Annotated in this window: 50 protein-coding genes, 1 tRNA gene and 7 pseudogenes; 29 read left to right on the forward strand and 29 right to left on the reverse strand. The window is 69.7% G+C overall.

Features of this window, described 5'->3' with window-relative positions:
• The 4 genes and pseudogenes from AB8A24_RS18560 to AB8A24_RS18575 form a co-directional block, all read left to right on the forward strand.
• A pseudogene (locus tag AB8A24_RS18560) lies at positions 1-342 on the forward strand (hypothetical protein); the annotation flags it as partial.
• 601 nt (positions 343-943) lie between these two features.
• Positions 944-2,113, forward strand: a complete 1,170-nt coding sequence (locus tag AB8A24_RS18565) for an ISL3 family transposase (RefSeq protein WP_369476715.1) — start codon at positions 944-946, stop codon at positions 2,111-2,113.
• Positions 2,110-2,472, forward strand: a complete 363-nt coding sequence (locus tag AB8A24_RS18570) for a transposase (RefSeq protein WP_369476717.1) — start codon at positions 2,110-2,112, stop codon at positions 2,470-2,472. The genes AB8A24_RS18565 and AB8A24_RS18570 overlap by 4 nt, the downstream gene beginning before the upstream one ends.
• A gap of 193 nt (positions 2,473-2,665) precedes the next feature.
• On the forward strand, positions 2,666-3,856 hold the full coding sequence (locus tag AB8A24_RS18575) for a hypothetical protein (RefSeq protein WP_369476718.1): 1,191 nt from the start codon (positions 2,666-2,668) through the stop codon (positions 3,854-3,856).
• Positions 3,857-4,939: 1,083 nt separating this feature from the next.
• Here AB8A24_RS18575 and AB8A24_RS18580 read toward each other — a convergent pair.
• Positions 4,940-5,866 carry a LysR substrate-binding domain-containing protein gene (locus AB8A24_RS18580; protein ID WP_369476720.1) on the reverse strand — a complete coding sequence of 309 codons (927 nt, stop codon included), beginning with the start codon at positions 5,864-5,866 and terminating at the stop codon, positions 4,940-4,942.
• Between the two features lie 79 nt (positions 5,867-5,945).
• On the opposite strand from AB8A24_RS18580, the gene AB8A24_RS18585 reads away from it, so the two are divergent.
• Positions 5,946-6,674, forward strand: coding sequence for a hypothetical protein (locus AB8A24_RS18585; protein ID WP_369476722.1), 729 nt, complete (start codon positions 5,946-5,948; stop codon positions 6,672-6,674).
• Between the two features lie 297 nt (positions 6,675-6,971).
• Here the strand turns inward: AB8A24_RS18585 and AB8A24_RS18590 are convergent.
• From AB8A24_RS18590 to AB8A24_RS18605, 4 genes and pseudogenes are all read right to left on the reverse strand, one after another.
• Positions 6,972-7,073: pseudogene (locus AB8A24_RS18590) on the reverse strand (MerR family transcriptional regulator); the annotation flags it as partial.
• 186 nt (positions 7,074-7,259) lie between these two features.
• Entirely contained in the window at positions 7,260-7,697 is a 438-nt protein-coding gene (locus AB8A24_RS18595) for a hypothetical protein (protein WP_369476724.1), read from the reverse strand.
• Between the two features lie 753 nt (positions 7,698-8,450).
• Positions 8,451-9,344: a hypothetical protein gene (locus AB8A24_RS18600; protein WP_328965352.1), complete on the reverse strand. Its 894-nt coding sequence runs from the start codon at positions 9,342-9,344 to the stop codon at positions 8,451-8,453.
• Entirely contained in the window at positions 9,337-9,651 is a 315-nt protein-coding gene (locus tag AB8A24_RS18605) for a hypothetical protein (RefSeq protein WP_328965353.1), read from the reverse strand. The genes AB8A24_RS18600 and AB8A24_RS18605 overlap by 8 nt, the downstream gene beginning before the upstream one ends.
• A 1,512-nt stretch (positions 9,652-11,163) precedes the next feature.
• Here AB8A24_RS18605 and AB8A24_RS18610 point away from each other — a divergent pair.
• Positions 11,164-11,313: a hypothetical protein gene (locus AB8A24_RS18610; RefSeq protein ID WP_328965354.1), complete on the forward strand. Its 150-nt coding sequence runs from the start codon at positions 11,164-11,166 to the stop codon at positions 11,311-11,313.
• A gap of 175 nt (positions 11,314-11,488) precedes the next feature.
• On the opposite strand, the gene AB8A24_RS18615 is transcribed toward AB8A24_RS18610, so the two are convergent.
• The 4 genes from AB8A24_RS18615 to AB8A24_RS18630 all read right to left on the reverse strand — a co-directional run bounded on the left by AB8A24_RS18615 (position 11,489) and on the right by AB8A24_RS18630 (position 15,592).
• Complete coding sequence (locus AB8A24_RS18615) at positions 11,489-11,728, reverse strand: hypothetical protein (protein ID WP_328965355.1); 240 nt, start codon at positions 11,726-11,728, stop codon at positions 11,489-11,491.
• Positions 11,729-12,249: 521 nt separating this feature from the next.
• Entirely contained in the window at positions 12,250-14,268 is a 2,019-nt protein-coding gene (locus AB8A24_RS18620; RefSeq protein WP_369476727.1) for a hypothetical protein, read from the reverse strand.
• Positions 14,269-14,593: 325 nt separating this feature from the next.
• Positions 14,594-15,142, reverse strand: coding sequence for an STAS domain-containing protein (locus AB8A24_RS18625; protein ID WP_369476729.1), 549 nt, complete (start codon positions 15,140-15,142; stop codon positions 14,594-14,596).
• A gap of 195 nt (positions 15,143-15,337) precedes the next feature.
• Positions 15,338-15,592 (reverse strand): hypothetical protein, encoded by a 255-nt coding sequence (locus AB8A24_RS18630; protein WP_369476730.1) that lies wholly within the window; start codon positions 15,590-15,592, stop codon positions 15,338-15,340.
• A 201-nt stretch (positions 15,593-15,793) separates the two neighbouring features.
• On the opposite strand from AB8A24_RS18630, the gene AB8A24_RS18635 reads away from it, so the two are divergent.
• Both AB8A24_RS18635 and AB8A24_RS18640 read left to right on the forward strand, forming a co-directional pair.
• Positions 15,794-16,069 carry an isoamylase early set domain-containing protein gene (locus tag AB8A24_RS18635; protein WP_328965360.1) on the forward strand — a complete coding sequence of 92 codons (276 nt, stop codon included), beginning with the start codon at positions 15,794-15,796 and terminating at the stop codon, positions 16,067-16,069.
• Positions 16,070-16,400: 331 nt separating this feature from the next.
• On the forward strand, positions 16,401-16,604 hold the full coding sequence (locus AB8A24_RS18640; RefSeq protein ID WP_030299464.1) for a cold-shock protein: 204 nt from the start codon (positions 16,401-16,403) through the stop codon (positions 16,602-16,604).
• A gap of 392 nt (positions 16,605-16,996) precedes the next feature.
• Here AB8A24_RS18640 and AB8A24_RS18645 read toward each other — a convergent pair.
• From AB8A24_RS18645 to AB8A24_RS18665, 5 genes and pseudogenes are all read right to left on the reverse strand, one after another.
• Positions 16,997-17,199, reverse strand: a pseudogene (locus AB8A24_RS18645) (XRE family transcriptional regulator); the annotation flags it as partial.
• Between the two features lie 28 nt (positions 17,200-17,227).
• Positions 17,228-17,726, reverse strand: a pseudogene (locus AB8A24_RS18650) (transcriptional regulator); the annotation flags it as partial.
• Between the two features lie 26 nt (positions 17,727-17,752).
• Entirely contained in the window at positions 17,753-19,117 is a 1,365-nt protein-coding gene (locus tag AB8A24_RS18655) for a glutamate decarboxylase (protein ID WP_328965362.1), read from the reverse strand.
• Positions 19,118-19,767: 650 nt separating this feature from the next.
• Positions 19,768-19,974, reverse strand: coding sequence for a hypothetical protein (locus AB8A24_RS18660; RefSeq protein ID WP_328965363.1), 207 nt, complete (start codon positions 19,972-19,974; stop codon positions 19,768-19,770).
• 725 nt (positions 19,975-20,699) lie between these two features.
• Positions 20,700-20,927: a hypothetical protein gene (locus AB8A24_RS18665; RefSeq protein WP_328965364.1), complete on the reverse strand. Its 228-nt coding sequence runs from the start codon at positions 20,925-20,927 to the stop codon at positions 20,700-20,702.
• 400 nt (positions 20,928-21,327) lie between these two features.
• Here AB8A24_RS18665 and AB8A24_RS18670 point away from each other — a divergent pair, with 400 nt between their 5' ends.
• A complete protein-coding gene (locus AB8A24_RS18670; protein ID WP_369476733.1) occupies positions 21,328-21,693 on the forward strand; it encodes a hypothetical protein in 366 nt (121 codons plus the stop codon).
• A 228-nt stretch (positions 21,694-21,921) separates the two neighbouring features.
• On the opposite strand, the gene AB8A24_RS18675 is transcribed toward AB8A24_RS18670, so the two are convergent.
• The gene (locus tag AB8A24_RS18675; RefSeq protein WP_328965365.1) at positions 21,922-23,196 is read right to left on the reverse strand and encodes a DUF1266 domain-containing protein; all 1,275 of its coding nucleotides are present in this window, start codon (positions 23,194-23,196) and stop codon (positions 21,922-21,924) included.
• Between the two features lie 321 nt (positions 23,197-23,517).
• Positions 23,518-24,345, reverse strand: coding sequence for a hypothetical protein (locus AB8A24_RS18680; RefSeq protein ID WP_369476734.1), 828 nt, complete (start codon positions 24,343-24,345; stop codon positions 23,518-23,520).
• Positions 24,346-25,174: 829 nt separating this feature from the next.
• Between AB8A24_RS18680 and AB8A24_RS18685 the strand changes: the two genes are divergently transcribed.
• The 3 genes from AB8A24_RS18685 (at position 25,175) to AB8A24_RS18695 (ending at position 28,578) form a co-directional block, all read left to right on the forward strand.
• Positions 25,175-25,702, forward strand: coding sequence for a hypothetical protein (locus AB8A24_RS18685; RefSeq protein ID WP_328965367.1), 528 nt, complete (start codon positions 25,175-25,177; stop codon positions 25,700-25,702).
• 1,050 nt (positions 25,703-26,752) lie between these two features.
• Positions 26,753-28,249 carry an IMP dehydrogenase gene (locus tag AB8A24_RS18690; protein ID WP_328965368.1) on the forward strand — a complete coding sequence of 499 codons (1,497 nt, stop codon included), beginning with the start codon at positions 26,753-26,755 and terminating at the stop codon, positions 28,247-28,249.
• Between the two features lie 71 nt (positions 28,250-28,320).
• Positions 28,321-28,578 carry a hypothetical protein gene (locus tag AB8A24_RS18695; protein WP_328965369.1) on the forward strand — a complete coding sequence of 86 codons (258 nt, stop codon included), beginning with the start codon at positions 28,321-28,323 and terminating at the stop codon, positions 28,576-28,578.
• Positions 28,579-28,743: 165 nt separating this feature from the next.
• On the opposite strand, the gene AB8A24_RS18700 is transcribed toward AB8A24_RS18695, so the two are convergent.
• The 4 genes from AB8A24_RS18700 to AB8A24_RS18715 form a co-directional block, all read right to left on the reverse strand.
• Entirely contained in the window at positions 28,744-28,899 is a 156-nt protein-coding gene (locus AB8A24_RS18700) for a hypothetical protein (RefSeq protein ID WP_328965370.1), read from the reverse strand.
• Positions 28,900-29,164: 265 nt separating this feature from the next.
• A complete protein-coding gene (locus AB8A24_RS18705; protein WP_328966134.1) occupies positions 29,165-29,617 on the reverse strand; it encodes an ATP-binding protein in 453 nt (150 codons plus the stop codon).
• A 603-nt stretch (positions 29,618-30,220) separates the two neighbouring features.
• On the reverse strand, positions 30,221-31,726 hold the full coding sequence (locus AB8A24_RS18710) for a M4 family metallopeptidase (protein ID WP_328966135.1): 1,506 nt from the start codon (positions 31,724-31,726) through the stop codon (positions 30,221-30,223).
• A 281-nt stretch (positions 31,727-32,007) separates the two neighbouring features.
• Positions 32,008-33,081 carry a M4 family metallopeptidase gene (locus AB8A24_RS18715; protein ID WP_328965371.1) on the reverse strand — a complete coding sequence of 358 codons (1,074 nt, stop codon included), beginning with the start codon at positions 33,079-33,081 and terminating at the stop codon, positions 32,008-32,010.
• A 616-nt stretch (positions 33,082-33,697) separates the two neighbouring features.
• On the opposite strand from AB8A24_RS18715, the pseudogene AB8A24_RS18720 reads away from it, so the two are divergent.
• From AB8A24_RS18720 to AB8A24_RS18730, 3 genes and pseudogenes are all read left to right on the forward strand, one after another.
• Positions 33,698-33,790: pseudogene (locus AB8A24_RS18720) on the forward strand (hypothetical protein); the annotation flags it as partial.
• Between the two features lie 539 nt (positions 33,791-34,329).
• Positions 34,330-34,866, forward strand: coding sequence for a hypothetical protein (locus AB8A24_RS18725; protein ID WP_328965372.1), 537 nt, complete (start codon positions 34,330-34,332; stop codon positions 34,864-34,866).
• Between the two features lie 91 nt (positions 34,867-34,957).
• Positions 34,958-37,282 carry a bifunctional polysaccharide deacetylase/glycosyltransferase family 2 protein gene (locus AB8A24_RS18730; RefSeq protein WP_328965373.1) on the forward strand — a complete coding sequence of 775 codons (2,325 nt, stop codon included), beginning with the start codon at positions 34,958-34,960 and terminating at the stop codon, positions 37,280-37,282.
• 52 nt (positions 37,283-37,334) lie between these two features.
• Here AB8A24_RS18730 and AB8A24_RS18735 read toward each other — a convergent pair whose 3' ends face one another.
• Positions 37,335-37,508, reverse strand: coding sequence for a hypothetical protein (locus AB8A24_RS18735; RefSeq protein ID WP_328965374.1), 174 nt, complete (start codon positions 37,506-37,508; stop codon positions 37,335-37,337).
• Between the two features lie 103 nt (positions 37,509-37,611).
• Between AB8A24_RS18735 and AB8A24_RS18740 the strand changes: the two genes are divergently transcribed.
• The 3 genes from AB8A24_RS18740 to AB8A24_RS18750 all read left to right on the forward strand — a co-directional run bounded on the left by AB8A24_RS18740 (position 37,612) and on the right by AB8A24_RS18750 (position 39,945).
• The gene (locus AB8A24_RS18740; protein ID WP_328965375.1) at positions 37,612-38,052 is read left to right on the forward strand and encodes a hypothetical protein; all 441 of its coding nucleotides are present in this window, start codon (positions 37,612-37,614) and stop codon (positions 38,050-38,052) included.
• Positions 38,053-38,408: 356 nt separating this feature from the next.
• Positions 38,409-39,176 carry a 2OG-Fe dioxygenase family protein gene (locus AB8A24_RS18745; protein ID WP_328965376.1) on the forward strand — a complete coding sequence of 256 codons (768 nt, stop codon included), beginning with the start codon at positions 38,409-38,411 and terminating at the stop codon, positions 39,174-39,176.
• Positions 39,177-39,261: 85 nt separating this feature from the next.
• Positions 39,262-39,945, forward strand: coding sequence for a CPCC family cysteine-rich protein (locus tag AB8A24_RS18750; RefSeq protein WP_328965377.1), 684 nt, complete (start codon positions 39,262-39,264; stop codon positions 39,943-39,945).
• Between the two features lie 520 nt (positions 39,946-40,465).
• Here the strand turns inward: AB8A24_RS18750 and AB8A24_RS18755 are convergent.
• Positions 40,466-40,837, reverse strand: a complete 372-nt coding sequence (locus tag AB8A24_RS18755) for a helix-turn-helix domain-containing protein (protein WP_328965378.1) — start codon at positions 40,835-40,837, stop codon at positions 40,466-40,468.
• An 84-nt stretch (positions 40,838-40,921) separates the two neighbouring features.
• Here AB8A24_RS18755 and AB8A24_RS18760 point away from each other — a divergent pair, with 84 nt between their 5' ends.
• From AB8A24_RS18760 to AB8A24_RS18775, 4 genes are all read left to right on the forward strand, one after another.
• Entirely contained in the window at positions 40,922-41,830 is a 909-nt protein-coding gene (locus AB8A24_RS18760) for an NAD(P)-binding domain-containing protein (RefSeq protein ID WP_328965379.1), read from the forward strand.
• Between the two features lie 711 nt (positions 41,831-42,541).
• Positions 42,542-42,958, forward strand: a complete 417-nt coding sequence (locus tag AB8A24_RS18765) for a hypothetical protein (protein ID WP_328965380.1) — start codon at positions 42,542-42,544, stop codon at positions 42,956-42,958.
• A gap of 558 nt (positions 42,959-43,516) precedes the next feature.
• Positions 43,517-44,347, forward strand: coding sequence for a helix-turn-helix transcriptional regulator (locus tag AB8A24_RS18770; RefSeq protein ID WP_328965381.1), 831 nt, complete (start codon positions 43,517-43,519; stop codon positions 44,345-44,347).
• A 57-nt stretch (positions 44,348-44,404) separates the two neighbouring features.
• The gene (locus AB8A24_RS18775; RefSeq protein ID WP_328965382.1) at positions 44,405-45,451 is read left to right on the forward strand and encodes a methyltransferase; all 1,047 of its coding nucleotides are present in this window, start codon (positions 44,405-44,407) and stop codon (positions 45,449-45,451) included.
• A gap of 353 nt (positions 45,452-45,804) precedes the next feature.
• On the opposite strand, the gene AB8A24_RS18780 is transcribed toward AB8A24_RS18775, so the two are convergent.
• Positions 45,805-46,011: a cold-shock protein gene (locus AB8A24_RS18780; protein ID WP_081524690.1), complete on the reverse strand. Its 207-nt coding sequence runs from the start codon at positions 46,009-46,011 to the stop codon at positions 45,805-45,807.
• Between the two features lie 363 nt (positions 46,012-46,374).
• Here AB8A24_RS18780 and AB8A24_RS18785 point away from each other — a divergent pair.
• Positions 46,375-46,493 (forward strand) — tRNA-Arg (locus AB8A24_RS18785).
• A gap of 261 nt (positions 46,494-46,754) precedes the next feature.
• Entirely contained in the window at positions 46,755-47,294 is a 540-nt protein-coding gene (locus tag AB8A24_RS18790) for a 2'-5' RNA ligase family protein (protein WP_328965383.1), read from the forward strand.
• 63 nt (positions 47,295-47,357) lie between these two features.
• Here the strand turns inward: AB8A24_RS18790 and AB8A24_RS18795 are convergent.
• A pseudogene (locus AB8A24_RS18795) lies at positions 47,358-47,713 on the reverse strand (ATP-binding protein); the annotation flags it as partial.
• A 142-nt stretch (positions 47,714-47,855) separates the two neighbouring features.
• Between AB8A24_RS18795 and AB8A24_RS18800 the strand changes: the two are divergent.
• Both AB8A24_RS18800 and AB8A24_RS18805 read left to right on the forward strand, forming a co-directional pair.
• The gene (locus AB8A24_RS18800; RefSeq protein WP_369476737.1) at positions 47,856-48,380 is read left to right on the forward strand and encodes a hypothetical protein; all 525 of its coding nucleotides are present in this window, start codon (positions 47,856-47,858) and stop codon (positions 48,378-48,380) included.
• Positions 48,381-48,888: 508 nt separating this feature from the next.
• Positions 48,889-49,236, forward strand: a complete 348-nt coding sequence (locus AB8A24_RS18805; RefSeq protein ID WP_369476738.1) for a hypothetical protein — start codon at positions 48,889-48,891, stop codon at positions 49,234-49,236.
• A gap of 103 nt (positions 49,237-49,339) precedes the next feature.
• Here AB8A24_RS18805 and AB8A24_RS18810 read toward each other — a convergent pair whose 3' ends face one another.
• Positions 49,340-49,513 carry a hypothetical protein gene (locus AB8A24_RS18810; RefSeq protein ID WP_328965386.1) on the reverse strand — a complete coding sequence of 58 codons (174 nt, stop codon included), beginning with the start codon at positions 49,511-49,513 and terminating at the stop codon, positions 49,340-49,342.
• Positions 49,514-50,115: 602 nt separating this feature from the next.
• Here AB8A24_RS18810 and AB8A24_RS18815 point away from each other — a divergent pair.
• Entirely contained in the window at positions 50,116-50,409 is a 294-nt protein-coding gene (locus AB8A24_RS18815) for a hypothetical protein (RefSeq protein WP_369476739.1), read from the forward strand.
• A gap of 445 nt (positions 50,410-50,854) precedes the next feature.
• Here AB8A24_RS18815 and AB8A24_RS18820 read toward each other — a convergent pair whose 3' ends face one another.
• Positions 50,855-51,193, reverse strand: a complete 339-nt coding sequence (locus tag AB8A24_RS18820) for a helix-turn-helix domain-containing protein (RefSeq protein WP_328965388.1) — start codon at positions 51,191-51,193, stop codon at positions 50,855-50,857.
• Positions 51,194-51,318: 125 nt separating this feature from the next.
• Here AB8A24_RS18820 and AB8A24_RS18825 point away from each other — a divergent pair, with 125 nt between their 5' ends.
• Positions 51,319-51,672, forward strand: a complete 354-nt coding sequence (locus AB8A24_RS18825) for an STAS domain-containing protein (protein WP_369476740.1) — start codon at positions 51,319-51,321, stop codon at positions 51,670-51,672.
• 450 nt (positions 51,673-52,122) lie between these two features.
• Here AB8A24_RS18825 and AB8A24_RS18830 read toward each other — a convergent pair whose 3' ends face one another.
• The gene (locus AB8A24_RS18830; RefSeq protein ID WP_328965390.1) at positions 52,123-53,109 is read right to left on the reverse strand and encodes a glycosyl hydrolase family 18 protein; all 987 of its coding nucleotides are present in this window, start codon (positions 53,107-53,109) and stop codon (positions 52,123-52,125) included.
• Between the two features lie 605 nt (positions 53,110-53,714).
• On the reverse strand, positions 53,715-54,020 hold the full coding sequence (locus tag AB8A24_RS18835; RefSeq protein WP_369476741.1) for a hypothetical protein: 306 nt from the start codon (positions 54,018-54,020) through the stop codon (positions 53,715-53,717).
• Positions 54,021-54,199: 179 nt separating this feature from the next.
• Here AB8A24_RS18835 and AB8A24_RS18840 point away from each other — a divergent pair.
• Positions 54,200-54,430: pseudogene (locus tag AB8A24_RS18840) on the forward strand (transposase); the annotation flags it as partial.
• Between the two features lie 61 nt (positions 54,431-54,491).
• Here AB8A24_RS18840 and AB8A24_RS18845 read toward each other — a convergent pair.
• Positions 54,492-54,911: a hypothetical protein gene (locus tag AB8A24_RS18845; protein ID WP_369476742.1), complete on the reverse strand. Its 420-nt coding sequence runs from the start codon at positions 54,909-54,911 to the stop codon at positions 54,492-54,494.
• Positions 54,912-55,059: the final 148 nt, after the last annotated feature.

The following is a 55,059-nucleotide window of genomic DNA, read 5'->3' on the forward strand; positions in this document are numbered from 1 at the left end:
ACCCGTGCTGCCGCGGTCGCCCATGCCGTACCGACCTCTGAACTGGCGGCCGACCCGGATTCCGATGTCCGGGAGGCTGTCGCCGCACACCCAGACCTGCCGCCCGGTCTGCGTGATCTGCTGGCAAGGGACGAGGACATCTTCGTCAGGAACGCGATCGCGACTCGGGCAGACACCCCGCCGGCGCTGCGTGAACAGGTCGTGGCCACGCTGGAGCCCGACAGCCCCCTTGCCGAGTGGATGCTGTCGTTCAGTCGCCACACTTGTCCCCCAGCCGCACCGGCCCCACCCAATCTCACGCGGCAGCAGGTAGAGTCCTTGCTCGCTCAGGCCGGGCTGTAAGGATGAGCTCCTGTCGTCAAGCTACCTGAGGCAGGACGGCCACGGAGGTTGAGCATGTGGTTCGACTTTCGCGACCTCGGGTTGGCTGTGTAGGGGAGACGTGGGTTTCGGCACAGATCTTGGGGAGCGGTCGCGGCGGGCGACGGTGTCGTCAGTCCGGCGCGGTCATCTTCGGTCAGGGCGGTGGGGTGGCGAATGAGCCGGGGCCGGTCACCTGCCGCGCCGTCGGCGGCCGGGGCGGGGCCTCGGACGGAGCCTCGCGGAGCAAGGCGATGTGGGCCCCCGGACCATCTGGTAACCGACCGGCGCATTGTCGGCGAGGAGCTCACCGTGGAGGCGGGTGACGCTGGTGCACCCCTCAGTGAACCGGCTTTCCAGGTAGGGCTTGTAGGGGTCTAGCCGGCTGGGCCGGGGCCGGTTCTCACGGAAGTGTGGGCGGTCACGTTCTTCGGCTCTGTCGCTGATCTTGTGATCGGGCGTGTGTTGTCGGTGGCGCCTGTCATCCTGTCCGGCGTGTACTTCGCGGAGTTTCGAGGTGCTCCTGCCTCATCTGTCCGGTGTCGTGGTGGAGTTGGTCGAGCGGTCAGTCGGCGGGATTACGATGCATGCCCGTGTCCGTGCGGCCGACGCGCTGTGCCCGCACTGCCGGAGCGCATCGGGACGGGTGCACGGCCGATACCTGCGACGGCTGTCTGACGCGGCGATCAGCGGCACCCGGGTGGTCATCGAGCTGCTGATACGCCGGTTCCGGTGCCTCAACGCCGCCTGCGCGGCCGTGACGTTCGCCGAGCAGGTCACCGGGTTGACCAGCCCGCATGCCCGCTACACCCCGCTGATGCGCGGGACGCTGACCTCGATCGCGCTGGCGCTGGCCGGGCGGGCGGGAGGCCGACTCGCGGTGGCGCTGGGGATCCCGGTGGCGAAGGACACCCTGTTACGCCTGCTCAGAGCCTTCCCCGAGGAGCCGGCCGGGCAGGTTCGGGTGCTGGGCGTCGACGATTTCGCGCTGCGGAAGGGGGATTCGTACGCCACCATCCTGGTCGACCTGGAGCGGCGCCGTCCCATCGACGTGCTGCCGGGACGCGACGCCGAACCACTGGCCGCCTGGCTGCGTGACCACCCCGAGGTGGAGGTCATCTGCCGGGACCGGGCCGGGGCGTACACGGAGGGCGCCCGCACAGGTGCCCCGCAAGCGGTGCAGGTCGCAGATGCGTGGCACCTGTGGAAGAACCTCGGCGAGGCGGTCGAGAAGACGGTCGGCGCCCAGTACGCCTGCGTGCGGGCCGTGTTCGAGAAAGTGTCGACACGCGAACCCGCCGACGCGCCCACTGATGACGCAGGCCAGGTGACGGCACCGGTCGGGACCCTGGACGTCTGCGGGCGCGAGCGCCGCCTGGTGGTCCGGACCCGGGACGGTTCACCCTGGTCCAGCACCTGCTGCACGAGGGAGCCTCGCTGGAGTCGATCTGCCACCGGCTCCAGCTGGACCGTTCCACAGTCCGCCGCTTCGCCCGCGCGACAAGCATCGACGAACTCCTGGCCAAGGCGGTCAACCGGTCCACCATCCTGGACGAGTACCGGCCCTACCTCCACCAGCAGTGGAACGAGGGTCGCCACGACACCGCTCAACTTCACCGCGACATCGCGGCCCTCGGCTTCACCGGAAGCATCCAGGCCGTCCGCCGCTACCTGCGGAACTTCACGCCCTCGGCTCCCGCGCCGGCGCCCAGGCCCGCGCCGCGGCCCCGCCGCATCGTCCGGTGGATCATGACCAATCCGGGCAACCTCCCGGACGAGGACACCCTCACCCTCAAGGAGATCCGCGCCGGCTGCCCCGAACTCGACGCGGTCACCGACCACGTCCGCGACTTCGCCGAGATGATGCGCGACCTGCGCGGCGACCAGCTGCCCCAGTGGATGGAGCGGGTCGAGCAGGGCCCCCTGCCCGCACTGCACTCCCTGGTCGACGGGCTTCGCCGCGACCAGGACGCCGTCATCGCCGGACTCTCCAGCCCCTGGAGTTCCGGCCAGGTCGAGGGGCAGAACACGCGAGTGAAGTTCATCAAGCGGGCCGGGTACGGCCGCGCCAACTTCGACCTTCTGCGCAAGCGGATCCTGCACAGAACCTGATGGATAGTCACAAGATCAGCGCCCGAGCCCACAGCCCCGCAATCGCCGATCACGAAATCGGGACGGCAGCCGCGACCGGGCCCCAGCGTCCCTTTCCGTGCTCCTCCATGGCCGGGCGTGCGCCCGTGCTGGGTGGGCCTGGTGGCGCCGGCCAGCGGCGAACCCACGGCGTCGGGGCAGCGAGAATGGCGGGATGGACGGACTGGGTGGGGCGCTGGAGCGGGCAGCTGCGGATGGCGATGTGGTGGACGGCTGGCTCCAGGGGCTGGCGGGAAATCAGGTGCTGCCGGTGGAGATACTGGCCCGGCTGCTGGAGTTCGACGAGCTGCCGATGCCGAGTTTCTGGCTCAAGTACAGGACCTTGGATGCCGCAGCGACGGAGCTGCTGGTGGCTTCGCCGCAGATCCAGCACCGGCTGGACGTGACGGAGAACGCGACGGCGGACGTCGACGTGCTGGCCCGGCTCGCGCGGGATCCGGAACCACGGGTCCGGTTCGTGTACGCGGTGATGCTCTTCGAGTACAAGCGCCGTATCCCTGCCGGGGTGCTGGAGATCCTGGCGCAGGACCTGGAACCGAAGATCCGGCGGATCGTCGGCGAGAGTGAGAAACCGCCCGTCGCGGTGCAGGAGCCGCCGCCCGTGCTGACGGCGGAGCAGCGGGTGACGCACCCGGATCCGGCGGTGCGGATGGAGGCCGCCGCTGATCCCGAGGTACCGACCGTCCTGGCCCTGCGACTGGCGGAGGATCCCGAGAACGACGTCCGGCTCGCGGTGTCGATGCGGGAGGAGCTGACGGAGGAACAGCGCACAGCCATCCCTTGCACGGTGTGGCAGCACTTCTGGTCGCCGCCGCCCTGGATCGCACGGCAGGCGACCGACCCGGAGGCGGCCCGCCGGATCGCGCGGTCGGCGCACGTCGGGCTTCGGCGGGTGCTCGCGGCTCAGCCGCACCTGACGCCGGGCGTGGTGGCCCTGCTGGCCGCGGACGAGGACGAGTGGGTGCGGCGCACATTGGCCGAGTCGTGCGAGGACGCGCCGCACGAGCTGCTGGTGGAGCTGTACGCCACGGTGCAGGACCGGTACTGGTCGGGGTACCGCAGCCACCGCAACTTCCCCCGGCCCGGGTTGGCCCGGTTCGCCGACGACCCCAACCCGCGGCTGCGGCACGCCGCGTTGGACGACCCGGAGGCCGGGCCGGAGCTGGTGCTGCGGCTGGCCGACGACCCTGAGGTGGGTGGCTGGGCGGTGCGCGACCCCAGGCTGCCCGCCGACGAACTGCTCCGGCGGCTCACCCTGCCGGCACATGCCGCCGCTGCCGCAGGCAATCCGGCACTGCCGGTGGCGGTCATGCACCACCTGCTGGACCTCGCCCGGGCACGCTGACCTTAGGCGAGTGGCTGATGCATGGCCTGCAGGGCGATCAGCCCGCCGTCCAGCGAGAGGTATCCGACCACCTCGGCCAGCACCACCAGGGCCGTCAGGCCGACGCAGCGTCACAAGATCAGCGACAGAGCCCGTTCTTCCCCGCGGCCGACGTCACGCAATTCCCCAGCTGCTGGTGGTGGCAGACGAGCTCTCAAACAGCTTCTGATGGGGGCGCGAGGACGGTCCCGTGAGCTTCGACCTTGTGGTTCTTGCGATGGACGCTTCGGCGGATGCTGCATCCGCGCGAGCGATGTATGAGCGGTGCCGACCGGAAACCACGACGAGGGTGAGCCGGACGCGCGAGTGACCCGGTTCTATGAGTGCCTGCGCTCGAGTTTTCCGGACCACCCGCCGTATGCCGATACCAATCCGTGGATGTCGATGCCACTGTCGATCGGTATCGACCACGTCGTCATGAACCTCAGCTCCTCGGCCAGGAGCGATGCTGCGCTCAGGGCGATCGAGGAACTCGCTGCGGAGCACGGCCTCGTCATATGGGATCCGCAGTCCCAAGATGCCCATCTTCCCGGAGCTGGAACTGCCGGCTGGTCAGATCGAGGCTTGTCGATGGGGTTCTTGGGCCGCTTGTTGGGGCGGTAGCTGGGGCCGTTCGTAATGACCTGGTGGCTGGTGTTGATCAGCCGGTCCAGGAGCGACTCGGCGACGACGGGGTTGGGGAAGAGCGGATACCAGTCGCTGGGCGACGGGCTGCGCCGGCAGTCGCGGTGGGCGGCGACGCAAGTCTCCACGGTCCGGCCGAGGTCCTGCCACAGATGGAACCCGACAGGGCTCGGAATGCCGGTCAGAAACAGGAACTACGGGATGCCACAGGCCTCACGGCACGGGGTTCAGCAGGCGTAGCGATGGGTGTAGGGGGTGTCCGGGCAGGTGCGGCAGACGGGGACACCGAGGACGACGAAGCCGCGATCAACACCCTGCTCACCGCCTTGGGTATCGACCCCGACGCAGTGACGTACCGGGGAAGTGTACGAAGGGACGAGGCCCAGTGACCGACTGCAGGACACGTGCTGGGTACCAGCCCTAGGCCAGGGGGACGGGCGTGGTGCGACTGGTGCGATCCTGCCGCGCCGCTGTGCGCAGCGCTGCGATGACGGCCGTGGTCGTCGGGTTCGCGGTCTGGGTGTGGCGGGTCGCGGCGAACAGGAGGCGCTGGATCGGGTGGTCCGCGATGGGCGCCGTGCGGATTCCCGGTGTGGTCGGGTCGATGGCCGTTCGGGGGATGAGCGCGGTGGCGAGGCCGGCCCGTGCGAGGGTGAGCTGGGCGGCGATGTCGGCGGTGATGTAGCGCATCGTCGGTGCGAAGCCGGCTTGGTGGCAGGCCTGCAGGATGGCCTGCCCGCAGTCCGTGGTGGGCGGCGGCACGGCGAGCGGGTGTGTGGCCAGTTCCCGCAGGTCGACGGGCCGCTCGTCGGCTTGGTCGGCCGCCGTGACGACGAGCAGCGGATCGTCGAGCAGCGGTGAGACCTCGATGCCCCGGGGGGTCGCGTCGGGTAGGTGGTGATAGCGCTGTCCCAGCACGACGTCGACGGTGCCGAGCGTGAGCTCCCGCAGTTGCGCCTGGTCGGTGACGAGGCAGGTCACGGTGAGCTGCGGGTGGTGTGAGCCCAGTGCGGTGAGCGCGGGTGCCACGATCCTGGCGACCGTGGACGGCAATGCGGCGAGCGTGGTGGTGGCGCCGACCGTGCCCTTGACCACTGCGATGGCGGACTCCGCTTCCTCTACGGCGGCGAGGATCCTGTCGGCATGTTCGAGGAGCACCTGGCCCGCCTCCGTCAGTGCCACGCTTCGCCCGTCGGGGCGCAGCAGGTCGACTCCCACGTCGTGTCGCAGCGCGGACAGCTGCTGGGACACGGCACCGGCGGACAGCGCCAGTGACTGGGCGGCCGCGGTGATGGAGCCGCGGGCGGCGACGGTCTTGAGCATGTACAGACGGCGGATATCGAGCATGACTCGATAGAATAGCTAAAGGGTTCCATCAGAAATCATCCCCTTGACCTACCGAGTTGGTGTGGGTGATCTTCAGCGCATGGAAACCCTCGACTGCATCTCCGCGGTTGCCCGACCCATCCACGATTTCGGTGACGAGTTCATGTCCGACGAGGCGACCGGCGCCGTCGGTCTCAGTGCCGGGTTCGCCCCGGGGCGCGGCTTCTACTGCCGCGGACGGTTCGGGGTGCTCGGCGAGGCACCGGCCTCGGTGGTCCAAGCGGTACAGGGCTTCCTCGGCCCCCACCTCGTTGCCGCCGGCTGGCTGGCGGGACGCCCCGTGATGCCGGCGGAGGAGGCCTCCGCCTGCTATGCGCAGGCCGTCCGGACGTGGGGGCGCGCCCACATCCCCGGCGACGTCGACGTGGAGCACTTCAATCACCTGGCACAGCAGCTGATCGACGGCGCCGACGCCGACGCCCTTCCCCTGTTCGCCGGCTGGCGCGCGCAAGCCTGCCCCGGCGACGACCCGGTGGGCGCGGCCATGCAGCGCATACACGTACTACGGGAACACCGTGGAGCCTGCCATCTGGCGGCGGTGCGCCTATGCGGGCTGAGTGCCCAAGACGCCATGGTCATCAACCTCGGTGTCGAACAGGCAGCTCACTACGGCTGGCACGAGCCGCACCCCGTTGCCGCAACACGGGTCCCCCGACGGCAACGTGCCGAGCAGCTCACCGACGAGATGCAGGCGCCGCTCTACGCCACACTGACCGATCGGCAACGTACCGAGTTCGCCCAGCTCGTCGACGCGTTGACCGCCGACTGATTTCGTGACCGCTTCACCGAGGCGGCTTGAGGGTCCTTCAAAGCCACCGGGCCTGCGCGGCCGCGCTCGACGATTGGGTGCTGTTCCTGGACTGGCACGGCGACGGACGCGGCTACCGGCGCCACGAATTCACCGCGTCCCCGACGGCCGGACCCGTGATCAGCCGCCGGGGGCGGGCACATCGTCCTGGCCGTGGGCGGGGACGCGGCCGAGGTCGACCCCGGGCAGCGGGCGCAGCTGTGCGGCGGTGACCCACGTGCCGTACTCGACCGGCTCGACCCCGCCCCCGTACTGGTGCAGCCGGTCCCGTTCCGCGAGCAGCCGTTGGTGGTGCTCACGGAGCACGGGCACTTGGTCGAGCCGGCTGTCCAGGACCGTCTGGATCTCGCGCAGCCCCAGGTCCCTCGAATGTCAGCCGATCGCGTCCTACGTCCAACCCGTACCCCGCGGAGCGGCCGCGCAGTTCGGACGAGCGCTCCGTCACCGGTTCGGCTCGCACCGCCGGGGAAGGGGCACGGTCCCGGGCCGGTGCTCGAAGGTGTCCATGACGGTCACCCCTGCGCCTGCCCGTCAGCGCGCGGGGCTTCAGTGGGCCCGCATCGGCCTTCGGTCCGCCCGGGCTGGATGCCCGGTGGTGTCGCGCACGGCCAGGAGGAACGCGGCGATGGGGTCCGGGACGTTCGGGACTTCGGCGCGCAGGATCCGGTAGCCGCCGACTTCGACGGCGTGGCCGGTGTGTTGCTGCCGCCCTTCTTCGGGCTGCTCCACCGTGCCGGAGTTCCGTCGAAAGCGGAGGGCATCGGCACCTGCGGCGATGACTTCGGCGAGTTGGTTGGCGAGGGCCGCGTTGCACCCTCCGAGCCGGACGAAGCCGTGGCCTGCCACCGGCCCGTCGTTGCTCAGGGAAGGGAGGGTCAGGTCTGCGAGTGCGAGCGCTGTCCGAAGGTTGGTGACAGCATCTTGGCCGGCCTGATAGGCGGTGTCCTGGCGCTGCTTGTACTGGATTCGCTCTGTGTAGGTCAACTCGTACATGTTTCAGGCCTTTCAGGATGAAGGTGGGGGAGGGGCGCCGGAGCGCGTTGTGCATTCGGTTCAGCGGGGGTGTGGCCTTGGCCCGGCGCGCCGGTTCCGCTGCCCACGGACCATAGGGCCGCCGCAGCGATCGGGTGCGGGGTTGCGGGGCGCGGGGTGCGATCCGGGTCGTACAGCCGTGGTCGGCCCCGGATCGGCTCGCGACGGGGATAGGGCGGGTAGACCGTCGGGCTGAGTCTGCGGACGGCCCGTGACTATCGGTTTCGATCTTCGTTTCAGAGGTGCAGGCGAACACCCCTTTGATGTGTGGGAAGGACCGGGTTGGCAAGGGAGTTGGCGGCTGTTACCGCCTTTGCTCTTCGCGGTCGCCGCCCTTGGGACGCCGGGCCTTCTGGTGTCGCCGTCCGACAGCGCAGTCTTCGCCGGGGCGCTCGCTCCGGAATCGTTCTGCCGCGCTTGGACGGCGGGCCGCTCTCGCCGACCGCGGAACCGTCGGTCGGCCATGCTCCGATGGCGGTACCGACGGGTGTCAAACCCTTGCGTGGCGCCGCTGCGACTCCCGCCGAGCAGACGACCGAACAGCCCCGAGGTTGCCCCCGCGCCGCCGGCACGCATCCGACCGTCGTGTCGGTACCCCGGTGCCACCTTGTCCGTCACCGCGGCCGCGGCCGCAACGCATGGCCCTGGCCGAGCACCGCAGTTCTGACCTGCCTCGCAGCTCACACTGCCGCATGCGGGGGGCCGTCATGCGCCGTACCTGAATCTGTGACCGCTGGACGGAGAGCGGGCACCCCTCTTCCCTGCCACGGAGTAGCCGGGAGAGGCGCCGTCCGGCCCGAGCCCGACAGTGGTTGTCCGGCCGAGCGCAGAGGCGGGCGGGTTCCGATGCCGTGGCGCGGTGTGGCGCGGCGGCCGTGTGAGCGTGATCTGGCGGACCAGCTGCTGGAAGCAGGCCAGCGCGGCGACGGCGGGCAGAGCGGACGAGGTTCCGGCAGCGATGGTTCTGGGTGCCTGTGCAACGCACAGAAGGGTGGCCAGGGTGGAGAACAACAGAACGATGGACCAGGAATGCAGGGCGCGTCGCTGGTGCAGCGCGGATCTGAGGATGGACAGGGAGGCGACCATCCAGGGGCCGTAGATCAGCAGGGGCCACCAGCCGACCACTTCGCGGGCCGTGTGGAGTCCGGCGCTGTGGCGCAGGGTTTCGCAGATGGCCATACCGCTGAGGATGCTCACCACGGCGGCGATGATGGCGACCAGCACGGCGGTGAACAGGCTGCCCGTTCTCAGGAGGGTCGCGACCGGCGGCTTCGACGGGCTCCGGCGGTGCCCCCTGGAGGTCTGCCTGGGCGGCTGCTCGCCGACGGCGTGCTTCAGCCCGGCGACAAGGCCCATGGCGCTGACTGTGTCAGCCGAGGTGTCGAAGCCGACGTGATCGGGTTGCCGGGGCGCAGCGCTCTCCTGGAGGAGGATGGCGAGCTCTTCCGCCGGATCCCACGGCCGATCCGGCTCGGCGTGCGCGCCGAGCGGCTGTGCGGAGGAGTGGAGCCGCACAGGGTCCGGCTGATACCAGAAGGCGGTGTTGTCCGGCTGGGGGTGGGAGGCATGGACGTCCGGGGATCCGTACGGCTCAAACATGAGTGCTGCCGCCCGAACGCCGGTCGCCGGGCATTGTGGACCGGTCGATGTTCCTCGACCCTCGCTCGAAGTCGATCTGGATCATGCTCATCGTATGAAGGAAGTCCTCGAAGATCGAGGACGAGTAACTCAGATCGACCGCCAGGCTCTCTTGTTCCAGCGTGGCGTTCCTGGTCTCCCTGCAGCCGCTTGGGCGCGGGGTGAAAGTCCACTTGCCGATCTGAGTGGGCGCGGCGTGGAAGCTGCCTCCCTGTCCGTCTCCTTCCGCAGGCCCGCGGAAGGAGTTGGGGAGCTTTGCTTTTGTCATATGCCGTAAACGCTGTTGATGTTGGTCAGGGTATGGGCCATTCGGGTAGTGATGGCGGATGAATCGGCGTTCCCTGTCGCTTATAGGTTCTGCAAATACAACGGGAGAAGCGGTTACGTGCTGCCGCGCCGTTGTTTCAAAGGGTCGAGGAGTAGCGGAGAAGCGGACCCGGGTGCAACGTTCCTTCGCCCCTGACCTCCCGTTCGTCGGCACTACTGCCGCGCCCTGACGCGGCCTGACGTGCCCTGCCGCCGGGCCCGCATCGGGTGGCCGGCGCGCCCCCATGTGAGCGCGCTTCTCGGCACCGAGGCTCGCTGAGCCGGCCTGCGCCCCCTTCTCCGGTCACCCGGACGTCGACCGACCATCATCAAAAACGCTTAGATGTCATGGCCTGCAGATTGCTGCGCATGGCTGCAATCCGGGGGGAGGGCGCAACCCTGCATATGCCCCTGCGTTATGCCCAGCAATCGCGGGGCTCCGATCATGTGGGCCCCGGAACCGTCAGCCTTCGAAAGGATCGGCTATGGGGGGAATTCTCCTGTGGATCGTGTTGATCTCGACCGCACTGGGCACAGGTTGCACTGCATTGACGTCATCAGGGACCGGCCGCCTGTGGCGCGTGGATGCCCTTGAGCTGCGGCGCCAGCAACGCTTCAAGCACGTCCTCTCCTGCCATGTGGACGCGGTCCGGCTGTCTGCCCGGCGAGCTGCGGCACCGGTACGACGTGGTGAGGAGCCCGTCGGTGTCTGGGCCTGCCTGAGTGCGGATCAACTCCGGTACGACAAGGAGCCGGTCCACGACTCCTCACGCGAGACGCCAGAGGTCTCGCCGCCCGTTCCTCATGTCCACGGCCGCGCTTTCGGCGGGTGAGCGACGCGTCGACTTCAGATGACCCGTGCACGGTGGCAAGGCGTGCCATGTCGGCGCCCAGGAGGAGCAGCTGAAATCGTTGAATCCCTTAAAAACCCCGGCAATCCACACGTGGCCCGTCGCCTAAGAAACCCCGGCAATCCGTACATTGTCGATTTCGTCGATGAATTCGGCGCACGTCAAATAGGTTCGGCCTGTGCGCTCCCTGTTCGACGCATCTCAGTTCTGCATGCCCAGGGGAATTCGAGGAGTGTCGAGAATAAAATAATTATCATCTACCCGGAAGTCCTGGCCCGAAATTCGCAAGGGCCTGCCACCCTTCCCTGGAACGTCTCCCGGCGGCAAGGTCGTCACTCGCGCCCCGCTCGACGGGGGATGGGGGTGATTCGCATTCACCCGACGATGCGAGAGCTTGCAGGATCATATGAATCTTCCAGGAGAAGGGTCGAGTGAGCATGGCACCCTACGGTGACCGACCCGATCGCGGCCCGTGGCCGACTGCTCTGCGCCGTGTCCTGGCAGCAGCGGCACGAGTCGGGAACAGGTTGAGGGCGGCGCTGATACGAGTGGCACGCCGCTTCGCTCAAGAGGGAGAGGAGGGCACACTCGCCACGAACCGGACGAAAATATGCTCGGCTCAGGTGCGCGAGGATGAATACAGGGCAGGCTTCGCCTTCCCCACGCCGCATGCGGCGGGCGACGCGAGCGACCTCCACGAGTGCCCGTGGTGCCTCTCGCTCGGAAATCCCGGTATCGACGACCCGGCCGACCCCGACGGGCCCGGCTGGTGATGGCACCTGTGAGGGTTCGATACCGGTCCTGACGCGAGCACGCCGTAGCCCCTGCGCCCGCTCCCTCAGAGGTCCTCGCCTGTGGCGATTCCAGCGCAGACGATGAGGGGCCGACGCCGGTGGGGACCTTTGCCGAGGACGTCGCCGCGTATCGGGCCTCGAGTCCCTGGTCGGACTACACCTCGCCAAGGCGGTCCGGCAGACCGAAGAGTGAGAAGAGGTGGCCGGTGTCGCGGTAGGCCGTGATGCCGCTGATCCGGTCGTTGCGGAACTCGAGGACTTGGAGGGCCCACGGCGCACCGCGCATCCACGTCGAGTACGGGGGCAGGCGCAGCGTGGCGTCGACGTGGAGGAGCATGTTCAGCTCCTTCACGTCGTAGCGGGAGAAGGCCGTCGCGTAGCGCTCGGCCGGCACCCGACGAACGTTGTCGTCGGAAGGCCGGGCTGGGCGGCGACGAACGCCAACCGGACCGACTCGCCGACCGTCGCGGCCGCCTCCGGATCGCCGCCGGGGCAGGGCTCCCACCACAGGACGGAGTCCTGCGGGGGCGCCGGCGGGGTGGCGCCCCCGCTCGGTCCGGACCGGTCCATCGGCAGCGCCCGCCGCTTGCCCGATGCGAGGGCGTCCAGGCACACATGGGTGGCGATGCGGTACACCCACGTCCGCAGCGCCGAGCGGCCCTCGAAGCGGTCGCTGTGCCGGTCCTTCTACGCCGAGGGGACCGCCCTGCGCCGCTACGCCTCGGAGTGGACCGCGACCGAGCTGCGCCGGCAGCTTGCCGTCGAACAGGACGAGCGGGACCGGCTGGTCGACCTCGGGGCCGGGGCGGCGGGAACACCGTCATCTACACGCCGGCCCCGTAGGAGCGGCTTCCGTCCCGTCGCCCGGGGCTGGACGACGAGACGGGGTGCGGTCGCCGGTTCCGGTCTGCAGGGCTACGGCAGGCCTCCGACGGGGACGGTCAGCGCGGTCGCTTCGGCCTCGGTCTCGCGGGTCACGGGGATTTCGAGGGTGCGGAACCGGTCGAGGAGGGCGAGGGCGATTGCTGGGACGGCCAGGTAGACGAGGAGGACGACGAGGGCCTGTGTGGTGCCGTGGCCGTCGAAGTAGATCGTGTTGCGGAGCAGGATGTAGGCGTTGCGGGGCGGCAGGAACGGGCCGATGTCGGTCCAGAACGCGGGGAGGTAGGGGACGCCGTTCGCTCCTCCGGAGGACGGGTTGCCGAAGAGCATGACCACGATGACGGTCACGAGTGTTCCGGCGGCGCCGAGGAGCTTCTGCAGGACGGCGGCGACGAGGGCGACGACGGCGACGATCAGCGAGAGGATCGGCCAGACGATCCAGAACTTCTCCAGGGGGTAGCCCTGGAGCCAGGGGCCGACGACGAGGTTGACCGCCAGGCCGGCCAGGACCGAGAAGCCGAGGAGGGCGGTCAGGCGTCGGCGTCCGGTGGCGCTGCCGGTGACGGTTCTGAGCATGGTGGAGGCCATGTAGCCGCCGACCAGCAGCGGGACCAGCATGAGGGACACCACGAGGCCGAAGGGGTCCTTCTTCGCCAGCGGGTGCGGCGCGTACTGCTGGACGCTGAGCGGCTGCCCGAGCTTCTTCGCGGCGATTTCGAAGTTCGCGGCCAGGTCGAGGGGGGCGACGTCGCTTTGGGTGGGGACGACGAGCAGGGTGTTCGACGTCTGCCCGGGGATGAGCGCCCCGTAGATCTCGGCCCGGTCGATCGCGTCCTTCGCCGCCTGCTCGCTGGGGTACTGGGTGACCTTGAGGGAGAGGTTCCGCTGGGTCGCGGCCACGAGCGGGGAGCGGCCGACGGTACCGAACGGCATGTCGGTCGCGACGGGTTCGTGTGCCGAGCTCATGTAGTTGACGGTGAACAGGCACTGCATGACCGCGGCGATGGCCAGCGCGACGAGCACCCGGACTGCCGGCTTCGTGCCCGCGGCCCGCGCGGCCGGGACATCGACTGCGTCAGGCGTGTCGGGTGTGTCGGGCGCATCGGCGGGTGCGGCTGCGCCGACCCTTTTGACCGGCCGCCACCGTCCCAGGTAGCCGATGACGATGCCACCCGCCAGCGCATACAGGCCGAGGACGATCAGCGGTGTGGTGATGTTGTTGCCGTTGAAGTAGATGACGTTGCGCACCAGGGCGATGGCGTGCTGCGGCGGGAAGACGGCGCCGAGATGCTGCCAGTAGTCGGGCAGGAGAGTGACGCCGACGCCGCCGGCCGCGGAGCCGCCCACGATGATGAACAAGATCGCGACCGCGAGGGTGCCCGCAGGTCCCAGGAGACGCTGGAAGGCGGCGGCCGCCAGGCTGACCGAGGCGGCGATCAGGATGAAGCACGGCAGGAGCGGCCAGAAGTGGCTGTTGGAGTAGGCGCCGATGCCCGGCCCGGCGATGAGGTCCGTCAGCAGGGCGCCCACCGTCGAGTAGCCGACGAGCATCGCCACGTGCCAGGGGGCCGCCGCCGTCCTGGTCGCCTTGAGCAGCAGGACGGCCGCCAGGTAGCCGCCGATGAGCAGCGGGATCAGCAGCAGCCCGGAGACGCCACCGAGACGGTCGTACTTCGGCAGCGGCTTGACGGCCTTCACCGTCAGCGGCCTGTCGAGCTTCTTGGCCGCGTCCTCGAACGCGGCCTCCAGCTCCACCCGCCCGAAGAAGCTCTTGGCGGGGACCACGATCAGGGTGTCGCTCGCCTGGCCGGGCAGGTAGGCGCCGTAGAGCTTGCTCTGGCCGATCGCCTCCATCACCGCGGACTCGTCCGCATAGCTGCGGGTGTCCAGTGACACCTTCGAGGCCACCGCGTTCACGACCGGGGACGCACCGGTCACCCCGAACGGGGTGTTGCGCAGCACGAGCAGCTGCAGTGCACTGACCAGGCAGAGCGCGAAAAAGCTCTGCAGGATCAGAACGACGCCCAGCGCGAGCACGGCCTTCTTCAGCATGCGCTCACCCGCCGGCCCGTGGTGCCCCGCACGCCATGCGCCTTGCCCGGGCCGGCCGCATGGGCCGCCACTGCTCGGACGGGGCCCCCGCTCACAGCCAAGGAACTACACATTGCATCCATATATGCACGCTATGTCCTCCATGTGTGTGGGACATGGAGGTCGTGGGCTCACCCGTGTCGAGGACGTGGCGCTCCCGCCTGGCTCGGAGGCGGATCTACTGGGTGAGTTGCGAGTTGCGCAGACGGCGGTGCGGGCGGTGGCGGAGGCGATGGCCCAGCCGTCGTGGGTGAGGCGGGCCGGCATCAGGTCCAGGGCGGCCGTCTCACCGGCGATCTGCTGCGTACTGATCATGCCCGGTGCCCACTCGTTCGGGGGCATTGCCGCCGGGCCGAGCCATTCCCGTATCGGCGTCGGATTCGGCAGCAGCACAGCCACCCGTCGTCTCCGGCCGTTCGCTCGTGCCGGCGCGGGCCGGGTCTGCGGCGGATGCCGCGGCCTGCCGGAGGGTTCGGCGCAGGATTCGGGTGGGCGCGGTGCGACGGCCCTGGCCGTCGGGCGGGGCGAGGTCGTCGGGCGGGGCGAGGTCGTCGGCGCGGTCCAGGAGTCGCTGGGGCTGGTGCTGCCAGTTGTAGGCGAAGAAGGCGATGCCCCGGGATTGGGCATTGCGGGCGAGGTCGAGCAGGTAGTGGAGGCCGGTGAGGTCGAGGAACGTCAGGCGGCGCATGTCGCACGCCACCGCCGCGACACCGTGGTGGAGGGCCGTCCGTACGTCGTTCAGGGCCTGGTCGCCGTCTACGTCCAGCTCGCCGACCGGGGTGACGTGCAGGGTCGCACCGTAGTGTCTGATGTGGATCTCGAACGTGCTGTGCATGGGGCCTCGTCTCGCCCGACAGCCGGGTGGACCCTTCGATACTCACCCCGGACACGGCTCGCCCACAACCTTCGCCCGCAGCCTTCGCCCGGCCCCGCAGCCGGGTCCGGCACGGGCTTCCCGGGGGCGTCCCGGGGGCGTCCCGGTCACCGGGCAGATCCGGGGCTGTTCACGTGACAGGACCCGGCCGGGTGACTACGGGCCCGGCCGGGTCCTGCGTGCGTGGGGTGTGACGACGTGGACGGGGCTGCGTCCTTCGTCGCGCATCTCGCCCTGGTGGCGTTCGCGGCGCGTTTCGTCCTCGCGGCGTCGCTCGAGTTCTTCCGGGCTCTTGCCCCGGGCGCTCTCCTGGCCGGTGCCGGGGTGGACGGGGTCCTGGATCGGGCGGCGCAGGTGTTCCGGCTCGCTGCCGTTGCCCGGTTCCTGGCGCTTGTCCTGCGTACCGCCCATGACGGCGACCCCTCCATGGGCGCGTGCGGATTCCTCCGGCCATGCTGACACGGAACATTACATATTGCACCTTTTGTGTCACGGAGTGTGGTGGGCGGGTGATGTCGGGGCCAGGGTGGCCGGGTCGGCGGCCCATCGGCAGGCCTGCCCCCGACGATGGGCGGCGTACCCATCCGCCGCCCGCGTCAGGAGCCCCGTCCCATGCTGGAACGCACGCTGAAGAAGGACCGCACCGAGGTCACCTTCGTCCTCCCCGCGGACATTCCGCCGGGTCCCGTCAGCGTGGTGGGTGACTTCAACGACTGGCAGCCCGGCGTCCACACCCTCAAGGCCCGCAAGGACGGCAAGCGCGCGGTCACGGTCGCGCTGCCCATGAAGAGCGTCCACTCGTTCCGCTACCTGGCGGCCGGCGACTACTGGTTCAACGACGAAACGGCCGAGGACCAGGACGGCCCCAACAGCCGCCTGCACACCTGAAGGCCCCGGCCGGCGCGACCGGGGACGGCCTCAGGCGCTGAGAACGTCGACACGTGCCGGCCGGCCCGGCCACCCCCATCGGTATCCCTGTGACGGCCCTGTCACCCCGCCCGGGATGGATGCTGTCGGCGAACTGCCTACCCCTCGGCCGCCCGGGCCGCTCTTCGGGGAGGGCCGTGCGGCGAGGTTCATCCGCATGGGTGAGGTGCAGGAAGGATGGAGGACTTCGCCCGCGGCGGGAGGCCATGATCAAGTGCCGGAGCCCGTTTCGCCTGGGCTGCGGCCGGGGCGTCAAGATCGCGCCGTGGCACCGGATGGAGGAGCGGGACCGATGGCAACAGGCACTGTGAAGTGGTTCAACGCCGACAAGGGGTACGGCTTCATCAGCCAGGACGATGGCGGCGCAGATGTGTTCGTGCACTTCGCGGCCATCCAGACCAACGGGTACAGGAGCTTGGAAGAGAACCAGCGGGTGGAGTTCGAGGTCACCCAGGGGCAGAAGGGCCCGCAAGCGGAAATGGTCCGCCCCCTGTAACCCCTCTTCGTTCTGCCTGCGCTCTGTTCCACGCGATGGCCGGTGGAACAGAGCGCAGTCCCGGCTTCGCCAACGGCATCCCCCGCCCGGCGGCAGGGCCGCCGTCACCAGCCCGGTCTTCTCCCGCCCGGGGACGTGGATGCCGGCTCCGGCGGTGCACTGCCGGTACATAGGTGAGTGGGTGGCGACCAGGCACCGTCGGGGTCTGGCGGTGGACCAGGCCGAGCGGAGGCGCTGCTGGGGTACGCGGCCGGCTGCCCGAACGCGTACCTCGCTTTCGAGCGGGCGAGTTGAGACAACCCCCGCCCCGGGCAGGAAACGGCGGCGGTGGTCACCAGCACGGCGGTCGCGGACCCTTGGGCTGACAGCGGGCCCGTACGGTCGCGTGGACCCCGGTCGGCGATCGCCTTCAGCGGCGTCTTGCGTTCCCCGGTGCGGTAGCGCGCTCGACGGAGCGCTGGCTGACCCCCAGCTCCGCGGCCACGGCCTTGATGGTCTTCAGCTTGCCCATCAGGAAGTTGATGCGGGCCTTCAGTGTCTTGGGCGGCTCCCGGGTGAAGGTCTCGTGGTCCGCGCGTTCCAGGGCGTCGTCGATGCCCCCCCGGCCTACTCCGCTTCGCCGTGACGGCGTCGCCGCCCTTGACGTGCTGGGCGGGGTTGTGGCCCTTCTCCATGAGGTCGACGGCCCAGGCCACCTCTTGGACGCCTTCGACCTTCGCTAGCCCGGGGTTTGCCGAAGGCGGTGTACGGGAGGAGGTCGAGCGGGGACGGGCCGTGGCTCGCGTGGACGACGCAGCCGGACAGCACACCGAGCGGGTACCGCCCCGTCGCCTTCGCCGTGTTGGCCATCTTGCGGTGCATGTTGACCCGCGCCTTGGAGACGACAGCGGCCCGGATGCCGGGCCGCGAGGTCGGCCGCTCCAGCGCCGGCCACCGCTCACCGTCCCGGTAGTGGCGTCCTTGGGGGCGTTCGCGGAGTTTGCCGATGCCGCCCTTGATCGTCGCCGTGATTGTCGCCGTGATCGCGGCGAGGACGGCCGCCATCCCGGGGTCGACCTGCTTGTGGCGCTCCATCGCGGCGAGGAACTGCCGATCGTCCGAATCCACGGTGACGCCGAGGTCTCGGAAAACCCCTCCGTCACCGTGTGTCAGTAGCCGGTGCCGCGCTTGACCTGGGTCCGCTCGATGCTGTGGGCCGCTCCCTTGTCGTCCAGCGTGCGACATGCGTCGGCGATGTCCTGGGTCAGGCGATCGATCTGCTCGCGGCTCAGGGTCTCCTTGACCAGAGCGCGCAGGATCTTCACCCGTTCCGCGTTGGGCGGGAGGGTGTACGCCGGCACCATCCAGCCCCGCTCGGCCGAGAGCTGCCAGGCGATGTCGGACTCGTCGTAAGCGTGCTTGCCGGCGAGACGGAAAGCGACCAGCGGCAGCTGCTCGAGGTCGCTCCCGATCACTTCGAAGCGGCCGCTGTCGCGCAGGTTGTCCGCCAGCGCGCGGGCATTCTCTTGCATCGCCTTCATGACGTAGGTATAGCCCTGGCGACCGAGCCGCACGAAGTTGTAGTACTGCGCGAGCACCATCGACGCACCGGTGGAGAAGTTCAGCGTGAACGTCGCGTCGGTCTTGCCCAGGTAGTTCTCGTAGAAGACGAGGTCCTTGGCGAGGTCGGCCTCTTCGCGGAAGACCAGCCATCCGATGCCGGGGTAGACCAGTCCGTACTTGTGCCCCGAGACGTTGATCGAACGGACCTGCTCCAGCCGGAAGTCCCATTTCGAGTCCGGGTAGAGGAAGGGCCAGACGAATGCGCCGCTGGCGCCGTCGACATGGATCGGAATGTCGAGGTCCCGCTTCTTGCGAACGTCCCGCAGGAGCTTGTCGATCCCGACGACATCGTCCTTGTGGCCGGTGAACGTGGTGCCGAGGACGGCGACGACACCGATCGTGTTCTCGTCGAGGTGGGGTTCCACGTCCTCCGGGCCGATCGTGTACTTGTCCTCGGCAAGCGGCATGATCCGCGGCTCGACGTCGAAGTAGCGGCAGAACTTCTCCCACACGACGTGGACGTCGCCGCCGAAGACCAGGTTGGGCCGGTCGGTCGAAAGGCCGGCTGCCTGGCGGCGCTCGCGCCACTTCCACTTCAACGACAGCGCGCCGAGCATGATCGCTTCGGATGAGCCCTGGGTCCGGCATCCGGTCGTCCTGCCGGGCGCGTGGAAGAGGTCGGCGAGCATGCGCACGCAGCGCTGCTCGATCTCGGCGGAGATGGGGTACTCCGCATGGTCGATGAAGTTGCGGTGGAGGTTCTCGGCGATGAGCCGTTGGGCCTCCGGCTCCATCCAGGTGGTGACGAACGTGGCGAGGTTGCGCTGCGGGTCGCCCTCCATGGCGAGATCCACATCCACGAGCCTCATCGCGTCCGTCGCGGCCATGCCTTCCTCGGGGAAGGTCTCCGAGGGAGCGGGCACCGTCAGGAATCGGTTGCCGAACAGAGCCGAGTCGTCGCGCTTGGTCATGTCTCGATTCAACAGCGCCGAAGCCTGCCGCGGTCGAGGGACACACCGCGCGGCCGGCGCGGTCAGCGACATCGTCACCGGGCCGGGCGTGCGCCGAGGAGGTGGAGCAAGCCGTCCGCGTACTGTCCAGCAGAGATGCGGCCGCGCCCGGCGCATCCCCACCCACGCCCTGAAGGAATACGTCCAGCGCCACCTGGCAGAGGCCGCCCGATGACCGCGCCCAAGTACACCCGCCCCGACCGGCTCCACGCGCTGTACGAACTCGCCCTGCGCCGCACCGAAACGGCTTTACTCCGCTTCGAAGCAGGCTTCGCCCCGGCGGCACCTGACGATGGACCCGGTCGCCGAGGGGGCGCGGTCACGGGTCCGCAGGCCCAGCTCGCACCCCAGCGCGGAGGCCGTGCTGACCATGTCGCGCTGGAGTGGCGGAAGACCTTCCTGGGACAGCAGGGCCGGACACGCAGAAGCCTCCGCCGGCCCGGGTTCACGTAACAACGTCACCGTCCACAGCCGGGCAGCCGTCGTGCAATCAATGCCCCGCTGGGCCCGAGGTCGCGGCCGCTACCGAGCTGACCGTCGCGCCCATCCGTTGGAGCGCGTTCCTCGCCGGGGCCACGGTGGGCTGACGTCAAGTTCAGGCCATGAGGCCATCACGTGATCGTCTGCTGACTCCCGTCAGGCAACACGCAGGTGGAGGCCCTGTACGGGTTCTCCTTGACCTGTCCACCCGCGGCCGCGCACTCTTCCCCGGTGATGGTCGGAGACGCGGCGGCCTGAGCGCTGACAGCACCGACCGCGCTCGCGCCGGCCAGGGTGGCCGCAGCCAAGGCGAGGCCGAGCATTCTTCTCATACGCATGACTTCCTCCTCTCAGGCGCCCCCGTTCGGCCCTTTCAAGGACAAGTCTCGGGCCGACAGCGCCCTCCTTCTCAGCATGGGCGATGCACCGGAGGCCCGCGAGACGAGTCGCGTACCGCAACAGCGATCCGGTCGAGGCCAGTGCGGGAGTCACCCGCAGCACATGCGGTGTGACCAGGGACGGGGAGAACTGCTGCCTCCGGGCCAGGCATCACCTCTACAGGCGGAGTGAAAGAGAAAGTGGCACCTGTCGACAACAGCAGGGCAAGCGCAGCCGGAGCGGAGCCTGGCGGAACGGCAGCCGAGCAGGTCCGGTGGCCGTGCAGACCGGCCTAGGAGGCCGGCGGGGGTTGGGGTGCGGTCGGGGTTGCGGGGGTGGCATGTGGCTGGGGGCGCGTGGCTGCGGCCAGGGGTGCCGTGGGTGCGGGGCGCGGCGTGGCTGGAGGTGCAGGGTGTGGGGCCCGTTTATTTCGCAGGCGGTGAAGAAGGCGCCCAGAGCCACGGCCGTCAGAAGCCGCTCTCCTTTCAGGGCGGCGTCCAAGGTCGTGCGGGGAGCAGCAGTCGTCCGGTTTCGTCGCGGCCGGCGAGGTCTTCAAGTATGTGCAGGGAGAGCTTGCCGGCGTCTGCGCGGATCCGGCGGAGTTCTGAGCCCATGCGTCGCCGGTTGGTGATCGAGGTGGGGGCGCGTCGGCGGGGCCGTGGGCCGGCGGCGGCGCGCGCCCCGTTCATGCGTCGGCGCTCTCACCGGGGGCCGGCTTAGCCGTGGTCTGGGGCGCCGGATCGGCGGCGGCGCGGCACGCACACCACTTGTTGTAGAGCAGGGGCCCGGCCACGCCGGCGCCGGTGACGGCGGCGCCGATGATGACGCCCTGCCCGCGTGAGAAGCACCGCAGCGCGTCGGGGCCGCCCCGCCTACCGGCTTCCTTGGAGAGTGCCGCGTAGACCCACGTCATGATGTTGCCTCGGTTCGTATCGTTCGCTCGTGACGGCTGGACGATCGCAGGATGGCGGCACGCGGGTGGAGCAGTTCACGACTTCTTTCCGTCACAGGGCGCGGGTGCCTCCGTTGCCGAGGGGTGCGCTCGTACCCGGACGCCGCGTGGGCGCCCTACCGTGTGACGCACGGTCCGCGTTCGCCTCGCACTCATGCTCGACACAGCGGCCACCAGGGGCAGTCAGCTCGGCGCACCCGGGGACAGAGCAAGGGGGGCGGGGTCGTCGGGGCATGGGGGGCACCTCCAAACAGGGGAGGGAGATCGATTCTGCTTAGGCCGTGCGAGGGGCGGAACGAATAGCCGCGTATGGCATGGGGACATGGACGTCACCGCAACGCAAGTCAAATGAGAGGTCGAAATGAAGCGCTTCCGCGTCCCTGTTCTGGTAGTCGTCTCACTCCTCGCAGCCAGCGGTGCCACGCTCGCCATCGCACAGGACGGCGGAGCTCACGGCTCAACCGCACAGGAGCGCACGGCTCTGCGTGCCCCTCACCCCCAGTACAAGGGCACCCCTGAGACAGTCCCACCGAATGGCGGTTTCGGGGATGCCATTGCGCTCTGTCCGGTTGGTCAAGCACCCACCGGCTTCGGCTTCGAGACGGTAGGGCCGGGCATGATTTTGAAGAGGGCAGCCCCGGACGAGAGGGGATACATCTTGGACGGGTACAACCCCACGCCATACCCGGTGACCCTCACGGCCATCGTCATCTGTACTGCCCGCTGAACGCAGCAGCAGGGCGGAATCCGCGCACCGGCCGCCTCCCGGCCCCGTCTCTCCGGCCGCCGCCCGCGCCCGGTCCGGGGACTGCAGCCGCGAACAGGCTCCGTGGCGGCCGGGCTTCGTCGGAGCAGGCGGGGTGTTTCGCTCACCAGGTGGGGGTCTGGTGGTAGCGGATCCTGGGGCCGGGACGGTAGCGCCCCAGGAAGGAGGGGCGGTGGGGAAGCGGAAGCCTCAGGTCCAGGGAAGCGTGCGCCACGGGCTGGCCGGGTCCGTGGTCAGGGCACGGTGGGTCGCGAGGACCGACTCGTACCACTCGCCGAACTCCTCCTTGTCGAAGTGGAGGCAGCGGCCCAGGATGTAGGCGGCCGAGAAGTCCTCCCACGAGCGGTAGTTGAGCTGGACGAGACGGCCAGCCCGGACCACGGCCGCCTCCGCCTCCTGCAGGGAGCACAGGCGGGCGGCGAGTCCCCAGCGGGCCATGCCGGAGGCCCGGCCGTAGTCCCAGGCTTCGACGCTGCGGACGAAGCCCCCCTCGGGCAGCAGGCCGTCGGCGCGGAACCGCGCCTCGTAGCGGGCGATGCGGCCGATCAGCCTTTGAAGGTCGGTCACTTGGCCCTCCAGCTCCGCGGCGGTGACGGTGCGGCTCGGGGTGACGCCGTTCGCGGTCAGGTGGGGTTCGGCGGTGGCCTCGGCGCGCCGGCGCACCACGTTCTCAGCGGCCTGGCGCCAGTGGTCGACGTCGACGGGGCCCGCGAAGTCCAGGGCCATGGCGCGGCGAAGTTGTAGGACGGACTCCCAGACGCCGCTGACCATTGCGGCACGCAGCAGCTGTTCCTGCGTGTCCTGCCAGTTCCCGCGGGTGGTGACGCCCCACCAGTGTTCCAACGTGTGCTTCTCGTTGCGGTAGCCGCAGCCGTGGTAGGCCATCGAGTTCCAGTAGCGCCCGTTGTGCACGTTGATGTGCGCGCCGGCCGCGAGACCGAAGGCGACGGGGCCGGTGCGGGGGCCGCCCACCTCCAGGGTGTGGACGACGTCCTGGGTCAGCCCCGGTCGTTCGACCGGGGCGGAGTGACGCTGCCACAGGGCGCGGCCCTCCGGCCCGGCCGGCAGGACGCCCTCGCAGGGGCTGCCGGGGTTGACGACGAGGTAGGGCGGGTCGTCCTGGTTCCAGACTTCCGCGAACCAGCCCAGGTCGTAGCAGTCGTAGACCGGGTCGGCGACGGGCGGCGGCAGCATGCCGCCGGTGTAGACGGCCAGGCACATGGTCTGGGTCTGCGGGTTCCAGTAGGGGTGGAAGCGGTTGTGGCCCGCGTTCGCGTCGACGTACGCCCGCGACTGCATCATGTACAGGTCTGCTCGTGCGACGAGGTCGTAGTACGCGGGCCAGTCGCCGCGTGCCTTCGCCTCGTACAGCCCCCGCTCGACCGCGCTCGGCGCCTGCCAGCCCCGCGCCGATGCCGTCGGGCCGGGCGGGGCTCCTTCCTCGTGACCTGCTGTCAAGCTCATGGGTAAACCCTAAAGGCTGGTCCAGTGCGGTCGGCGCGCCGGTCCCGCCTGGCGGGGGTCGACCGGAGCAGGTCGTCGAGGTGCCGGATCACCGCCGCCGACAGACCGCACGTCCCATGGCCGACCGATCCGGGCGACGCGCTGCGCGAGTCGGCACGTCCGCCGAAACACCGTGGGGCGAGCCCTTGTCGAGCGCGCAACCCGCGGGCCCCGCCCCCCTGCTGGGCCGTGCGGGGAGAGGGCCGGCAAGGGTTCGCCGGGGTTGGTCGGACGGCCTTCGGACAGCCGGAAGAGGTGGTGGGGTAGGCCGGGGCGGCCGCGTCAGGCGTAGCGGTGGCGCGGTGCGTGCGGGTCGTCCCAGCGGTCGGCGTGGGCGAGGCCGAGCAGGCGTACGGCGTGCTGGAGTTCGGCAAGTGCGCCCGTGGCGCGGAGGCGTGCGGGGGCCTCGCGCACGAGCCAGGCGGTCAGTTCGGTCCGTACGTCTTCCGCTTCCTCCTCCGACCAGACGAACCACGACCGCCACGGGAGTGCGTCCTCCAGGAGGTCCCATTCCCACTGGTCGACCGTGTCGGTGAGGTGCCGGTCGGCGACCGGGTGGCGCAGGTCCTCCCAGACCGCCAGCCAGGGGCCGATGTCGGCGGAGGCCTCGGCGCACAGCGGGAGGAGTTCGTGTACGGGGACGGCGGGGTCCGGGGTGAGGAGGGTGTGGGCCCACCAGGCGTGCAGGAACTCCCGTACGGCCGCGCTCTGCGCCGCGGGCCACTGCTGCCATGCGGCGCGGTGGAACGAGGTGCCGACGTTGCCGATGTCGTACGCGTGGGCGCCGAGGCCGCCGGTCAGTTCGCGGGCGAACTGCGGCAGGACGCGGCGCAGCACGGCGCCGTGGTCGCTCCAGTCGGGTGCGCTCCAGGTGCGGTGCAGGAGATCGGGGTCGAGTTCCGTGTCGGGGAGCTTCAGCAGGGCGAGCTCCTGCGGGCTGCCCCAGTGGCACTCGCACTGGACCTCGTCGGCCCGCGCGGTCATCCCGCGGAAGGTGACGGCCAGCCGGTCCAGTGCCCGGTCGAGCCGCGCGCGGTCTGCTGGGGCGGGCGGGGCGGAGCCATGGCTGGGTGCGGGTGCGGGTGCGGGTGCGGGTTCGCGTTCGGTCATGGTCGGTTGTGCCTCACCGGGACTCCGGGCCGCTGGGGCCCGAAGAGCGCGACTCTACCCGTACGCGGATCAGGCCGTGACGCGGGGGACCGTACGCCGGTCGCTGCTCCGCGTGCGATCTCTCGGTCGCGTCGCTGGTGGTGGTTGGCCGGCCACGCCTCGGTGCGGCGCTCCTGTCGGGTGTGCCGGTAGCTCAGCCGGTGCGGCGAGCCATCGGTGGTGGGCCCGACGGCCGGCCGGGTACGCGGACGCGCGGACGATTCGAGGGCAGGACGAGTTCCTCCGGTACGACATTCCTTCCCAGGACGAACCGGCCGAGCAGGCCTTGTGGCCCGGTGATGACGACGACGGGTCCCTCCAGGACCAGGTGCCGTTCCCCGCGCTCGGCACCACCCGCTCCAAGGCCCTGGTCCTGCTCCTGACCGCAGGACAGCTAACGGCACGCACCACGGCGTCCGCCTTGTTGGTTTCGGTTTCGCCGTGGGTCACGTTGCTCGGAGTGGGCCCGAGGCCAAGGCACAGCCGATCGGGAGACTCGCGAAGGCAGGTGCAGGGAGGGGACAGCGCGTATCCCGAGGGTCGAGCTCTGCTCACCGAACCGCCGGACAGTGGCCCCGAGCACCCCCGGATGAGACAGGCTCCGTACGTGACCACGCCGGAAGGCCGGGACGCCACCCCGGCGCGCGACCCGCAACTCACCCTCTGGTGAAGTGGGTTCGGACAATCGCGAGAGAGGTGAGCTCATTCAGAAGGTCTACGGGGAGAACCGTCTGATCGACAATGACGCGTTCTATGTCAAGATCATCTCTTGAAGGGCAGGCACTGAATCATGACCCTGCTCACCCAGAGCACGACCCTTGCCCGCCCGTCCCATCGCCTGGTCGAGGTCTACGACTCGGACGCCAACCTCACCGACAGCACGGCGATCGCCGCCGCTGAACGCAACGTTGTCGGCGGCAACGGCTACCACCTCTACCTGTTCAGCCTGCAGTCCGACCTGGAGGTGGAAGTAGCCGTTCGGGTGTGGGACGGACCGCAGCCTCCGCCCGGCGAGGTCGAGGGCTTCACGGCCGTGAGCCTCGAGTCGGAGACCGGGATCCTGGTGATCGGTCAGTTCGCGTTCGGACCTGCGGCGGAGATGACGCTCCCGAGGCCGGGCGTCTACGAGGGACACGTTTCATGGGCCGGCCGGGTTACCGCTGCCGAATACTACGAGCATGCGCTCCGCCAGATCGAAGACGACTGGAGCACCGCACGGATCCGGCAGCTGTGGGCCGACAACCCGCAACCTGAGCGGTACACCCTCGACCTCTGGCACGTCCGCGAACCTGAACCCGCGGACGACGAGGACGACTGACCTGCCTCCTTGGAGCGCCGGATAGGAATCCGTCGGGAATCGGGACGAGCCGTGGCAGCTCCCGAAGGTCCCGCACCTGCTGTTGTAGGTGTGGCACCTTCCGTCCGCGAGCCGCCAACGTACCGGGCAGGAGTAAGGCGTGGGTGCAAAGCGGTCAGAATGTGTCCGGAGGCGGGTGTGGGGGACCTTCTGGGCTGACTGCCTACGGGCGGCCGACCGTACTGTACTGCTGCAGTCAGCCCCGGACACCCATGGGCAGGCGTCACGTTCGCGTCGGTGTGGGGGAGCCGCGACGACCTGGATGCGACCCTCGGCCCCGACCTGTGGCGAAGATCAGCACCGACGGGGCCCCGACAGCGACGTGGCCGTTCGCCCGACGTGCCGGCGGAGGGCCACTCACCCACCCGAGTGAGTTGCCCCGCAAAGCCCTTCCAGGGAGGAGGGACCACGCGGCTACGAATCGGTGCGTGATCAAGAACCTGCTCCAGCGCGCTGCCCGCGCTCGCCCTCGCCGCCCTTCCCCTCCCCGCCACCTCCCCAGCCACCGCCCAGCCAGTTGTGCCCGCCGCCTCACGGCCTCCACGGCGCCCGCGCTGCGGGCGCCACTGCCCCTGTTCGAGGCGGGTCGACCTGATCCCGGTCGTGTCGAGCAGCGCGAAGGCTACAAGCGGGACCTCTGCAAGCACTGGGACCGCGGGCTGAACGCGTTCGGTCGAACACCGCCGGCGCAACTCCCCGGCGACATGGCGGACTTGCTCGGGCTGCGCGTCGTCCTCGAGCACCCGAGGAGAACCATCAAGGCCCTCGCCTCGTCTCCGCTGATCAGCTTCAGGCGCGGCTCGGTGACCCATTTCGCGCAGCGGCGGGGCAGTCGATAGGGTGTCAGGTCACGACCGCCTCCGGTTCCGCGGGCAGGTCAGGGCTCTGCCGCAGCTCGTGGCACCTCCGCAGCTGCCACGTCGGCACCTGCCTGCCTGCCCGGGACTCGGGACACGGGGCGGCCTTCACGGCCGGGCACTCGGGTTCCGGCCGACGGGTCAGGAGGAACGAGTGGCACAGGTCATCGCCGAGGTCTCAAGGACGTTCAACGAGTTTCTGCTCTTGCCCAACCGGACCCGGACCGACTGCTCGCCCGCGACGGTCAACCTGCGCACGCCCCTGGTGCGGCACGTCGTCGGAGAGCCCTCGGCGATCGAACTCGGCTCCCCGTTCACCTCCGCGATCATGCAGGCTGTCAGCACACCGGAACTCGCCATCGCACTCGCACGCAACGGCGGTCTGAGCTTCCTGCACCACAACCAGTCGATCCAGGACCAGGCCGCAGCCGTCCGCCAGGTGAAGAACTTCAAGGCCGGATTCGTCACCAGCGACACCAACGTCCGCCCCGACGACAGCCTGAGGCACCTGGTCGCCGTCATGCAACGCACCGATCACAGCACCGCCGCGGTCACCCACGACGGCAGCGCCACCGGCCGCCTGCTCGGCCTGGTGACCTCCCGCGACTTCCACCCCCAGCGCCACGACCTCGACGGACCGGTGAGCGGTCGGATGACCGCCATCGCCGACCTTCCTCACGCCGCAGCTGACACCACGCTCTCCGAAGCCAACGCCCGGCTGTGGGATCAGCGGCTCGACTGTCTGCCCGTACTCGACACCGAGGGTCACCTGCAGTACCTGGTCTTCCGGTCCGACTACACGGACAACAAGCGCTTCCCTAACCAGGCCGTGGACACCGCGAAGCGACTGCGGGTGGGCGCGGGCATCAACACCCACGACTACCGAGAGCGCGTCCCCGCCCTGCTGGAGGCGGGCGCAGACGCCCTGTGCTTCGACTCCTCCGACGGCTACAGCGACTGGCAGGCGCAAGCCCTGACCTGGGTGAAGAAGCACTACCCGGAGATCCCCACCGGCGGCGGCAACGTGGTCGACGGCGAGGCGTTCACCTTCCTCGCCGAGGCCGGTGCGGACTTCGTCAAGATCGGCGTGGGCGGCGGCTCCATCTGCATCACCCGCGATCAGAAGGGCATCGGCCGCGGCCAGGCGAGCGCGGTCCTGGACGTCGCCGCCGCAAGGGACGCCTTCCGCGATCGCACCGGCGAGTACGTGCCCATCTGCTCCGACGGTGGGCTGGTGCACGACTACCACGTGGCCCTGGCACTGGCGATGGGAGCCGACTTCGTCATGATGGGGCGCTACTTCGCCCGCTTCGACCAGGCGGCCGGTGCCAAGCTCCCCACCCGGGACGGCTTCGTGAAGGAGTACTGGGGCGAGGGCTCGAACCGTGCCCGCAACTGGCAGCGCTACGGACAAGGAGGCCAGGGCCTGATCTTCGAAGAAGGCGTCGACGGCTACGTTCCCTACGCCGGCGACCTCAACGAAGGGCTCGCCCTGACCATCGCCAAGCTCAAGACCACGATGGTGTCCTGCGGATCCACCACTCTTGCGGAGTTCCAGTCCACGGCCCGGCTGACCCTGGTCTCCGACCAGAGCTTCCAGGAGAGCCACGCCAACGTCGCCCTGCGCGACACCCCGATGACCATCGCCTGATCGGCTGCCAAGAGCCACGGACCGCTGGCCGGAGGGGGAACGGCGCACAGCCGGACCACCCCCTCCCGCCAGTGGTCAAGCACCTGCGACGCTGCTGCACGCCCTTCGAGCGTGACCGCAGCCGCCGGATCGGCCACGCCGTCGACCGGCTCACGGCCCTCCAGTTCTGCCGACACGGCAACCGGGTCTGGCGCGTGGGCCGGCCTCTGCCCGACGTCCGACTCCCAAGGGTCCCGCCGGCCGTGACCACCGCCATGAACGGCGGCCGGCAGGCCGACACCGAACGCCGCCGCACCCGTGTGCAGCCCGACGCGACGGAACCTCACTGACTCTGGCCGGCCGTTGCGGTTCGCTGGTGGCCGACGCGGTTCACGCTTGTCGGTGTCGGAGGCTGATGTCAGGAAGAGCCACGCTCTTGACACGGCAGGCGCTCTGACCGGCTCAGCTCAAGGGCGCCGAAGGCGTATCCAAGCGACTCCACATGGCCTCCCTCGTCAGTCCTGGGCCCAGGCGAAGGGCATGGGTGCGCCCTGCGGGATCACCCAGGGGTCGGGGTATCGGGCCTGGCAACCGGTGCAGCGTGCGACGAACGGCCCCAGATCGGGATCGGTCAGGAGGCTGTAACTGCCGGAAGCTTCAGCGGGGAGCATGTAGCCATTCGCTGTCGTCTCCAGACCAGGCCGGCCAGGAGAACACCGGCAGGGCCGTTCCGCTGCGAATGATGCTCCTTCAGCGGTCCTGGACGTGCGCTTGAAGAGGCTGGTGAAGTTCTCGAAACTCTCACGCATGGACACAACGGGCGGCTCGCGTTTCGCAGCGGGTGATCCGGGTCGTCGAGACTACCGCGGCCATTGCTGCCATCCCGTCTGCCGTCGACCCGCACGGAGCGATAGCGGGACTCATGGGGTCGGGCCGTCACGCGTCGGGGGATTCGCCGGCGTGGGGCCTCGAGGGACTCCTCGCGGTGTGCGGGGCGGGTGTCGCCCCGGGATGGAAACAGGCCGTGATCGTCTTGCCGCCGTGGAAGGAATGGGCGTCCCAGGCATCGGCGAGGGCGTCGATGATGGCGAGTCCCCGTCCGGAGGTCGCCTCGCGTGAGGGGTCGCGCGGGGCCGGCAGGTACGGATCGCCGTCGGCGACGCTGACGTGCAGGCAGCGGCCGTCCCAGGTGAGCACCAGGCCGGCGCCGCTGTGGGCGTGGACGTGTGCGTTGGTGACGAGCTCCGACACCGTCAGCAGGACGGAGTGCGCCGTGTCGGGGGCGTCCGTCGTCCACTGCAGGGAGTCCAGGCGTTCCGCGGTCCACCGGCGTGCCTCGCGAACCCCTCGGTGTACGGGGAAGGAAGTGGCCCACCCCTTGGCACGCATGGACACCGCGTTCACCTCGCTTGCGCTCTCGTGTGACGCCGGACCGGACGGGTCGTGTCGCTTGTCAGAACCGGCTCGCCCGGTGCCGGGCACGGTGTTCGCCCCTGCTGTGTACGAGCAGCAGGGCCAACGCCATCGGCGCGATCAGCAGGACCATCGTCGTCATGGGGCTGCTCCTTCCCTCGTCTCCGTTCCCCTGCGCGTGTGGCCGCTATGAGGGCTCCGAAACCCCTGTGTGTCGCCCGGCTCCATCTCCCTCGACATCCCGTGAGCGGTGAGCGGCCTTGCAGGGAGACCACAATGGCCTCAGCGAGATGGAAACGGTGTGGGTGGCCGACGAGCGGTCCCCGCTCCCCGGTCGCCGGCAGCAGGCTGGTGCAGGCCCTCGCGTAGGTACATCAGGGCCTCCGGCACATGCCGCTACGTCGGACGCCGGTTCGTGAAGAACAACCGGCTCAACCATGTCGGCGACCTGTGGGCCTTCGCCTTCCTCAGCGGTTCATCCGGTGCCGACGCCCACTGACGCCCCGTAAGCGGCGGAAGCGACGGAGGCCCCGGCGGGCCCGAAGGCCTGCCGGGGCGAGGTACCGCTCAGGAGCCGGCTCAGCCGTTGACGTTGACGGCCTTCCAGGCGGCCGCCACCTGCTGGTACTCCACGCTGGTGGATCCGTACAGGTCGGCCGTCGCCTGCAGGGTCGCGGTGCGCGCTCCCGCGTAGTTGGTGGTCGACGTCATGTAGGTCGAGAGCGCCTTGTACCAGATCTTGTAGGCCTTGGTCCGGCCGATCCCGGTCACCGTCGAACCGTCGTAGGTGGGCGAGTTGTACGAGACCCCGTTGACCGTCTTCGCGCCGCTGCCCTCGGAGAGCAGGTAGAAGAAGTGGTTGGCCACGCCCGAGGAATTGTGCACGTCGAGCCGGCCCACGCTCTTGGACCAGTAGTCGGCCGAGGCGCCGTCCTTGCTGGGCTTGTCCATGTGGCGCAGCGGCGTGCCGTCGCCGCGGATGTCGATCTTCTCGCCGATGAGGTAGTCGCCGACGTCGGCCGAGTTGTTGGCGAAGAACTCCACCGAGGTGCCGAAGATGTCGCTGGTGGCCTCGTTGAGGCCGCCCGACTCGCGGCTGTAGTTCAGCTTGGCCGTGGCGGCGGTCAGGCCGTGGCTCATCTCGTGGCCGGCGACGTCCAGGGAGGTGAGCGGCTTCTGGTTGGCGGCGCCGTCGCCGTAGGTCATGCAGAAGCAGGCGTCCGACCAGAAGGCGTTGACGTAGGCGTTGCCGTAGTGGACGCGGGAGTAGGCGGCCTTGCCATCCCCGGCGATGCCGTTGCGGCCGAATTCGGACTTGTAGAAGTCCCAGGTCACCGCAGCGCCGTAGTGGGCGTCGGCGGCGGCCGTCTGGCGGTTCGACGGCAGTCCGTCGCCCCACTTGTCGTCGGCGTCGGTGAACAGGCTTCCGGTGCCGGTGGTGCCGCCGTTCAGGTCGTAGGTCCTGTGGCCGCCGCGGACGCCGTCCGTCAGGCTGTAGGACGCCCCGCTCTGCGTGGTGTCCAGCGTGACGGAGCCGGAGTACTGGCTCGTGCCGGTGCCGGTGTCGATGGCCTCGTAGGAGTACAGCTCGGCGCCGGTGGCGGCGTCCGTGATGACGTGGCGCTCGCTGGGGGTGCCGTCGTGCTGGGTTCCGGTGACGACGGCCTCGTAGGCGATGACCGGGTTTCCGCTCGCGGCCCAGACGACCTGGCGGGCACCGGCGGGCGCGGCCTTGAGGGAGGCGCGGGCGGCGGCCGGGGCTATTCGGGCCTCGATGCCCTTGGTGGTCTTGCGGCTGCCGTCCTTCTTCTGGTGGACCACCAGATCGCCGCCGAGGACCGGCAGCCCGGAGTAGGTGCGCTCGTAGCGGGTGTGCACCGTGCCGTCGGCGTCCTTGATCACATCGCGGGCCACGAGGCGCTCCTCGTCGGCCAGGCCGATGGCCCGCGCGGTGTCGGCCGCCGTGTTCTGGGCCGCGGTGATCGCCAGGACGCGCGCGTCGGCGGTGAGGGCGAGGGTGGTGGCTCCCGCCTCGCGCTCGGCCGAGGCGTTGGCGGATCCGCTCTGGACGGAGATGGCGACCATCGCCGCCGAGGCGACGACGGCGGCGGCGCGCAGCGCTCGGGTGCGGCTGCGGGGGGTGCGGGATGAGGACGTGGGGAGAGTCACTCGTGCTCCTTCAATTGCCGTGGGGGGCCAGGCGGTTGAGATTGCCAGGAAGGAGCAGTGGATTGACAGGTATGCAACAAGTATTTGACCAGCTGTTTGTCCGGAGAGAGGGGAGTGATGTTCGCTGAGCGACCAAAAATGGAACATTCCGCTTCCCCGGACGCGGCGTGCACCGAGCCCGGGGAAAGGTCCGACCGTTACTCGATGCCGGGGATCTGCCGGGCCTTGAACGCGGCGCGCACGGCGTCCGCGGCGCTCGCGCCGTACATCCGCCGGGCGGTCGAAACCGTCGTCAGGGCCGCGTCCTTGAAGGACGTGTCCGGCGCGAAGCCGAACTGGGCGTTGACGATGATGCGGTCGGCGGTCCGGGCGCCCAGGGCGTTGCGGATGTCGAAGAGGGCGCGGGACCAGATCTCCCCGTCCGCGTGGACCTCGCCCTCCAGGTCGGCGTACACCTTGTTCCCGTCGATGCGGCGCAGGCAGTGCGGGGCATCGCTGTAGGAGGCCGCGTCCCAGTCGGCGACGCAGGCCAGGTCGGCTCGCCTCGGCCAGCCGTACGCGGCGTCCGCGTGGGCGCCGACCTCGACGGCCAGGTAGTCACCGAAGGCCTCGCCTATCGCGCCGGCCTCGGAAGAGGTACCGAAGCCGGGGACCTGCGCGTTGTGCACCGCGTGGCCGTACTCGTGGACGATCACTTCCGCGTCCTCGGCGTCGTCGACACCGCCCTTGCCGAAGCGGATCTCGGTCTTCTTGTCCGAGAAGAAGGAATTGTCCGCGCCCCACTGGTTGATGCGGACCGGCTGGGCCCGGTCGTTGGCCCCGGGCAGTTCGGTGCCGAAGCCCAGCCCTTGCAGGTACTCCTGGGCCTCATTGACCCAGAAGTAGGCCATGACCTGCTCGAACTGGTCGTCGGTGCGGTTGTATACGGTCGCGTCCGCAGGATTCGCCGAGGCGCCGGTGTCCGATCTGACGTACGCCCACCGGCCCGACAGCCGGCCGCCGGCGTCCAGATTGCGCAGCGCGGCCGTGGTGTAGGCCGAGGCGGGCACGGCGTCGGCGGCGTCCTTGGCGTCGGCCAGGGTCTGATCCCCCGAGGACTGGACGGGGTTGACCATGAAGATGCGGGCCTGGGGCTGCGCTGTTGTCGGCGCGGACCCGGACCCGGACGCCGAGGCCGGTCCGGTCAGAGCGACCAGGGTCAGGGCGACCAGGGGCAGGGCGGCGGCGGCCGTCGCGGTGGCGTTCGGACCACGGGGTGTGCGGCGGGACATGGACATCCTCCTGTGAGGGACGCGTTGTGCCGGAGAAGAGACACGGAAGGGCGGGGTGCGGCCGTGATCCTCGCGCACGACACCGGGCCCGCGCCAGGCCCGCGCCAGGCCCGCGTTCCGGGAAGGTCTGCCGCACAGGGCGCCATTCGGGCAGGGCAATCGCCCTGCTCCCCGCCGCGTTGCCGTCGCGCGGGGCACGGTCAGGGTCCTGCGGGGCCGCGGCCGCCTATGCTGCGGCGGGTCCGTACCTCAGCAACGTCCAGGCACCCGCGCCGGGCTGACCGTCCTCGTCCTCGTCCTCGTGCTCGTCGCCACGGCGGCGCATGGAACATTCTCGGAAAGCCAGGCGTGGGAGCCGCGCGTGGTACCGCGGGCAAGAGGCCACGCCGGGCAGTCCCGTCGGCCCCGGCCCCGGCCCCGACGGAGCCGGATCGGCAGCGCCGCGGCCCGCCGCGATGCTCGCGCTCCGTCCCGGATGCGGCACTCGAACGCCTGGTCGTGGTGACGATGCCGGGCATCGTCCACCGAGTGGAGCGCACGATGTTCCGCATCAAGGCGTGCCGCACCCCCCCCGTGCCGATTCGGCTTCTTCGACCGCACTCGCAACGGGGCACGGCTTCACTGCAGTACCGGCTGCGGCTCCCCGGCATCCACGCGCAATCACCGCCGGCGGCAGCGCCGGGAGAGTGAGGCCTCGCCCGAGGCGTGAGGCCGCGGTTCCAGGAGTGACCCCTCGAAGCTGCGGCCACCCGTGCCTGCCGGCTTCGGCCTGAAGTCCGGCGTCGACGCCCACCGCCGCGTGAGCGCCGAGACTCGGCTGCCGGCGCCCTCGCGGCCGGCCCGGGCGGCGAGCCCTTCGAGGACCGCCACATTCCGGACGCCGAAATCGCGAACGATGTCGGCAGGCTGATGACCGCGGCACAAGGGCCGCCTGCGCGAAGCTCCGCCGCCCACCTCGGGCCGGTGCGGCTCTCTCGTGCCGGAGATGCCGATCCGCCCCGGTGTCAAGCGTCGTGACCCACGCCGCGATCAGCCCGCCTCGGCGCCGGCCGTCGTCGCTCTCGGGGTTCTTGTCCGGTTGCTGCGTCGGCGACCGGACATCCAGGTCAGGATCGTACGGAATGGGACGGGTCCAGCACCGGGAGTGACGCCGATGGAGGCTCCAACGCTGAAGGGCATGAGCTCCATCTCGCCGCGACAACGACCCTGCCCCGACGTTCCGTCCCCCGATCCCAGAGGCCACCGCACATGCACCCACCCAACGGCAACCCGGATCACGACACGATGGAACTCTTCCTCGGCGACGCCGGTGCACCCGGTACGGCGCCGGAGCCGCCGGCCCCGGTGTTCGTGGACACGTCAGGGCGCAGACAGCGCCGAGTGCGCCGATGGGGATACCTGCTGGTGGTACCCGCCGCCGCCTACGTCGTCCTGCTCATCAGCACCCTGCTGGGCGGCCCCACCCTGCAGTCGCCGTTCCTTCCCTCCGCCCAGGCTCCGCACACCCCCGCGCCCGAGGGGCCGGCCGGGAGCCGCAGCGCGAGCCCGTCCCCCCGCGGTGCGGAGAGCAAGAGCCCGCGACTCGCCCCTGCGGCCACGCGCAGCGCCGCACCCACCCCGGCTGCCGCGACCAGGACCAGCCCTGCGACGCCGGGCACCGGACCTGAGCCGACGAAGGCCGCCACCGGATCGGCAGACCCCGTTCCGTCGCCTCCCGGTGGGGGCCGCGGCCGCGGCACCACGCCGCCGGGCCAAGGCGGAGGCAAGCCCACCGGCCACCCCTGAGCCCGGCGCGTGGTCCGCACCGGCGACAGCGCATACCCCAGCACAGCATCTCTCCGCACCGCACTACGCAGCAGGCAGGAAGCCCCGTCCCTTGTCGAAGAACCGTCGCCGCCGCCCCCGCGGCAGGCACAGCTCCGTACGCAACATCCCTTTGCGCACCCACTGGCTGCTGCTGACCACCCTCGTGCTCACCCTCTCGGCTGCGCTGCTCCTCCAGGGGTACACCCAGCACCTGTTCGACTCCACCCCCGACGGGGCTCCTCGTGAGCGGGGTTCGGGAACCTCCGTCCCGGCGGCTATCAGCTCCGGCGGGCCGGTGATCGAGGGCACGGCCGGCCGCACCGCCGCCCCGGCGGCCCGCACCCTCGCACTGACCTTCGACGACGGCCCCGACCCCGTCTGGACGCCGAAGATCCTCGACGTGCTGCGCCGCAACGACGTGCCCGCCACCTTCTTCACCGTCGGCACCCGGGTCGCCGAGAACCCCGGTCTCGCCCGCCGGATCGTCGACGAGGGCCACCAGATCGGCCTGCACAGCTTCACCCACACCGATCTCGGCACCGCGTCCGCCTGGCGGCGTTCCCTGGAACTGCGCGAGACCCAGCTCGTCATCGCCGGGGCCACCGGCGTCACCACGCCGCTGCTGCGCCCGCCGTACTCCTCCACCAACAAAGCGCTCGGCGACGCCGACTGGAGCGCCGTCGTGCAAGCCGGGCAGGAGGGGTACCTGACCGTCCTGACGACCCTGGACAGCCAGGACTGGCGACGCCCGGGCGTGGAGCAGATCATCGCCGGCGCCACCCCGAAGGACACCGCCGGGCAGATCGTGCTGCTGCACGACGCGGGTGGGGACCGCTCGCAGACGGTCGCCGCGCTCGAACAGCTGGTGCCGCGGCTGAAGGCGTCCGGCTGGACGTTCGTCACCGTGGGCGACGCGGTCGCCCTCCCCGAAGTCGTGCAGCCGGCCGGGACCTTGGACCGGTGGCACGGCCTCGCCCTCATCACCGCGCTCGGCACCAGTGACTGGATCATCGAAGCCCTCTCCTGGCTGCTGTGGGCGGCGGGCGCGATCAGCCTGCTGCGCGCGGTCGCCGTCTTCGTCGCCGCCAGGCGCCACGTGCGGATGCGCCGCAGGCCCTGGGGCGCTCCGGTCACCGAACCCGTCAGCGTCATCGTCCCCGCGTACAACGAGAGCGCCGGCATCGAGGCCGCCGTCCGTTCTCTGGTGGCCTCCGACCATCAGGTCGAGGTCATCGTCGTCGACGACGGCTCCACGGACGGCACGGCCGACATCGTCGAGGCCCTCCGGCTGCCCGGCGTACGGGTCATCCGGCAGCAGAACGCCGGAAAACCGGCCGCCCTCAACACGGGCATCGCCGCGGCCTACTGCGATCTGCTCGTCATGGTCGACGGCGACACCGTCTTCGAACCGGACGCCGTCCGCATGATCGTCCAGCCCTTCGCCCAGCGCCGCGTGGGGGCGGTCTCCGGCAACGCCAAGGTGGTCAACCGGGGCGGGCTGCTCGGACGCTGGCAGCACATCGAGTATGTGGTCGGCTTCAACCTCGACCGCCGCCTGTTCGACCTCGCCGAGTGCATGCCCACCGTCCCCGGTGCCGTCGGCGCGTTCCGCCGGGAGGCGCTGCTGCGGGTCGGCGGCGTCAGCGACACCACCCTCGCCGAGGACACGGACCTCACGATGGCCCTGTGCCGGGACGGCTGGCGCGTCGTCTACGAGGAGCGGGCCAAGGCCTGGACGGAAGCCCCCGCATCGCTCGGCGCCCTGTGGAAGCAGCGCTACCGGTGGTGCTACGGCACCCTCCAGGCGATGTGGAAGCACCGGGGTGCCCTCACCCAGCGGGGGCAGGCCGGAAAGCTCGGCCGGCGCGGTCTGGGCTACCTGCTGATGTTCCAGGTCCTGCTGCCCCTGCTCGCGCCCGTCGTGGACGTCTTCGCCGTCTACGGCCTGGTCTTCCTCGACCCCCTGCGCATCCTCGGCCTGTGGACGGCGTTCCTGCTCCTCCAGGTCCTGATGGGGCTGTACGCGTTCCGCCTGGACGGGGAGCGGCCGGGACCGTTGTGGAGCCTGCCCCTGCAGCAGTTCGTCTACCGCCAGCTCATGTACCTGGTCGTGATCCAGTCCGTCTTCACCGCTGTCGCCGGGTCCCGGCTGCGCTGGCAGCGAATGGATCGCTACGGCAGCCTCCAGGTGCCCGTCACCCCGTCCGAGCCTCCGCTGCCGGACCGCTTGCCCGTGCCCGAGGCCCCGCCGGCCCCCGAGTCCTGGGCCGTTCCCGCGGCCGCGCCGTACGGCGGCCACGACGCGGACCCCGCCTGGAGGGCCCACCCTTCCGCGTCGGTCCCGCACAGCTCGCAGGACCACATCTGGCCCTCGCGGGGGCCCCGAGACCTGTAGGCACCGGCTCCGAGGTATTCCGTTCGGCGCCTGCCGGGCCGGCGCACGTTCGTCAGCCACTGCCCCACCGCCCCACCGCCACGCCGAGCGCGGTGGCGTGCCGCGGGGTGGCCAGGGTCCCGTGGAGCTCGTAGCAGGCGCGGGCGGCGGCGAGGGTTCTCCTGCGTGGGTCGGCCGGGAGCCAGACAGGTGCGGTGGCCGCCTTCGCGGTTCTGTCGCCCGGCATGGACGAGCGTGCAGGTCGATCCGATGTTGGCCCGCGCGGGGGGTACGAGCCCGCCTGACGGCCTTGGTACGCGAGGTGGTGGCCGGGCAGGTAGTTTGCTCGGATGAGTCTCCTTGATGATGTGGCCGAGCGCGACGGCTGGCAGTGCTGGGTGTGTGACGAACCGGTCGACCCCGACGAGTCGGTGAACGACCCGCGGGGGCCCAGTGTCGACAGCCGCACCTCCGACCGGAAGGCCAAGGTCGCCGAGCGGCTCGCGCACCGCGGATGCAACACACGCAAGGGCGCGGTCAAGGTGGTCATCGCCTGGCCGGAGCGCCTGTACGTAGTCGAACCCGCGCCGCTGATCACCGTTGCCGAGAGGCTGGAGCGCAAGGGCGGCCGCGAGATGGTGGGCCGTTGTCCGACCAGGAAGGACGCCCAAGAGACGGCGGACTGGCTGGTGGACCGCTTCTCCCGACTGGTACCGGGGCTGCCGGTGACCGCCGACATCCAGGCCGGCGGCGGCCAGTTCCTCGTCGTCCTGTCCACCGGCCGCCGCTGACGGGATCACCCACGCACACCCGCGTCGAGATGGTGGCCATCTGGCCGTCCGATCAGCAAAGCCTGGCCAACGGGCGTGCGAAGGCACAGCGCCTCCCGCTTTGCGTCCTTCGGCGAGCCGTAGGACGTTCAGCAGCCGGACCGCCCGAGCTTCGACCGTTCGACGAGCACGCCGCACGGGTTGTTGCCGTGTATTGCAGGGCCGTGTCGAGCCCGGGGCGTGACGGGGGAGGCGTGCGCATGGCCGGCACGGGCCGCCGGCGCCATGGCCCGAGTGGTTACCTGTTGGAGGAACACGTGGAAAAGGCTGAACCCCAGCGGGGATCGCACTCCGATGCGGGGGCTCCGGGTGGGGGCATGGAAGGTCTGCGCGAGCACGGATTCGCCCGCTACGGTGCTGCGCAACTCGGTGTCTCGGCCAGTTCCGCCTCAAGGGACTTGGCCAGGATCCGGGAGGTCTTCGCGGCTCTGCCGCCCGACCCGTACGCTCCGGGAACGAATCGGTTCCGCCGGTACTCCCATGCCGTGTACCTGCCGTGGAAGGACGAACTGTCCTGGATTCCCGGAACCCCCCACCCCGTACACGGTACCGTCACCGACTTCTCCCAGGGCGAGGACGACCCTGAGTACTCGCGGAAGCGGCGCGTGCTCCCCGACATCCCCGAAGCGCTGCGCGGCAACGCCCTGCTGTTGCGACTCCTGCGCTGGGACATCGAGCAGGTCCTGTCCTTGAAGAAGCTGGCGAACCGGCCGCTGTGGGCCGGTGTCCACCTGATCCGGCTCGGCGTCGACCGCCCCGGCCAGGACGCCGTTTCCACCCCGAACTGCTTGCACCAGGACGGAGGCTCGGCCGGCACGTTCACCTTCGCCCACCTGATCACCCGTACCAACGTCACCGGCGGGCAGAACGTCATCGCCACACCGGGTAGCGCGGGCCTCCAGCCCGATGACCCGTGGGCGGACATCCACGCCGCCTTCACCCTCACCGACGCACTGGACGGCTACGCCGTCCACGACCACAGAGTCAGCCACTACGTCGGCCCGGTCCGCGCGGGCTCCGAGCCAGGACCGGGCGAACGGTCCATCCTCATCGTCGGCCTCGCCCCGTACGTGCCCCAGCTGTGACACCGCTGAGGCAGGGCCCGTGGAACATCTACGCCGTCAACCCGATGGCTGCCTCCCGTGCAGCCGGTAGCCGTCCACATCGTCCTTGATCCGGTCCGTCCCGGCCCGCGCACAGCAGGACGAGGTTCTGGAATTCGATGTTGAAGATGGGTGGCCCGGCTCCTACGCCATCTGCCCGGTCTGCTTCTGGGAAGATGACCCGGTGCAGTTCCGCCGGCCGTTCAGGCCGGGTGGCGCCAATCAATGGTCGCTGGCCGAGGCTCAGCAGAACTTCCGGGCCTATGGCGCCTGCGACCAGCGAGGGCGGCGGTTTGTTCGGCCCCCGGCGGATGACGAACCTCTCGACCCGGAGTGGCGCCCGATCGACCCGACCACCGACGTGTTCGAGGATTTCGCGGGCGAAGATTGCCGTCCTTGGCCTGATGACGGATCAGCCCTGTGCTGGTGGCTCCCTTCCTTCCGGGGAGCTCCCGAAGAGCCGGCGCACGATCCGAACCTCGAGGTGGTGATCGACGTGGGTTCGGTGCGCAGCGAGCGTGATCTCCATGAGGTCCTGAAGCGGGAGCTCGGTTTCCCGTCGTTCTACGGCATGAACTGGGACGCATTCTGGGATGCGGTTACCGGCCTCGTCGAGATGCCCAAGCGACTGCGCTTCGTCCGATGGGCCGAGTTGGAACCCCGAGTACCACTGGCTGCGAACGTGCTCAGTGACCAGCTGAAGAGATACGACGAGACGGTCCAGGGGTTCAGCGTCGTCCGTGAGCAGTAGCGGCGACCAAGGTCCACTCGACGCGTTAGCCGCTATGTTTGCCGGGCCTGCGGCAGGGTGAGGCGAGGGGAGCAGTGATGATCGTCCAGGGGCGGAAGCATCTCGTCCGTACCTGGGAGCGTCTCGCCCAGGAGATGGGCATCCCGATGGGGACGTTCCGCAACAAGAAGCCTTACGCCGTCGAGGGCTTCCCCGCTCCGGTCAGCTCGGACGGTGCCCGGGTCCTTCTTTGGGACGGAGAGCAGACGACGGCCTACCTCGCCGGCGCCCCGGTCCCGGCACTGCCCGCACCGGACTTCCCGGGTGATCTGCTGGACCGCCAGGAGGCCGCGGCCGAGCTCGGGGTGACGCCGCGGAGCTGGGACAGCTACAAAACGGATCCGCGGATCGCCCCGCACGTGGTGCAAGTCTGCGGTGTGGAGCACTGGCCGCGAAGCGCGGTCTACGCCTTCCGCGACAGCCGGCCGGGCAAGCGGGCCGCAACCGGCCGCCCCACGGGGACGGTGGACGCCGTACCGCGTCAGGCGTGTGACGTCTCGGCTACGTCGACCGCCTCGGAGCCTTCGCGACGCATCCGCTCGGCCCCCCAGGTGCCGAGTTGCCCGAGGGCTTGATTGAGCGTGTGTCCGTGCTCAGTCAGGGAGTATTCCACCCGCGGCGGCACCTCGGCATAAACCTCCCGGTGCACGAGACCGTCCTCCTCCATTTCCCGCAGGTGTTGCGTCAGCATCTTCTCGCTCACCCCCGGCAGACCGCGACGAAGCTCAGCGAAGCGGCGTACCCCATGGGCGTCGAGTTCCCAGAGGATCAGTCCCTTCCACTTGCCGCTCACCACGTCGAGCGCAGCGTCTATGCCGCAGATGTACGGCCCGCGTCTCGGCGCCTTGGCCATCACTCATCCCCCTTACGAAAAGGTAAGTACCGCAGAAAATAGTGGGTACTTCCGAGAGTAGCCGGGCTCTTCGAGCATGGAGGGGTGAACGAACAACAGAAGCACACCACGAGGCAAGGCAGCCCTGTCACCGTGATCGGGCTCGGCCCGATGGGGCAGGCGATGACCCGCGCCCTCCTCACCGCCGGCCACCCGGTCACCGTCTGGAATCGCACCGCCGGCCGGGCCGACGGCGTCGTCGCCGACGGAGCAACGCTCGCCGCAACACCTGGCGAGGCCGTCGAAGCGAGTGACCTTGTGATCCTCAGTCTCACCGACTACCAGGCGATGTACGACATCCTCGACAGCGCCACCGCATCACTCGCCGGCCGGACGCTGGTCAACCTGAGCTCGGACACGCCCGACCGCACACGCAAGGCAGCGACCTGGGCGGCGGGCCACGACGCCGCCTTCCTCACCGGTGGCGTCATGGTCCCGGCGCCGATGGTCGGCACGGAGGCGGCTTTTGTCTACTACAGCGGCCCCGATGAGGTGATGGCGAACCACCGGGCGGCGTTGGCACCGTTCGGCACGCCAAAGTATCTGGGTGAGGATCCGGGGCTCGCCCAGATGATGTATCAAGCCCAGCTCGCGGTGTTCCTCACCACCCTGTCCGCGCTGATGCACGCCACCGCGATGCTGGGCGCTGCAGGAATGAAGGCGAAGGAGACACTGCCGGAGTTGCTCTCCTCCGCCGACTCGATCGGCGCCATCCTGAGGGCCGGCGAAGAGACCCCGGGCGCCGCGCTGGATGCCGGCGAGCATCCCGGCGATCTCAGCACCGTCACCATGATGGGCGCGACTGCCGACCACATCGTCGAGACCAGCATGTCCCTCGGCCTCGACCTCGCTCTGCCCTTGGCCGTGCAGGCCCACTACCAGCGCGCGATCGAGAACGGACACGGCGGCGACAACTGGACCCGCGTCATCGACAGCATCCGAGAGCCACGCTGACCGAACGCGTCCCGATGAACACTGTCGAAGGGCTGGGGCCGGCGGCCGGACCGCAACCCCTGACCTCGGTATTGCTGCGGAGGGCGGACCGCGGACCGGCACGGCCCAGAGGAACCTCCCGGGCCGGGCCGGGCGCGGCCGCGCCTGCGGTGTGGGGGAACGGGTCGGCTACCGCCCGGTTTCGCACGGGCGCGTCCGGCCACCCGGGCCGCGGGACCGGGGGCAGGTGATAAAGGCCTCGAACCGCTTCTCCATCGCCTCATCAGACGGGCGCCGCCGATGGCGTGCCAGCGTGTGAATTGCTTCGCGAAGGACAGCCGGACACGAAAGGCCTCGGACATGGAGCTGACCACGAAGAAGGCGGTCCCGCCCAGGACCTCGCACGGGGGAGCTCCTCGGTCGGACGACGTAGCACCGGGGCCACAGAACCCTCCTCCGGCCGGCACTCCCGGATGGCGGCGGCGACGCGCGAGGTGAGCAGACATCTCGCCGAGTCCTCCCGCACACGGACGACTTCCGAGTCTCCCCAACACTGCCGGGCCGTGGCACCGATGGGCTGCTCCGGAACGCCTCGCCGCCCGTGCGCGTCCCGCTATTCGCTCATCCACACCCCTCGTGCGCCACACCGGCCGGCAGGGCGCTTGACCGGCCAGATCGGCCACCACGAATCCGTTTGGGACCGCCTGCGGCCGATGCGTAGGCTGTCGAGCCATGTGCCACCACGCGTTCAACGGCGCCTTCCGGCACTACGTGTGCGTCGCGTGCCGGCTCGCCTTCAAGGGCAGCACGTGGCCGATTCGGAAGCGCATCTGTACCAGCTGTCGTGAGCAGCTCGCCTTCGCCGGCTACGACTTCGCCGCGCCCCGACGACGTGACACGAAGGCATGGTCCGTCGTCGCGGCCGTGCTCGCAGAGGGACTGACCTACGATCACCGCCCGGGCTGCGGCTGCTCGCGGCTCCCCTCGTTCCGGCCCCGGACCAAAGCGCAGCTGCGTGTCCGGCGACGCGCGGCCGACCGGCTGGGCCTGCCTCTGTCGGTGACCCTCGCCCGCCGCGACGCCTTCACCCCGGAGAGCCGCGACGAGCAACCACCCTCGCCACCGGCCGGGAAGCGCGACGCGGCCTGAGCGTCGTGCCCACGACGGCGCGGGCGCGACTGCCCTGGTCCGGCCACTGACGCTCTTGGCCCGCCTGCCCGGTCCTACGGTGTTCACCGCCCGGTGCGGTCCGGCTCCTTCCCAAGGCATGGCCGCGGCCCCATTCCAGGCCGAGGTCGGCGAGCTGCTGGAGCCGATCGGTGCTGAGTTCGGCGCGGGGGGTCTTGGTGTCGGAGAGGAACACGCCGAGCTTCACGACGTGCTCCTCGCCGTTGACGGTGATGGCTTCTGCGCGAGTCCTGGGGACCGTCAGGGAGCCCGTGCCCGGCCTTGTCGAACGCCGGGCCCGCCCGCTGCGCGGGCCGTGCCCTGGTCCGGCCGGCCCTGATCATGACTGACAAGGGCTTCGACGAGGCGCCGCCCCTGGTGCGTCCGGGCGATCACACCGCCGCGAGGACGGTACGTGGAATAGCAGCCACATCCGCACCACGCCCTGAGCACGATCCGCCCCGGCCTCGGCAGGACCGCGGAACGGCCGCGGAATTTTTGTCCAAGACAAGGGCCTGCGATGTCAGCGAGCCTGGAGGCATGCCCAGAGACGACGCGGGGGACACGCCCCCGGAGCACACTGCTTACGACCATTGGGAGGTCGCCCACCCTCTGGGCGGAACCTCCCTCGACGGCGTACGGATGGCCGGGTTCCGGGACCTTATGGGCAGCGGGCTGGACATGCGGGTGCTGCCGCAGCCCGCCGTGATCGTCGTCATCGGGCTCGGAGCCGGCCCGGTCACCGTGGAGAGCGCCTCCGGGCACCGGCCACTGAGGGGTCTCGTCGCCTCCCTGTCGCCAGGTCCGGCCCGTATCCGCGGCGAGGGCGTCGAATGCGTCGAGGTGGCGTTGTCACCCCGGGCCGCCTACGCCCTGCTGGGCGTTTCCCCGCTCGAACTCGACGGCTCGATCACCGGACTCGACGATCTCTGGGGGCGGCACGCTCGGCTGCTGCGCGAGCAGTTGGCCGACACCGCATCCTGGCAGGAACGCCTCGAACTCACGGACGGATTCCTCAGACGGAGGGCCGCCGGAGCCCCGCCCATGGCTGCCGAGGTCGCCGCCACCTGGGACGCCATCGTGGCCGGCCGCGGCCGAGTGCGGGTCGGCGACCTGGCCGCGTCCTGCGGATGGAGCCGCAAGCGGCTCTGGGCCAGGTTCAGCGACCAGGTCGGCCTGACCCCCAAGCGCGCCGCCATGCTGGTCCGCTTCGACCACGCCGCTCGGGCGCTCCTCGCCGGCGAGCGCGCCGGCGACGTTGCCGTGGCGTGTGGATATGCCGACCAGCCCCATCTGCACCGCGACGTCCAAGCCCTCGCCGGGTGCACCCCCGGTGCACTGGCCGGCCTGACCGCGTCCACCGAGCCCTGACTGTCCGTATCCAGACCGATCGGTGATCGGTCGACCCGAAGGAAGGAAGCAAGACCTGTGATGAACACCGAAGTCCGAGCAGCCCAGACGGCGGCAGGCCGGGAGCTCGTCGTCCGGCTCGCGTTCGGGAGCATGGCCGCGCACACCCTGCGCGCGGCGGTCCGCCTGGAGGTCGTGGAACTGCTCGGCGACGGGCCCCGCACAGCTGCCGAGGTGGCCGTCGGAGCCGAAACCGCGCACCAGCCCATGACACGCCTGCTCCGTGCCCTGACCGCCCTCGGCATACTCACGGAAGACGCCCCCGACACGTTCTCGGTGACCCCGGCGGGCGCGCTCCTCGACCCCGGCCACCCCGACTCCCTCGCGTCGTTCGTCCGCATGTTCACCGATCCGGCGATCGTGCGCGCCTGGGAGCACCTGGAGAGCAGCGTCCGTACGGGAGAGATCGCGTTCGATTCCGTCTTCGGCACGGACTTCTTCAGCCATCTCGCCCGACACCCTGAGCTCTCCACGGACTTCAACGCGGCCATGAGCCAGGTCGCCTCCGAGACCGCCGCCGTCCTGCCGCGAGCGTTCGACTTCGGCCGGTTCGCCTCGGTCACGGACGTCGGTGGAGGCAGCGGCACCCTCCTGGCCGCCGTCCTCGAAGCGCACCCGGGTCTCGCCGGCGTGGTCTTCGATACTGCCGACGGCCTCGCAGAGGCTGCGAAGACACTGGCGCGGCACGGGCTGCAGGACCGCTGCTCCCTCAATGCCGGGGACTTCTTCCAGTCGGTCCCGCAAGGCTCGGACGTGTACCTCGTGAAGAGCATCCTGCACGACTGGACGGACGCCCAGGCGGTCACGATCCTGCGCCACTGCCGCCAGGTGCTGCCACCCGGTGGCGTAGTTCTGATCGTGGAGCCCGTGCTTCCCGAGGTCGCAGGTGCGGAGGACGAGGGCACCTACCTGAGCGACCTCAACATGATGGTGAACGTCGGCGGCAGGGAACGCACCCGCGCGGACTTCGAGGAGGTGTGCCGCCGGGCGGCCCTGCGCGTCACGTCGGTCACCCCGCTCGCCGAGGCCGCCCCGTACTCCCTGATCGAAGCCGTGGCCTGCTGACCACGGAGGACCGCGCGCCGAGCACCTGGTGAAAACGGCGCGCATGGCGAGGCTTCGGCCCGCAGAACGGGCTACTGCGGCCCCGGCCGGGGTGTCTGGCGCGGCACGAACTGGCCCCACCGGTAGGGAGCCTCCCGGGACCTGGGCGCAGTTCGCCGAGGCATCGGGTGAGCCGCGATGCCGTGCGTGTCCCGCCGGCCCTGCTTGTCAGCGGGCGGCTCTACCCCGCGGACATGACACCTCCCGGATCCAAGTACGCGTCGGCGACCCGCGCGATGTGGGAAAAAGAGGGGAGCCCCCCGCCGGACCTCCTACAGAAGGCTCCCGTCATGGGTGGGTGCGTACGGAGCCCGTCAGCCGATCGGCACCACTTGCTCGGCCTGCGGCCCCTTGGGGCCCTGGGTGACGTCGTACTCGACCTTCGCACCCTCGGCGAGTTCCTTGAAGCCGGTGGTCTGGATGGCGGAGAAGTGGACGAACACGTCCGGGCCGCCGTCGTCCTGCTGGATGAACCCGAAGCCCTTCTCCGAGTTGAACCACTTCACAATGCCTGTTGCCATCGGTGTCCCTATCGATACGCCACGCGGGCCGCGGTGCGCGACCGTCTCCCATCGTGCCCATCCGCCCTACGCACCACACGCATGACACGCACATCAAGATCGCCTGATGACCCAGTCGACGCCGAGGTCGGCGAGTGCGGCGCGCTGCGCCTGGTCGAGTCGGTTACGGCGTTGTTTCTGGCCGGCCGGCCACACTCCAACGCGATGGTTGTCCCCATCGTGGCTTCGTTCACGTCAACCGGTACTGGCTCACCTTCTGTGGTCCTGCCGCAGCGGTTGCCGGTGCTGGATAACGGCTCGCTGCGCACAGGACGATCCTCTACCTTGAACCGGAGCGGGATGGCGCGCATTCTCGCAGGCTGCGGTGCCGTGGCAGAGCGGCCCATTGCGATCGACGTGGGCGAGGTCCCGCTCACGGCGACTGACGGAGACGGGGCGGGCCTGCCCCTATCTGTCCGCGGGTTCAAATCCCGTCGGCACCGCAGCCGACCTGCAATTTCGTCCAGCGCACGCACTGCGATGTCGGTCCAGGTCCAGAGAAGTCGAGCCAGATCCCGTCAACCGACAGCGTTTGTTCGTTGGTTCCGGCGGCCTTCAGTGATCACTGGCCCTCTGGATGTTCACGGGAAACTGCGGCAGCACCTTGCTCGTCCCGCTCGTCGACCGGCTTCAGAGATCGGTCATGATCGTTCGACGGAAAAGCAGCCGCGCTGTCTTCGACAGAGGTGCCACCATGCGGTGTCATGGCAGATGACAACACCAGTACGTTTCAGGCGGGCCAGACGGGGCTCATCGTCCGGATCCCGGAGGCGGAGCCGGCCGTCCGCGGGTGGCGTGAACGGCTTGACCCCTCAGCCCAGGCCGGGGTTCCAGCCCACGTCACCGTGCTTTTCCCGTTTCTCGACGAGAGCCGAATAGATACGCTCGTCCACTCCGCTCTCGCGGACGTGCTGGGCGGCCACCAGGCCTTTGACCTGCGGTTCGCGAGGTGCGGACGGCTTCCGGAAGTGCTGTATCTCGTTCCCGAGCCTGACACGCAGTTGCGGCAGCTCACGGAGGCGATCGCCGCTCGTTGGCCTGAGGCTCCGCCGTACGGCGGCCGGTTCGTCGAGATCGTGCCGCACCTGACCGTCGCTCAAGGCCAGGAATCCGCCGTCCTGGAGGAGATCGAGGCCGGCGTCGCCGGCGGGCTCCCGTTCACGTCTCATGTCGCGTCGGTTGAACTGATGGTGTACGACGGGGTGAAGTGGCAAGAGAGGGCGTCGTTCGCACTCGGAGAATGAAGCAGGTCAGAGGCTTGGCTGGTCCGTTGCCTCTCGGGGCGGCGGACCAGCAGGGGGCTCCGGTCAGCCGGCCGCAGCGTGCTCGGCGCGTGCTCGGGTGCCGGCGAGGGGGTAGGAGTCGGTACCGGTCTCGATGATGGTGTCGTCGAAGGTGAGGTGGTCGACGATGGCCGCGCGGAGGCGGGGGTCGGTGAACGTCTGGTCCAGCCGCCGAACGACTCGTTGGAGGCGTTGGCGATGCTGTTCGTCTCCTCGCGCTCGGTGAGGACCTGGGCGAGGAGTGCGGCGCCGCGGCGCTCGAGATCCGGGTAGCCGAGTTCGTCGATGCGGAGGAGGTCGACGCGGCCGTAGCGGTCGATCGTCTTGGAGAGCTGCTTCTCGTCGGCGGCCTCGACAAGCTCGTTGGCCGGCTTCGTCGCCGGCACCGGTTCGTGGCGATGGGCTGTGGCTGCCGTGTGGGTGAGGCCGCCCGTGTGGCAGCCGCGGAACGGGGCAGCCGAACAGAATAGTTCTCCGCGAACGCAGGAACGGATTCAGGGTGTAGACCCGGAAGGATGCGTCGTGGGCAATTCTTTGCCGGCCCGGATCGAAGCAGCCGTCTCCAGGGGAAAGGTCGTCGTCTCGGCAGACGACGACGCGGTCGTGGCCCTCGTACAGGAGACCATCAAGAGCGGTAGAACCGCTTCCTTCTACCTCTCTCGAGAGCAGGCCCGCACCCTCCGGGACCTGCACTGGACGCCCGAGCTCGTCAAGAGCTCCCGACTGGAGCAGGTATCGGACGAGGAGAAAGCGCGGATCGAGTCCGAGCTGGGGATCGCGGACATCGGCGCCTTCCGGTTCGGCCGCTTCGCGTGCAAGAAGGGCCACGAGTTCGGCGCGTTCGACTTTCTGCAGCACGGAATCCGTGAGCACGGGCTGGATGCGGTGAAGATGATCTTCGAGTTGAAGAACGTGGCGTTCCTCCGTGTCAACCCGTACTTCGCCGTCAACTGCGCCACCTGCGACCAGCCGATGGAAGGCGGCATCACGTATGAGGGCGATACCTACGCCGGGTGCTCCTACCCGGACCCGCCGGTCTGCATGTAGTCGTGTAAGCGGCGCGCGCAGGTGCCTGAAGCAGCTCCGTGAATCGGCTCCCGGACCACAAGCTGATCATCCAGCCCCTTCCCTACCCGCCCGGCCAGGCGTTCTCCCTGATCTGGACGCCGGTGCCCAGCCGGTTCACGCCGGGGTCACAGTGGCGGGGTCGGCGTGCCATTCGAGTCCGCCGTGTTCGGGAGAGATGCGCGTCGGCCGGGCTCTGTGGACCGGGGTGCGGCGCCGGCCGCTTGGGGTGATGTCCGTCCGAGGGTGCGCCTGGGGGAGGGCAAGGATGAGTGGGCGGGTATCTGTGGGGGGATGGGTCGGCCGGACGCCGGCGGCCGAGGAGGTGGGAGCCGGTTGCGGTGCCTGCTCCGGAACCTGATTGGGGCCCGCGCCCGGGTACCAGGGCAATCCGAATCCCGCGGTGCAGTAGGGGATGTGGGATTCGATTGCCCTCTCCCACCGGCCGATCGTTGTGCTCCCGCCGCCTGCGAAGGGGTACGCGGACAGGTTGGTGCTGCAGGTGGAGCAGAGTTGGGAGGACCTGGGTGGTGTGGACGTCGCCACGTTCCGACCGGGCCGGCGCTTTTTCGTGCTGAGTCAGTTCACGGACGTGGAGGATACGGGCGTCACCGTGTGGCTCGACCGCCGGCACACCGACGACGAGGCCTCCCTCGCGGGGCTCGTCGAGGTCCTGGGCGTCCCGGGCGATTGCGTCCGCGATCTCACCTGGTGTCCGCATCCGGTGGTCCGGTTCATGGTGTCACCCGCGTCCGAAGACGGCCCGGGTGCATCACGGCGCCGGACGCGCTTCCTCCGGAAACTTGCCAGGCCAGGGGCCGGTCTGGCCGTCCCGTAGGAGAGGAGGCCGCCCCCGTATCGCTCACCACTTCCCTCGCCGGCCGGCATGCCCGAAGCCGTGTGCGACGACACCGCCACCTGGGCTGTCTGGAGGGGCGGTTTCAGGCGGGGTGGGTGCCGTCGGCCTGTGCTTTCTTGAACGCCTCCTCGCAGGTGGGAGTGCTGTTCAAGGCCAGCAGCGAGAGAAGCTCAGACGTGCCGGCTGCAGGGCCGACCACCTCCATGGGAGTCGGCGCGGAGCCTTCCGGTGCTCCGGCCATCTCCAGCTGAGCCATTCCGGTGCCTGTGTACAGCTCGGTCGGTGAAGGAGCCGCGGCTCACGGGGCGATCATGAACGTTCGGGCGGTCGGCTGACCACTTCCGTCGGCTGCCGCAGCTGCGGTGCCCCCGGACAGGACGATGGTCACTGCCAGGGCGGCTAACAGGGCAAGGCGCCGACGTATGAGCGGTGCGGTAGTGATGCTTCCCTCCAAAGGACGACCGGCGTGCGGATCTCGCCCAACAACCCAGCGATATCGAACATGTGAATCAATGGAGAAGGGTGTGGGCGCACATGGCGAGATGCCGCGAGCTGGTGGCCGCTCGACAACGGAGGGTTCGTGGCAGGTGCGCGCTGTGAGTGGCCGGGGCTGCCTCCAGAGCGGCGGGTCCGATGTGGCCCTCCGATCGGCGCACGGCACGGCGGTGCCGATGGTGTCGATGGTGGTGGGGGGCGGTGAGGATGACCGGCACGCGGTGTGTGGTCTGTTGGGGGGAAGCGGCGCGTCACACGGGCGCGGCTTCCCCGCCGCTTCTGTGTGCGGTCGCTAGGATCGTCGGCGCAGTGGAGTACCTGCCACGGCTGTGGCGGGGCGCCCCCAGCGGATGAGGTGGTGTGGTGGCCGTTCGGGACAGGAGCGAGGTCATCGGGCGCAATGGCCTGGTGGTACTGCACGTGGCAGTTGGCCATAAGGCGTCGGTCGAGATCCGTGAACCGCGCGACGTACTCACCCTCACCCGAAAGGTGAACGGGGTGTCCATCCAGGTGGTCGAGGATCCGAACTTCACCACGCTCAAGACCGCCCAGACTCTCCCGTGGGGAGCGATCCGAGCTCAGGGGCCCGAAGGCGTCGAGGTCCGTTACCGCATTCGTACCCGCGGGGATGTGACAGGGAATCCGGAATTCGACTGACCGTCGGGGTGAACTTTCCCTGAAACCGCCAGTGTCCTCGGGCAGGATGAAAGTGACCTTCGTACGGCTCTTGAGTCGCTTGCGTTCGAGCACGTTGATCTCCAGCCGTGAAACGTGGGAAGCGGCCGGTGCATCCGCGCCCGCGCCTGGGCCGGCCGCAGTGGGACGGGCCGCGTGCCGCGGGCAGGTCACCCGACCGGCAGCGTGAACATGGGCGGGAGGCTGCTCCTCAGGGCGGTGCGGGCTGCAGGCGCGCGGGGGTTGAGGAGTGTCCGGGCCCCGCGCACGTGGACCTCTCGTCGCCCTGCCACCGAGCCACGCGCGAAGTCCGCACCGCGTGCCGTGGGGCGGGCGGTGCAGGCCGGTCGGGGGACGCCACCGCGTGTGTCCGCCCCGGCCGTGGCCGCTGCCGGAAAGGGTCCGGCGGCCTCGGGTGTGCGTGGAGTCAGGCTCGCTGTGGTCCACGGCGTGGTGTCCGGGGCGCGGGCGGGTCGTCGGCGAAGAGTGAGAGGAGGCCCGCGATGTCGCGGCCCGCTTCGGCGGGGTGGCGGAACTGCGCCCCGGGGCTGATGTGGTAGCGGTTGCGGCGCCCGTGGCGTACCCGGGTGAGGTATCCCTCCTGCTCCAGGTCCGCGACGATCGCTTGGACGGTCCGCTCGGTGAGTACGCAGGTCTCGGCGACCTCCCGCAGGCGTACTTCGGGGTCGCGTGCGAGGGCGAGCAGGACGCGGGCGTGGCTGGTCAGGAACGTCCACGACCCGCCGGGAGGTCCTTCGTCGCTCATGTCTTCAGGATGCGCCCGTTTTGTATATACGTCCTGTTTTTCGTGTATTTCTTGACGTATGTCGGATGAGTGTCGACGATGCTGGTGGAAGCAGAAACGGCTCCCGAACGTGTGGGGAGGCAGTGATGACCGCGATCGTGCAGGACGAGCGCGTCGACATTCCGGAAGTCGCCGGCCTGGAGATCGGTGTGGCCCCAGGCCCGCGGCCGGGGACGGTCCGGGTAGCGGTGAGCGGCGAGATCGACTTCGACAATGCCATGTTCCTCCGCGAGGCCCTGCTGGCCGCCCTCTTCTCCCACCGGGCCACCCTCCTCGTGGACCTGGAGCGGGTGACCTTCTGCGACTGCGCCGGCCTCAACACCCTCCTGACCGCCCGCCACGCGGCCCTGCAGGCCGGACGCAGCCTGCACATCACAGCCGCCGGCCGCCGGGTCGAGCGGCTCCTGAACCTCACCGACACCCGCACCCTCCTCACCTGAACGCCTGTGCTCGAAAGCAGGTGATCCCCATGGCCGCGCCCGTCTCCCTCACCTGGGGTCGCGAAGTCCACCACGGCCTCCCCGAGCCCGCCGCCACACCTGTGCTGTCGGATCGGGCAGTCCGGTGGGTGGTGGGCACGCTGATGGCGACGACCCCGGCCGCGGCCACGGCCCGCGAGGCTCGCACATCGTGTCCGCCGGGGCCGCAGGAGCCGGCCTGCCTGACACCGTCCTCGCCGCCGCAGCACTCGACGCCTCCCGATGCCCAGGTCTCCGTGCGTGCGGCCGTCGTCCGCGCGGTGCGACCGCTCGCGGATGCTGTCGGGCGGGAGCGCCTCGCAGAGTTCGAGGAACTCGCGAGGCACTGCCCTTCGACCTCGATGACGTCGGCCCTACGGCGCCGACGTCATCGACCGACCGGCGGAGCGGGCTCGGACCGCGGTCGCAGGTTCAGGGGGTGTTGGCGGTGAAGGAGTGGCGAACCGCGCAGTACCAGTTGGCGGGGCCTGTGGGGCATCCGGGTTCGTTGACGTCGGCGGAGAGCGCGTATTCCCAGCCTGCTGCGCCGGCGAACGCGGGGTACTTGGTGGCGAGGGTGCGCAGGGTCGTCTGGAGGGTGGGCATGGGGACGTAGCCCGCGCAGTTGAGGTCGGAATTGGTGATGGCGGCGGCGACGACCTTGGATGCGGGGAAGTTGTTCTGGATGATCGCGTCGTAGTCGCTGGTGTCGGTGAGGCTGCCGTTGTCGCAGTAGAACTGGGCGTTGTACCAGTTGATCTTGGTGCCGACATTGTTCTCGAGGGTGCGGTAGTCGAGCTGCGGCAGATTGCCGCCGTTGTCGTTCGCCAGGCTGTTGGGAGAGGGCGCGAGGGTGATCAGGAAGCTCGGTCCGAAGTCGGTGCGCAGCTGGTTGATCAGCCGTTCCGCAGTGGCCTCGGTGAGGGGTTCTTCGACGTCGAGGTCGATGCCGTCCAGCTTGTAGGTCCTCAGCGCGTCGCGGATGGGCGGGTAGTACATGCCGAAGTTCTGGTCGAGTCGGGTGTAGGTGCCTGGCGCGGCGCCTCCGAGGAGCGCGGTGGCCTTGAGGCCCTTGGCCTGGAGTGCGGCGACGTCGCGCCACATGGGGGAGTACTTGGCTGCGGAGGGGGCGTCGCTGTTGAGGGTGAGGATGGGGTACTGCGCGGGATCGTTGAGGTGGAACGCGGCGACCTCGACCACGTCGGCCTGCCCTGCGAGAGGGGCGGGGGAGACATAGGGCTGGCCGGGGTCGCCTGTCGTGGTGCCGGTCTGGTAGAACGCGACCACGTGGCGGGTTGCCGACGGGGCCGGAGTCAGCGGCAGGCTGCCCTGCGTGATGGTGTGGCCGGTGCCGACGGTGTTGTTGTTCCCGGCGATGAGATCCCGGCCGGCGATGTTGTTGTTGTCGCCCTTGTTCACGATCAGGACGGAACCGCTGGGGCCCGGGTCGTCTGCTGCCCCTGCTCTGGCGGAGCCGATACCCAGGAGTACAAGTGCTGCCAGTCCAGCCGCAGCACGTCGCCCGATCCGCTTCATCGCTACCAAACCCTTCGGCGAAGATGTTCTCGATCCGGGAGATTCTGTTCGCAGCGGGTGCGCAGGAGCTGCACGACGCGCGTTCGCTCACTTCCGTGCCGGAAAACCGCCGATAGGAGGCCTAATAAGCCGTTCATCACCACACCGTCACGCGGGCTTCGCTCCTGCTTCCCGAGGTCCGTTCGCGGCCCCTGCGGTAAGAGGGGCGAGGTCAGCTTCGGGTCCGGGGGCCGGCGTCGGCGGTGCACTGCCGATACATCGGTGAGTGGGTGGCGACGAAGCACCGGTGAGGCCTGGGGGTGCACCGGGCCGAGCGGGAGACGCTGCTGGGATACGCGGCCGGCCGCCCGAACGCGAACCTCGCTTTCGAGCGGGCCGGCCGATAAGCCCCCTTGGGCAGGAAACGGCGGCACCCGTACCTGGGCACCCTCCCCGGCCCCCACTTCTCTGTGCGGAGCTGACTGGTTTCTTGGCGCGGAAGGCGTGTGTCAGGAGCTGGCGCCACTGACGCCAGGGGCGACGAAGCGCCGGTGCAGGGGGTGGAAACTCGGCTCGGGGTCGCTTTGCACGCCCAGTTCGCCCTTGAGTACGGGGGCGATCCTGGCCTCGATGAACCGGTTGAAGTGGTCTTCCGACTCCCAGATGTCCATCACGTTGAGGCCGCCCCGGACGAACCAGGCGGCGTGCAGCACGCACCCGTCCGGTGTGTCCTCTTCCCAGCGGACCTTCTGGCGCACCGCGTCGTACACCTCGGGTGTGATCTCGGGCCAGGAAAAGGTCACCACGACTGCCATGGGGGTGTCCTCTCGACCGCCTGGACGCGCCGCGGCCGGACGGCACACGGGATCGCACTGCGAAGCTAAGCCGCCGGTATCGCCGGTGCACTCCAGCGCGTCCATCCGAGAAGGGCCAGGTGTGCTCTCGGCACCGTGGGCGCGATCAAGCTCCAGCTCCTCATCCTCGGCCGCCGCGCGGTGCCTACCTGGGTACGGGGCCGATCGTCCCGCACCGCAGAAGGGACGGACGCCCCCACTTTCGAGGTCAGGAGGAGGACAACGCCGAACGCCGGCGGGTCCGTGCCGGGGTCGAGCACACCCTCGCCCGCATGAAGAACTGGAAGATCCTGCGCGACTGCCGTCGGAAAGGAGACGCCCGCCACCACACCGTCCAGGCCGTCGCCACCATGCACAACCTCGCCATGACACGGTGTAACAGCAGGTCAGACCCACTCAGGCCTGCCCGAGACCGGCCTTCTGCAACACCCTTCAGGAGGCGAACAGGGCGGCTGGGACGCGAGCCCGCCCCGCTGCCAGAGCGGGGACGCAGCCCAGCAGGGTCAGGTAGGCCCACCACTGCCAGGCCGCGCCGTCGAAGGAGTAGGCGATGACGGCCGGGATGATCGGCAGGATGGGGACGGGTGCCAGGTGCCACAGAATCCGGCCGCCGGGAAGTCGCCGGGCCAGGGCATCGCCGATCAAGGCCGTCGGAGTGGCGAACAGCACGGCCTGGACCACTCCCAGGACGGCGCTGAGGAAGGCGAGCCACACCAGCGAGTACAGCCAGTCGCTGCGCTCGATGGGTAGCCCCTCGGTGACCAGGGACAGTGCGATCAGTACGATGCCGATGGCCGCGTACTGGGCTGTTGTGGCGTACCCCGCGACGTACAGGGTCCGCCTGCCCGTCATCTTCCGCACCATGTGCATGCCCCCTGCTCGCTCCGGGGTGCCGGACGATCTTGAAATTGAACACGTTCAACTGTTTGCCACACTACACCCCGCCCAGACGCGGCGTCCGGGCTGGGTCGAGACGCGCTCGACGAGGTGGCCCGCACCG

The sequence above is a fragment of the Streptomyces sp. BF23-19 genome (assembly GCF_041106355.1).
GTDB classification, from domain to species: domain Bacteria; phylum Actinomycetota; class Actinomycetes; order Streptomycetales; family Streptomycetaceae; genus Streptomyces; species Streptomyces virginiae_A.

Excerpts from the sequence above, each read along its gene's own strand:
- AB8A24_RS18565 (WP_369476715.1), top strand. The coding sequence starts at position 944 with ATGCATGCCCGTGTCCGTGCGGCCGACGCGCTGTGCCCGCACTGCCGG.
- AB8A24_RS18570 (WP_369476717.1), top strand. The coding sequence starts at position 2,110 with ATGACCAATCCGGGCAACCTCCCGGACGAGGACACCCTCACCCTCAAG.
- AB8A24_RS18575 (WP_369476718.1), top strand. The coding sequence starts at position 2,666 with ATGGACGGACTGGGTGGGGCGCTGGAGCGGGCAGCTGCGGATGGCGAT.
- AB8A24_RS18580 (WP_369476720.1), bottom strand. The coding sequence starts at position 5,866 with ATGCTCGATATCCGCCGTCTGTACATGCTCAAGACCGTCGCCGCCCGC.
- AB8A24_RS18585 (WP_369476722.1), top strand. The coding sequence starts at position 5,946 with ATGGAAACCCTCGACTGCATCTCCGCGGTTGCCCGACCCATCCACGAT.
- AB8A24_RS18600 (WP_328965352.1), bottom strand. The coding sequence starts at position 9,344 with ATGTTTGAGCCGTACGGATCCCCGGACGTCCATGCCTCCCACCCCCAG.
- AB8A24_RS18605 (WP_328965353.1), bottom strand. The coding sequence starts at position 9,651 with ATGACAAAAGCAAAGCTCCCCAACTCCTTCCGCGGGCCTGCGGAAGGA.
- AB8A24_RS18620 (WP_369476727.1), bottom strand. The coding sequence starts at position 14,268 with ATGCTGAAGAAGGCCGTGCTCGCGCTGGGCGTCGTTCTGATCCTGCAG.
- AB8A24_RS18625 (WP_369476729.1), bottom strand. The coding sequence starts at position 15,142 with ATGCACAGCACGTTCGAGATCCACATCAGACACTACGGTGCGACCCTG.
- AB8A24_RS18630 (WP_369476730.1), bottom strand. The coding sequence starts at position 15,592 with ATGGGCGGTACGCAGGACAAGCGCCAGGAACCGGGCAACGGCAGCGAG.
- AB8A24_RS18635 (WP_328965360.1), top strand. The coding sequence starts at position 15,794 with ATGCTGGAACGCACGCTGAAGAAGGACCGCACCGAGGTCACCTTCGTC.
- AB8A24_RS18640 (WP_030299464.1), top strand. The coding sequence starts at position 16,401 with ATGGCAACAGGCACTGTGAAGTGGTTCAACGCCGACAAGGGGTACGGC.
- AB8A24_RS18655 (WP_328965362.1), bottom strand. The coding sequence starts at position 19,117 with ATGACCAAGCGCGACGACTCGGCTCTGTTCGGCAACCGATTCCTGACG.
- AB8A24_RS18660 (WP_328965363.1), bottom strand. The coding sequence starts at position 19,974 with ATGCGTATGAGAAGAATGCTCGGCCTCGCCTTGGCTGCGGCCACCCTG.
- AB8A24_RS18665 (WP_328965364.1), bottom strand. The coding sequence starts at position 20,927 with ATGACGTGGGTCTACGCGGCACTCTCCAAGGAAGCCGGTAGGCGGGGC.
- AB8A24_RS18670 (WP_369476733.1), top strand. The coding sequence starts at position 21,328 with ATGAAGCGCTTCCGCGTCCCTGTTCTGGTAGTCGTCTCACTCCTCGCA.
- AB8A24_RS18675 (WP_328965365.1), bottom strand. The coding sequence starts at position 23,196 with ATGAGCTTGACAGCAGGTCACGAGGAAGGAGCCCCGCCCGGCCCGACG.
- AB8A24_RS18680 (WP_369476734.1), bottom strand. The coding sequence starts at position 24,345 with ATGACCGAACGCGAACCCGCACCCGCACCCGCACCCGCACCCAGCCAT.
- AB8A24_RS18685 (WP_328965367.1), top strand. The coding sequence starts at position 25,175 with ATGACCCTGCTCACCCAGAGCACGACCCTTGCCCGCCCGTCCCATCGC.
- AB8A24_RS18700 (WP_328965370.1), bottom strand. The coding sequence starts at position 28,899 with ATGCTCCCCGCTGAAGCTTCCGGCAGTTACAGCCTCCTGACCGATCCC.
- AB8A24_RS18705 (WP_328966134.1), bottom strand. The coding sequence starts at position 29,617 with ATGCGTGCCAAGGGGTGGGCCACTTCCTTCCCCGTACACCGAGGGGTT.
- AB8A24_RS18710 (WP_328966135.1), bottom strand. The coding sequence starts at position 31,726 with ATGGTCGCCATCTCCGTCCAGAGCGGATCCGCCAACGCCTCGGCCGAG.
- AB8A24_RS18715 (WP_328965371.1), bottom strand. The coding sequence starts at position 33,081 with ATGTCCCGCCGCACACCCCGTGGTCCGAACGCCACCGCGACGGCCGCC.
- AB8A24_RS18725 (WP_328965372.1), top strand. The coding sequence starts at position 34,330 with ATGCACCCACCCAACGGCAACCCGGATCACGACACGATGGAACTCTTC.
- AB8A24_RS18735 (WP_328965374.1), bottom strand. The coding sequence starts at position 37,508 with ATGCCGGGCGACAGAACCGCGAAGGCGGCCACCGCACCTGTCTGGCTC.
- AB8A24_RS18740 (WP_328965375.1), top strand. The coding sequence starts at position 37,612 with ATGAGTCTCCTTGATGATGTGGCCGAGCGCGACGGCTGGCAGTGCTGG.
- AB8A24_RS18745 (WP_328965376.1), top strand. The coding sequence starts at position 38,409 with ATGGAAGGTCTGCGCGAGCACGGATTCGCCCGCTACGGTGCTGCGCAA.
- AB8A24_RS18755 (WP_328965378.1), bottom strand. The coding sequence starts at position 40,837 with ATGGCCAAGGCGCCGAGACGCGGGCCGTACATCTGCGGCATAGACGCT.
- AB8A24_RS18765 (WP_328965380.1), top strand. The coding sequence starts at position 42,542 with ATGTGCCACCACGCGTTCAACGGCGCCTTCCGGCACTACGTGTGCGTC.
- AB8A24_RS18770 (WP_328965381.1), top strand. The coding sequence starts at position 43,517 with ATGCCCAGAGACGACGCGGGGGACACGCCCCCGGAGCACACTGCTTAC.
- AB8A24_RS18780 (WP_081524690.1), bottom strand. The coding sequence starts at position 46,011 with ATGGCAACAGGCATTGTGAAGTGGTTCAACTCGGAGAAGGGCTTCGGG.
- AB8A24_RS18790 (WP_328965383.1), top strand. The coding sequence starts at position 46,755 with ATGGCAGATGACAACACCAGTACGTTTCAGGCGGGCCAGACGGGGCTC.
- AB8A24_RS18810 (WP_328965386.1), bottom strand. The coding sequence starts at position 49,513 with ATGGCTCAGCTGGAGATGGCCGGAGCACCGGAAGGCTCCGCGCCGACT.
- AB8A24_RS18820 (WP_328965388.1), bottom strand. The coding sequence starts at position 51,193 with ATGAGCGACGAAGGACCTCCCGGCGGGTCGTGGACGTTCCTGACCAGC.
- AB8A24_RS18825 (WP_369476740.1), top strand. The coding sequence starts at position 51,319 with ATGACCGCGATCGTGCAGGACGAGCGCGTCGACATTCCGGAAGTCGCC.
- AB8A24_RS18835 (WP_369476741.1), bottom strand. The coding sequence starts at position 54,020 with ATGGCAGTCGTGGTGACCTTTTCCTGGCCCGAGATCACACCCGAGGTG.
- AB8A24_RS18845 (WP_369476742.1), bottom strand. The coding sequence starts at position 54,911 with ATGACGGGCAGGCGGACCCTGTACGTCGCGGGGTACGCCACAACAGCC.